We start from the raw sequence: 57,671 nt of genomic DNA, 5'->3' as shown, positions 1-57,671 counted from the left end.
CGCAGCACCACCGCCTGCCGTACGTAGTCGAGCCCCGTCACGACGGTGAGCGCGACCGCGACGGCCATGACCCAGAAGCGCGCCGAAGCGAGCGGGCCCGTGAGCGCGAGCACGTACATCCCGACAGCGACGCCCTGCGCGAGGGTCTTGAACTTGCCGCCGCGACTGGCCGGGATGACCCCGTACCTGATGACGACGAAGCGCAGCAGCGTGATGCCCAGCTCACGGCCCAGGATGACACCCGTGACCCACCACGGCAGGTCGCCGAGGGCGGAGAGGCAGCACAGCGCGGCGCCCATGATCGCCTTGTCGGCGATCGGGTCCGCGATCTTCCCGAAGTCGGTGACGAGGTTGTACGTGCGTGCGAGGTGCCCGTCGAAGAGGTCGGTGATCATCGCAACGGTGAAGGCGGCCCACGCGAAGGAGCGCCACGCCGGGTCGTGTCCCCCGGCGGCGAGCATCAGGGCGATGAAACCGGGGACGAGGACGAGCCGGATCATCGTGAGGATGTTCGCGATGTTCCAGATACGGGGGGTGCCCGCGGCGCCCGCTGCGGTGCTGCCGCCAGGGACGCCGGTGCCGCTCGTGGCGGTTGCCGGGGCTCCCGTCATCTGCCTGCCTCCTCAAGACACTCCGCCACGAGATCGACGCCTTCGGTGCCGATCACCTTGGCGACGACCATACGGCCGACGGGCGGCGAAGCACCGTCCGGGAGCGCCGCCCCGCCGGTGAGAATGATCTGCCCGTCCGTCTCGGGGGCCTGGTGGGGCCCCCGGCCGAGGGCCGGCTCCTCCTCGGTGGCGGCCGATTCGACGAGCACCTCCATCGTCTCGCCGATCCGCTCCTCCGCACGCTGGGCGGTCAGCTCCTCGGCGAGCCGCGAGACCCGCGCGAGGCGCTCGGCGACGACCTCGTCGTCGAGCTTCGTCCTGTACGTGGCGGCCTCGGTGCCCTCCTCGTCGGAGTAGCCGAAGACCCCGATCGCGTCGAGTCGCGCGGAGGTCAGGAAGCGCTCCAGCTCCGCGACGTCCTCCTCGGTCTCGCCGGGGAAGCCGACGATGAAGTTCGAGCGCACGCCGGCCCCTGGGGCCTTCGCGCGGATCTGGTCGAGCAGGCCGAGGAAGCTGTCGGTGCCGCCGAAGCGCCGCATCGCGCGCAGCACGCCCGCCGCGGAGTGCTGGAAGGAGAGGTCGAAGTACGGGGCGATCTTGGGCGTCGAGGTCAGCACGTCGATCAGGCCGGGGCGCATCTCGGCCGGCTGGAGGTAGCTGACACGTACGCGCTCGATGCCGTCCACGGCGGCCAGCTCGGGCAGCAGCGTCTCCAGGAGCCGGATGTCGCCGAGGTCCTTGCCGTACGAGGTGTTGTTCTCGGAGACGAGCATGACCTCGCGCACGCCCTGCTCGGCGAGCCACCGTGTCTCGGCGAGCACGTCGGAGGGACGGCGCGAGATGAAGGAGCCGCGGAAGGAGGGGATGGCGCAGAAGGAGCAGCGGCGGTCGCAGCCGGAGGCGAGCTTGACGGAGGCGACGGGGCTGGCGCCGAGGCGGCGGCGCAGCGGCGCGCGCGGCCCCGACGCGGGCGCGAGGCCGTCGGGGAGGTCGGCGGGCGCGACGTCCTCGGGCGCCGGGGCCTGCTGGGCGTGGCCCGGCAGCGCGACGCCCGCGGCGTCCTGGCGGGCCGCGGGGCTCAGCGGAAGGAGCTTGCGGCGGTCGCGCGGGGTGTGCGAGGCGTGGATGCCGCCGCTCAGGATCGTCTGAAGACGGTCGGAGATGTCCGCGTAGTCGTCGAAACCGAGCACGCCGTCGGCCTCGGGCAGCGCCTCGGCGAGGTCCTTGCCGTACCGCTCGGCCATGCAGCCCACGGCGACGACGGCCTGCGTTCTGCCGTGGCCCTTGAGGTCATTGGCCTCCAGGAGCGCGTCGACGGAGTCCTTCTTGGCCGCCTCGACGAATCCACAGGTGTTGACGACGGCGACATCGGCGTGCGAGGCGTCATCGACGAGGTCCCAGCCGTCCGCCTCCAGGCGGCCTGCCAGCTCCTCCGAGTCCACCTCGTTACGGGCGCAGCCAAGGGTGACGAGAGCGACGGTGCGGCGTTCGGGCATGGGCTCAAGACTACTTCGTCCCCGGACGGCGCCTTCCGCGCAGGTGGCGGTACGGGTTCGGGCACATGTTGTACGGGCCGCGGCGGCGGTACGCGGCGGACGCCCCCTCGGCCTGGGCCCCGGCCTGCGCCGCCGCCCCGCGCCCGCCTCGGCCCGTCTCAGCCCTCCGCGGGGTCGCCCTTCGTGTACGAGAGCCGCTGGACCTGGCCGGGGCGGAACTTGTCGGCGATCGGCTTGCCGTTCACGTAGACGCGCACCGCGCCCGCGTCGCCGAGGACGAGGTCGACCTGCTCGGCGTCCGTGAACGTCTTGTGCTGCCCCTGCTCCAGGACGCCGTCGAAGAGGCTGCGCCCCGTGTGGTCCTTGACCGACACCCAGGAGCGGCGCTCGGGCACGCTCAGCTTCACGGTCACCTTGTCCGCGGGCACGGCGGCCACGGCGCTCTCCGAGGGATCGGCGGGCGAGGGGCTCTCGCTCGGGGACGCGCTCGGGGACGGGCTCGGCGACGGGCTCGCGCTGTGTGTCGCGGGGGCGCCCTCCGCGGCGTGGCGCTTCGTCCCCGCGGGCTCGTCGCCGCCGCTCACGACGGTGAAGCCCACGAAGGCGACGACGGCGACGATCGCGGCGACCATAGCGGCGGTCCAGTTGGGGCGGCGGCGGTCGGGCCGGATGCGCTCGGCCTCGAAGAGCGGCGCGGCGGGCGTGGGCAGCGAGGCGCCGCCGCCGTGCTCCGCGTCGTACCGCGCGAGAAGGGGTTCCGGGTCGAGGCCGACGGCGCGCGCGAGCGCGCGCAGGTGTCCCCGGGCGTAGACGGTGCCGCCGCACTGCGAGAAGTCGTCGTTCTCGATGGCCTGGACGAGGGGCACGCGGATTCGTGTCGAGGCGCTCAGGTCCTCGACCCGGAGCCCGGCCTTCGCGCGGGCCTGCCGCAGCGTCTCGCCGAGGGACGGACCGTCGTCGGAAGGGCGTTCTTCTGCTGGGGAGTTGCCGATGGACACGAGAGCGCCTTTCGAGCGTGCAGCCACCTGCTGGAGGTTCAGTCTAGGGGGGCTGTAAAAGGCTCGGGCAACCCGGCGGACGGGGTTTTACGCCATCGGAATGCCCGGAAATCCTGGGGCGCCCCCGGCCCCGGAATCTCCACACATCCCGCACTCCGCACGCGCGCCCTCCACCCTCGCCGCCACCGCACCTGAACGGATGACGGGCACTGGGCCACGAGGCGGCGCCGGACCACCGGATCGCTTCCGCCCCAGTTGACGCGCGACCGGCCGAAAGGGTTGCCCGCGGCCCACCGGCCCACGCCGCGCCGCGTCGCCGCGCAGCCCACCGCGCCGCCCCGGCCCGCCGCACCCTCAGCGCACCGCCCGCCCTCGGCGCGCCGCCCCCGTCGGCCCGCCCGCCGCCCCCGTACGGACGCGACGCCGCGTCCCCGTCCCCCTCAGCCCGCCGCGCCGTCCCCCGCGCCAGGCCCCCCGGGGCCCCTGGCGCCCCCCGCGGCCCCGGCGCCGCCGGAAGCGGCCGCACCCCCCGTGCCCCCGCCCCCGCGGATCTCGTCGATGACGCCGTCCAGCTCGTCCGGCTTGACGAGCACGTCGCGCGCCTTGGAGCCCTCGCTGGGCCCCACGATGTTGCGTGTCTCCATGAGGTCCATGAGCCGCCCGGCCTTCGCGAAGCCGACACGCAGCTTGCGCTGGAGCATCGACGTGGAGCCGAACTGGGTCGAGACGACGAGTTCGGTCGCCTGGAGCAGCAGGTCGAGGTCGTCCCCGATCTCCTCGTCGATCTCCTTCTTCTGCTGCGAGCCGACCACGACGTCCTCGCGGAAGACCGGCGCCATCTGCTCCTTGCAGTGGCGCACGACGGCCGCGATCTCCGCCTCCGTGACGAAGGCCCCCTGTATGCGCGTCGCCTTGTTGTCGCCCATCGGCAGGAAGAGCCCGTCGCCCTTGCCGATGAGCTTCTCCGCGCCGGGCTGGTCGAGGATGACGCGGCTGTCGGCGAGCGAGGACGTCGCGAAGGCGAGCCGCGAGGGCACGTTCGCCTTGATGAGCCCGGTGACGACGTCGACGGAAGGACGCTGCGTCGCGAGGACGAGGTGGATGCCCGCGGCGCGCGCGAGCTGCGTGATGCGCACGATCGCGTCCTCGACGTCGCGCGGCGCGACCATCATGAGGTCGGCCAGCTCGTCGACGATCACGAGCAGGTACGGGTACGGCTGGAGCTCGCGCTCACTGCCCTCGGGCGTCGTGAGCTTGCCCTCGCGGATCGCCGCGTTGAAGTCGTCGATGTGCCGGTAGCCGAAGGCCGCGAGGTCGTCGTAGCGCAGATCCATCTCGCGCACGACCCACTGGAGCGCCTCGGCGGCCTTCTTCGGGTTCGTGATGATCGGCGTGATGAGGTGCGGGATGCCTTCGTAGGCGGTCAGCTCGACGCGCTTGGGGTCGACGAGCACGAGCCGTACGTCCTCGGGCGTCGCGCGCATCATGATCGAGGTGATGAGGCAGTTGATGCACGAGGACTTGCCGGAACCGGTCGCGCCCGCGACGAGGACGTGCGGCATCTTCGCGAGGCTGTGCATGACGTAGCCGCCTTCGACGTCCTTGCCGAAGGCGACGAGCATCGGGTCGTCGTCCTCGGCGGCGTCGGCGAGGCGCAGCACGTCGCCGAGGTTGACCATCTCGCGATCCGTGTTCGGGATCTCGATGCCGACAGCGGACTTGCCGGGGATGGGGCTGATGATGCGCACGTCGGGGCTCGCGACGGCGTACGCGATGTTCTTCGTGAGCGCCGTGATGCGCTCGACCTTGACCGCGGGGCCGAGCGCGACCTCATAGCGCGTCACCGTCGGGCCGCGCGTGAACCCGGTGACGCGCGCGTCGACCTTGAACTCGCTGAAGACGTTGGTGAGCGAGGCGACGACGGCGTCGTTGGCGGCGCTGCGCGCCTTGCCGGGACCGCCGCGCTCCAGGAGGTCGAGACTCGGCAGCGCGTAGGTGACATCGCCGGAGAGCTGGAGCTGCTCGGCGCGCGGCGGGAGGTCGCGCGGCTCCTGCGGGGCCTTCTTCGTCAGATCGGGTACGCCGCCGGAGGCCGCCTCGCCCGCGCCGTCGCGTCCCCCGCGCGACGCCGCGCCCGCGTCGCGCGACGCGGCACCGTCACGCGCCCCGTCCCGCGGCGCGGCACCATCGCGCGCCCCGGCGTCCTCGCGCGGCGGCGCCGCCTTCTCGCGCGGCGTCGGCACGGGCGTCGTCGACTCCCCCTCGCGCCGCCCCGTCCCCACCCCGTGCGTCAGGTCGGCGACGAGCGAGGACGGCGGCAGGCCGTGCAGCACCGCGCCGTCGAGCGCGGCGGCCGCGCGCGCCGCGACGTCCACGGGGTCGAGATCGCGGTCCTCGAAGACCCCGCTGCTGCTCTTGCGACGTCGCTCGAGCGCCGCCTCCTCCGCCTCGACGTCGTACGGGGCCGCGCCGCGACGCCGCGACGTCGCCCGCCGCCGCCTCGCCCGCGCGAGTTCGTCCGCCTCGCCCTCGCTCGCCCCGTGCCCAGCGAACTCCTCGTCCGCATCGGGCTCCTCGCCGCTGAAGACCCCGAGGCGCACTCCGAGGCGCCGCAGCCGCTGCGGGATCGCGTTCACGGGGGTCGCGGTCACGACGAGCAGCCCGAAGACGGTGAGCAGGAGCAGCAGCGGTACGGCGAGGACATCGCTCATCGTGAAGATGAGCGGGCTCGCCGCGGCCCAGCCGATGAGTCCGCCCGCGTCCTGGAGCGCCTCCAGGCCCGCGTCCCTGCTCGGCGCGCCGCAGGCGACGTGCACCTGCCCGAGGACGCCGACGACGAGCGCGGACAGGCCGATGACGATGCGTCCGTTGGCCTCGGGCTGCTCGGGGTGGCGGATGAGGCGCACGGCGATGACGCCGAGCAGTATCGGCACGAGCAGGTCGAGCCGCCCGAAGGCGCCGGTGACGAGGAGTTCGACGAGTTCGCCGACGGGGCCGTCGAGGCGGGACCAGGTGCCCGCGGCGACGACGAGGGCGAGGCCGAGGAGGAGCAGCGCGAGTCCGTCCTTGCGGTGTGCGGGATCGAGACCCTTGGCACCACGCCCTATGCCGCGCAGCATCGCCCCGATGCCGTGCGCGAGGCCCAGCCACACGGCCCTGACGAGCCGGTAGATGCCGTTGGTGGGGCTGGGGGCCGGTTTGGCGGGTGCCTTCTTGGCCGCGGCCTTCTTCGCCGGGGCCTTGGCCGCGCCCTTCTTCGCGGGCGCCTTCTTCGCGGGAGGCGCTGCCGCCGACTTCGCCGCGGCCGACTTCTTCGCCGGGCCCTTGGCCCCGCCCCCGGCACGCGGTCGCGCCGGACCCGCTGCGCTCGGTGAGCCCTTGCCGGAGGAACGAGAAGCCATGTGCTGAGGTTACCGGGCAGGACCACGGACGACACCTGTGACTACTGCTTCACCCGTTCGTGTCGCCTCTTGAGTGAACGCCAGGTTGACGCGCCCTCATGCGGGGCGGCTCCGAAGGCGCTACAGGAGCCGCGACGCCCCGGGCGAGGGACCCCCGTCGCACCAGGCCGGGCACCGCGCCCCTGTACGGGACCGCGCACCGCACCTCCGTACGGGACCGGGCAGCGCGCCCCGTACGGGACCTGGCGACGCACCGCTCACGGCCCGCCCCGCCCCGTACCCCCGTGCCGGCGCGGCGCCGGCCGTGTCAGCCCTGGGCCGGAAGGCTCGGCGTACCGGAGCCGCCCGAGCCGGGTTCCAGCGCGTCCAGGGCACGGCGCAGTCCGGTCAGCTTGCGTTCCAGGTGCGCGGCGGTGGCGACGGCGGCGGCGTCGGCCGCGTCGTCGAGCTGTTTGGAGAGCGCCTCGGCCTGCTCCTCGACCGCGGCCAGCCGCGAGGACAGCTCGGCGACGACCCCGCCGTTCCCCTTGGCGCCCCGGCGCGTCCCGCCGCCCGTGCCCTCGGTGCCCGTCCCCTCGCCCTCACCCTCGCCTTCGAGCTGGAGGCGGAGGAGCGCGGCCTGGTCCTTGAGCTTGCAGTTCTTCTTGTAGAGGTCGACGAAGACCGAGACCTTCGCGCGCAGCACCCAGGGGTCGAAGGGCTTGGAGATGTAGTCGACCGCGCCCGCCGCGTACCCCCGGAAGGTGTGGTGGGGGCCGTGGTTGATGGCCGTGAGAAAGATGATCGGGATGTCCCTCGTGCGCTCACGGCGCTTGATGTGGGCGGCGGTCTCGAAGCCGTCCATGCCGGGCATCTGCACGTCAAGGAGGATGACCGCGAAGTCATCCGTCAGCAGCGCCTTGAGCGCTTCCTCCCCCGACGACGCCCGGACCAAAGTCTGATCGAGCGCGGAGAGGATCGCCTCCAGCGCGAGCAGATTCTCCGGCCGGTCATCGACCAGGAGAATCTTGGCCTTCTGGACCATGCCCCGCCCTCCTCGCCCCGGCAATCCGCGGGGCTCCGCCCCGGTAGACGGCTCTGTCACGCCGTCGGTTCCTGTGCCGGTCATCGTAGCCGCACCCCACTTGTCGCCACACCCAGTCACCGCCAAGTCACGCTGTACGGGGTGAGAACGGCCGGGTGCTGGGGAAAGTTCCCGGTTTCCGGCGGGCCACACCTGCCGGGGCACGGGCCGTGCGCCGCCGACGGTACCCGCTTCGCCGAGGCCGCAGGCCCCGGCGCCGCCCGCCACCGGCCCGGCGCCCGTGTCCCGCGGCCCCCGGCGCACGACCGGGGGCACCGCGGGGCGCATGGCAGCACGCCCACCGGCGCACCGCCAGGGCGATCACTTCTTGCGCAGCCACTTCTCCAGGGCGGTCAGCAAGCGGTCAGGATCGACCGGCTTGGTCACGTAGTCGGAAGCGCCCGAATCGATGGCCTTCTCCCGGTCGCCCTTCATCGCCTTCGCCGTGAGCGCGACGATCGGCAGCCCCGCGAACTGCGGCATCCGCCGGATCGCCGTCGTCGTCGCGTACCCGTCCATCTCCGGCATCATGATGTCCATCAGGACGACCCGGACCTCGTCGTGCTGTTCGAGCACCTCGATGCCCTCGCGCCCGTTCTCGGCGTAGAGCACGGAGAGCCCGTTCTCCTCCAGCATGCTGGTGAGCGCGAAGACGTTGCGCACGTCGTCGTCGACGATGAGGACCTTCTCATCGTGGAAGGTGTACGTGTTGCGCTGCGGCGGCAGCTCGCCGGGCGCCAGCTCGGGCCGCTCGGCCTCCTCCTCGCCGTACCGCTCCTCGCCGTCGTCCTCCTCGTCCTCGGTTCCCGGCTCGGCCGTGCCACGCCCGGCGTCCTCCGCGACCGCGCCACCGGACGCCTCGTCCGCGTCACCCGCGGCCCGCTCGCCCGACGTACCCGCGCCGGAGCCCGTGGCACCGGCATCGGCCGCCGCCCCGTCCTCCGCCGCTCCGCGGGCATCCGCCCCGGCGAGACCTTCCGCCGCCGCGTCGCCCGCGCCGGCCCCGGCATCGCCCGCGCCGTCGGCCGCCCCGGAACCCGTACCCGTGGCCTCCGCCCCCGTATCCGTCCCCGTGCCCGTGTCGTCGGAGGGCCCGGTGGCAGGGCCTGCGGGCTCGCCGCCCTCGCCCGCCGCGCTCGCGCCGTCCTCCGTCTCCCCGCGCGCCCGCTTCTCCTCCCGCTTGCGGCGCAGTTCCTCCGCCTGCATCGCCTTGCGGCGGCGGCGGAACTTCTCCGCGGGACCATTGCGGTTGTCGCGCACCGGGGTGAGAGCGCCGCCCGTGAGCGTCGGCGTCATCGGGCGCTCACCCGGTACGAAGCGGTCGCCCGTCTCGACGGCGGGCGCGAGGTCGGTCATGCCGCCCTGCGCGGGGACGTCGCCCGGGTGCAGCGGCAGGTAGAGCGTGAACGTCGAGCCGCGTCCCGGCTGGCTCTGCGCGTCGATCTCGCCGCCGAGCAGGCGCGCGATCTCCCGGCTGATCGAGAGCCCGAGGCCCGTACCGCCGTACTTGCGGCTCGTCGTACCGTCCGCCTGCTTGAACGCCTCGAAGATGACGCGCATCTTGCCCTCGGCGATCCCGATCCCGGTGTCCGTGACCGAGAAGGCGATCATCTTGCCGTCCGGCTCGGTGAGCGAGCCTGCTTCGAGCAGCTGCTCCCTGATCGCGTCCGGCACGTCGGCCCCCGCCGGGCGGATGATCAGCTCGACGGCGCCGCTGGCGGTGAACTTCACCGCGTTGGAGAGCAGGTTGCGCAGCACCTGGAGGAGACGCTGCTCATCGGTGTGCAGCGTCGCCGGCAGCTCCGGCGAGACCCGTACCGAGAAGTCGAGGTTCTTCTCGACCGTCATCGGCCGGAACGTCGCCTCGACGTAGTCGACGAGCTGCACGAGCGCGATCCGCGTCGGCGAGACCTCCATCTTGCCCGCCTCGACCTTGGACAGGTCGAGGATGTCGTTGATGAGCTGGAGCAGGTCCGAGCCGGCCCCGTAGATCGTCTCGGCGAACTCGACCTGCTTGTGCGAGAGGTTCCGCTCCGCGTTGTCGGCGAGCAGCTTCGCGAGGATGAGGAGCGAGTTGAGCGGGGTGCGCAACTCGTGCGACATGTTCGCGAGGAACTCGGACTTGTAGCGCATCGAGACCGCGAGCTGCTCGGCGCGCTCCTCCAGGACCTGGCGCGCGTTCTCGATCTCGCCGTTCTTGACCTCGATGTCGCTGTTCTGCCGGACGAGGAGCGCGGCCTTCTCCTCCAGTTCCGCGTTGGACTCCTGGAGCGCCTTCTGCCGCTGCTCCAGTTCGGCGGAGCGGTCCTTGAGCTGCGCCGTGAGTTCCCTGGACTCGGCGAGGAGCACCGTGGTCTTCGAGTTGACGCTGATCGTGTTGACGCTCGTCGCGATCATCTCGGCGATCTGCCCGAGGAAGTCCCGCTGGATCTGCGTGAACTGGGCGAACGTCGCGAGTTCGATGACGCCGAGCACCTTGCCCTCGAAGAGCAGCGGCAGCACCACGACCTGCGCGGGCGTCGCCTGCCCGAGCCCCGAGGAGATCTTGATGTAGTCGACCGGCACCTCGTTCACGGTCAGGATGCGCTTCTCGCGCGCCGCCGTGCCGACGAGGGTCTCGCCGGGCCGGAAGGTCGTCGGCATCATCCCCGCCGCGTAGTTGTACGAGCCGATGAGCCGCAGCTGGTACGCCTCGTCGTCGACGTCGGTGACCTCCGCGCCCTCCTCCAGCGGCTCGGCGAGGAAGAACGCGCCGTGCTGCGCGGTCACGACCGGGGTCAGCTCGCTCATGATGAGCTGCGCGACGTCGGTGAGGTCGCGGCGGCCCTGGAGCAGCCCGGAGATACGGGCCAGGTTGCCCTTGAGCCAGCTCTGCTCCTCGTTGGCGAGCGTCGTGTCCCGCAGGTTGCCGATCATCGTGTTGATCGTGTCCTGGAGGCGGAGGATCTCGCCCGACGCCTGCGTCTTGGCCGAGACGTTGAGGTCGCCGCGGGTCACCGCCGTCGCGACCGAGGCCATGCCCCGTACCTGGTCGGTCAGGTTGAAGGCCATCTCGTTCACGGAGTCGGTCAGCTCGCGCCACGTACCGTCCACGTCGCGGACCTGCGCCTGGCCGCCGAGGATGCCCTCGGTGCCCACCTCGCGGGCGACGCGGGTGACCTGCTCGGCGAAGCTGGAGAGCTGGTCGACCATCGTGTTGATGGTCGTCTTCAGCTCCAGGATCTCGCCGCGCGCGTCGATGTCGATCTTCTTCGTCAGATCGCCCTTGGCGATGGCCGTCGTGACCATCGCGATGTTGCGGACCTGCCCGGTCAGGTTGGACGCCATCGAGTTCACCGACTCGGTGAGGTCCTTCCACGTGCCCGAGACCCCCGGCACGCGGGCCTGGCCGCCCAGGATGCCGTCCGTGCCCACCTCGCGCGCGACCCGCGTCACCTGCTCGGCGAAGGCGGAGAGCGTCGTGACCATGATGTTGACGGTGTCGGCGAGCTGGGCGACCTCACCGCGCGCCTCGACGGTGACCTTCTTGGTCAGGTCACCGTTGGCGACCGCCGTCGCGACCTGCGAGATGCCGCGCACCTGCGAGGTGAGGTTGTTCGCCATGATGTTGACGTTGTCGCTCAGGTCCTTCCAGATGCCCGTCACGCCGGGCACCCGCGCCTGACCGCCCAGGTTGCCCTCGGTGCCCACGTCGCGGGCCACGCGGGTCACCTCGTCGGCGAAGGCGGAGAGCTGGTCGACCATCGTGTTGACGGTCGTGACGAGTTCGAGGATCTCGCCCTTCGCGTCGACGGTGATCTTCTTCGACAGGTCGCCGCGCGCGACCGCCGTCGTCACCTCGGCGATGTTGCGCACCTGGAGCGTCAGGTTGTTCGCCATGCCGTTGACGGACTGCGTGAGGTCCTTCCACGTCCCCGAGACGCCCTGTACCTCGGCCTGTCCCCCGAGCCGGCCCTCGGTGCCGACCTCCTGGGCGACGAGAGTGACCTGCTCCGCGAAGTTCGAGAGCTGGTCCACCATCGTGTTGAGCGTGTTCTTCAGCTCCAGGATCTCGCCCCGCGCGTCGACCGTGATCTTCTGCGAGAGGTCACCGCGCGCGACGGCCGTCGCGACCTGCGCGATGTTGCGCACCTGGTCGGTCAGGTTCCCCGCCATCCCGTTCACCGAGTCGGTCAGTTCCCGCCAGACCCCGGCGACGCCCGGCACCTGCGCCTGCCCGCCGAGCTGCCCCTCCGTGCCCACTTCGAGGGCGACGCGGGTCACCTGCTCGGCGAAGGCGGAGAGCTGATCGACCATCGTGTTGATGGTGTTCTTCAGCTCCAGGATCTCGCCGCGCGCGTCCACGTCGATCTTCTGCGAGAGATCGCCCCGCGCGACGGCCGTCGTCACATCCGCGATCTGCCGCACCTGCGAGGTCAGGTTGGACGCCATCGAGTTGACCGAATCGGTCAGTTCACGCCACGTACCGAGCACTCCGTCGACCCGGGCCTGACCGCCGAGGCGCCCCTCGGTGCCCACGTCGCGCGCCATCCTGGTGACCTGCTCGGCGAAGGACGACAACTGGTCGACCATCGTGTTCACGGTGTTCTTGAGCGCGAGCATCTCGCCGGAGACGTCCACCGTGACCTTCTGCGAGAGGTCACCGCTGGCCACCGCGGTCGTCACCTGCGCGATGTTGCGCACCTGCCCGGTGAGGTTGCGGAAGGCCGTGTTGACGGAGTCGGTCAGGTCCTTCCACGTGCCCGCCGCGCCCGGCACGTTCGCCTGCCCGCCCAGCTGTCCCTCGACACCGACCTCGCGGGCGACCCTGGTCACCTCGGAGCCGAAGGACTGGAGCTGGTCGACCATCGTGTTGACGGTGTTCTTCAGCTCCAGCATCTCGCCCGCCACGGCGACCGTGACCTTCTGCGAGAGATCACCGCTCGCGACCGCCGTCGTGACCGTCGCGATGTCGCGCACCTGCGTCGTGAGGTTGCGGAAGACGGTGTTGACGGAGTCCGTGAGGTCCTTCCACGTCCCCGCGGCGCCCGGCACGTTCGCCTGCCCGCCCAGCTGCCCGTCGAAGCCGACCTCGCGCGCCACCCGCGTCACCTCGTCGGCGAAGGTGCGCAGCGTCTGCGTCATCTGGTTGATGGTCTGGGCGAGTTGCGCGATCTCGCCGCGCGCGCTCACCTCGACCTTGCGCGACAGGTCCCCGTTGGCGACCGCCGTCGTGACATCGGCGATCCCGCGCACCTGCGCCGTCAGGTTCCCCGCCATGAGGTTCACCGAGTCGGTGAGGTCCTTCCACACCCCGGCGACGCCGGGCACCCGTGCCTGCCCGCCGAGTTCGCCCTCGGTGCCCACCTCGCGCGCGACGCGGGTGACCTCCTGCGAGAACGCCGAGAGCTGGTCGACCATCGTATTGACGGTGTTCTTCAGCTCCAGCATCTCGCCTTCGACGTGCACCGTCACCTTGCGCGAGAGATCGCCCTCGGCGACCGCCGTCGTCACCGTCGCGATGTCGCGGACCTGGGCGGTGAGGCGGTAGGCCATCGTGTTGACGGAGTCGGTGAGGTCCTTCCAGGACCCCGACATGCCCCGTACCTTCGCCTGGCCACCGAGCTTGCCCTCGGTGCCGACCTCGCTCGCGACCCTCGTCACCTCGTCGGTGAAGGTCGAGAGCATGTCGACAAGGTTGTTGACGGTACGGCCCACCTTGAGGAATTCGCCGCGCAGCGGGTGCCAGGTCCCCTCGGGGCTCTGCCCGCGCAGCTCCATGCGCTGCTCCAGGTCACCGTCAGCGACCGCGGAGAGCACCCGGCCAACCTCGGAGACGGGGCGCGCCAGCTCGTCGACGAGCGCGTTGGACGCGGTCACCGCCGTCGCCCAGGCCCCTTCGAGTACGCCGGTCTCCAGCCGCTCCGTGAGTTTTCCCTCACGCCCCACGACGCGCCGCACGCGCGACAGCTCGCCCGTGAGGTGGAGGTTACGGTCGGCGACCTCGTTGAAGACGGCCGCGATCTCGGCCATGATCCCGTCGCCCGAGACCGTCAGGCGCTTTCGGAAGTTCCCGTCCCGCATCGCCTCCAGGGCGGCGAGGAGCCGGTTGAGCGAGGCCGTGTCGACCTCGGTCGTCCCCCTGCCCCTGGCCCTGCCTCCCGCCCGGCCGTTCCTGGAGGGCTCGCTCCGGGACGACTGCTGTCCGCTCTCCGCGCGCGTACGGGTACGTCGCGTCGCTGCGCCAGACTCCACCGTGGTCCCTCCCGTGGGCTTCGACCTCGTGCTCGTGCCGGACCGCGCGGCGGCGGGGCCCGTTCATTCCGTAAGGCTCCCCCAAGTGTTTCACCCCGCCCCCCGCAGGCCATAACAGTTCGGCAGCTTCGGGCCCCCGCGACACTCTTCGGGGCGGAAACACAGCGAAGCGGCATCCACCGGACCCCGGATGGTAAGTAACCTGGGCCTGAGCTGTCCCTCCCGCCGGTCCGTCCGGTCCAGGGGGAGGGCCTGCGGCAGGAACCGAGCGCGGCACCACGGCAACCGCGCGGCACCACGGCGATAAAGGGGCGGCCGAGGATGGGACTGGGTTACGCCGGGGACGACACCCCGGATTCTCGCCCCGGGGCGGGCGACGCCCCCACACCGCGGGCGGGCGACGACCTGGCGGGGGCCGGGCTCCCCCGCGTCGCCGAGCCCCGCGCCAGCACAGAGAACGCCGACTTCGTGACAGGGAGTGCTGTGACCGCACGGGCGTCCGCCACCTTCGCACCCGAGGGACGCTCCGTCGCGACGGCCCGCGTCTTCGTCCGCGACACCCTCCAGGGCTGGGGCTTCACCGACCTCGTCGACGACGCGACGGTCCTGACCAGCGAACTGGTCACCAACGCCGTCGTGCACGCGGGCACGAGCGCCGAGGTCCTGTGCCTGCGCGAGGAGGACGGGGTACGCATCGAGGTCGCCGACCGCTACCCCGACCGCGAGGTCCCGCTGCACACGGCCCCGTACATCCTCACCGATCCCGAGCGCGAGGGCGGCCGCGGGCTCCAGCTCTGCGCGGCGCTCGCCGCGCGCTGGGGCGTCGAGTACTCCTCGACCCACAAGACCGTCTGGTTCCGCCTCGACCTGCCCGCGCGCCCCGTCGGCACCCGCAGCGCGGGACCGCTCCTGCCCGACGAGCTGCTCCCGCTCGCCGCGGGCCACGTCCACGTCGCCGTCGTCCAGCTCGACGCCGACGAGACCGTCTCGGCGTGGAACGAGGACGCGGAGGAGATGTTCGGCTACGCGGCCGCGCAGGTCATCGGCAAACCGCTCACCGACCTCGCCGCCTGGCCCCACACCCCTGGCACGGGCACGGGCGTCGCCGAGGCGCTGCGCCTGTCGCGCTGGGAGGGGAGTTACGGGCTCCGCTCCGCCTCGGGCCGCGTCGTCCCCGTCTACGCCTCGCACCTGCGCGTACGCGATGCCGACGGCGCCCCTTCCACGGTCTGCCTCCTCGTCCACGACGACGAGCGCGCCGTCCTCCAGGCCCCGCTGCGTCCCTCCCGCAAGGACGGCACCGGCCGCGGCGACGCGACGGCGCCCGACGCCTTCGAGACCTTCATCGGCACCCCGCCGCCCGAGGACCTCGACGGCCTCCTCCAGCGCACCGTGGAACGCGCGCGGGACATGCTCGAAGGCGACGCCGCCTTCCTCCTGCTCGCCACGGACGACGAGACGGAGCTGGAGGTACGTGCCTCGACGGGCCTGCCCTCCGCCCGTCAGCGCTTCGCCCGCGTCCAGGTCGAGGCCGGCGTCGGGCGCTACGGCTCGGCGCGTATGCCCGCCGTGCACGAGGACCTCAAGGACGTGCCGGGCGCGGTGCCGCTCCTCGACGGCACGGGGATGCGCTCCGTCGTGACGGTCCCGCTCAAGGTCGAGGGCCGCCTCACCGGCTCGCTCGGCGTCGCCGCCGAGTCCCCCGAGCGCTTCACCAACGAGGAGGCACTGCGCCTCCAGTTCGCCGCCGACCGCATCGCGCTCGCCGTCGAGTCGGCGCGGCTGGGCGAGCTGGAGAAGCTGCGCCGCGGCTCGCTCTCCTTCCTCGTCGAGGCGTCCGACCTCCTCGCGGGCACGCTCGACCGGGACCAGACGCTCGCGCTCATGGCGCAGATGACGGTGCCGAACGTCGCGACGTGGTGCGCCGTCTACACGATCGCCGACCCGGCCTCGGAGCCGTATCTCTCGTACGTGCTGCACGAGGACGAGGACCGCATCGACGGCCTGAAGGCGCTCCTGACCCGCGTCGCGCCGCCGGAGCCGGTGACGACGCCGGGGCCGCGCGTGTGGACGGCGCCGGCCGAGGCCGCGCACCAGGCGGCGCTGCGCGACTCGATGCGCAGCCTCGACCCCGGCGAGGTGACCCTCGTCGGCTCGGGCATCGGCGACACCCTCGCGACGGCGGCGGCCGTCGGCGGCGAGACCGTCGTCCTGCCGCTCGTCGCGCGCAACCGCGTCATCGGGATGCTCACGCTCGGCAAGCCTGCCGACGAGCACTTCCGCCAGGAGATCCTCGAACTCGCCGAGGACCTCTCGCGCCGTGCCGCGCTCGCCCTCGACAACGCGCGCCTGTACTCGGAACGCAACGCGATCAGCCAGTCGCTCCAGCGCTCCCTCCTGCCGCCCGAGCCGCTTCCGACGGTTCCCCACGTCGAGGTCGAGGTCATCTACCGCGCGGCGGGCGAGGGCAACGAGGTCGGCGGCGACTTCTACGACCTCTTCCCGATCCGCGAGGGCGTCTACGGCTTCGCGATCGGCGACGTGTGCGGTACGGGCCCCGAGGCCGCCGCGGTGACGGGCCTCGCGCGCCACGCGCTGCGCCTCCTGGCCCGCGAGAACCTGCCGGGCCCCGCGGTCCTGGAACGCCTCAACGCGGCGATCCTCGACGAGGGCCCCCGCAGCCGCTTCCTCACGCTGCTCTACGGGGAGCTGCACCCCCGCGAGGACGGCAGCGCCCTGCTGAAGGTGGTGTGCGCGGGTCACCCGCTGCCGCTGCGCCTGCACCAGGACGGCACCGTGAGCCCGGCCGCTGAGCCGCAGCCGCTGCTCGGGGTGATGGACGACCTGGAGCTGTACGAGGAGACGGTCACTCTCGACCCGGGCGATGTCCTGCTGTGCGTCACGGACGGCATCACCGAGCGCCGTGAGGGGACACGCATGCTGGGCGACGACGGCCTCGCCGAGGTCCTGAAGGGCTGCACAGGTCTGACGGCGGGCGCCGTCGCCTCACGCGTCATGCGCGCCGTCGCGAATTTCGCTGCCGACGCCCCGTCCGACGACATGGCGATTCTCGCGATGCGCCTGCCCGGCATTCACCAGGACTGAACGGGAAGTACGAGAAAGGCCCCCGCCTGATGGCGGGGGCCTTTCTCGTACTTCCCGGCTTTCACTGAGCCCCAAAACGGAATCGAACCGTTGACCTTCTCCTTACCATGGAGACGCTCTGCCGACTGAGCTATTGGGGCCTGTCCCGCACGCGCTCCCGCGCGTGGCGACGAACGAAATCATACCCCGATTCCGTGCTCCCCCCGCACCACGTCCCCACCGGCCTTCTCAGCTCCGCACGGGCAGCCGCACGACGCCGCCGAGCGCGTTGCACACCGCGACGAGCCGCTGGAGTTCCCGCTTCGGCAGGCCGTCGCCGAGGGGCAACGCGAGCGTCTCGGCCGCGGCGTTCTCGGTGACGGGCAGGCGGACGTCGCGCCGGTATCCCGGCAGGCGGTGCAGCGGTGTCGGCACGGGGATGCGGCAGTCGATCCCCTTCGCGCGCGCGGCGCGGACGAAGGCGTCCCTGTCGGGCCGGCCGTTGCCCGGCACGCGCGCGACGTATCGCAGGTACGTGTGGTCGGCCCCGCCGCGCGGCGGCACAACACCACGCAGGCGCGCGTCGAGGTAACGGGCCCCCTCCGTCCGCGCCCTCGGCACGGCCCGCTCCGCACCCGCCTCGTGGTGCTCCAGTACGAGCAGCCCGTGTCGCTCGCCGAGTTCCCTCACCGCCCCGAGCGGCGCAGGGCACCCGAAGCGGTGCCCGACGACCACCGCCGCCGTGCCCGGTCCCAGCACACTCGCCACGTGGGCGACGTCCAGGTTGTACGTGTACGGATCGATGTCGGCGAAGACGGGGCGCGCGCCAAGGCCGACGACGGCCTCGGCGATCCCGGTGCCGTCGAACGCGGATATGACGACCTCGTCCCCGCTTCCGATACCTGCGGCTCGCAGCAACCTCGCGGTGTCCATACCTGGATGGTTGCCCGCCGACATGAACACGACGCGAAGTGGAAAGAAACGCTGGGAAAGAAAAAAGGGTGCCCCGAGTCCGAGGACTCGGGGCACCCTTTCAATATTTGTTCGGCGGCGTCCTACTCTCCCACAAGGTCCCCCTTGCAGTACCATCGGCGCTACGCAGCTTAGCTTCCGGGTTCGGAATGTAACCGGGCGTTTCCCACGCGCTATGACCACCGAAACACTATAAAACCCACAACCACCCCGCCCCTCAAAAGGACGTGGTCCGGTTGTTCGTGGTTTCAGAACCAACACAGTGGACGCGAGCAACTGAGGACAAGCCCTCGGCCTATTAGTACCGGTCAACTCCACCCCTCACAGGGCTTCCATATCCGGCCTATCAACCCAGTCGTCTACTGGGAGCCTTACCCTCTCAAAGGAGGTGGGAACACTCATCTCGAAGCAGGCTTCCCGCTTAGATGCTTTCAGCGGTTATCCCTCCCGAACGTAGCCAACCAGCCATGCCCTTGGCAGAACAACTGGCACACCAGAGGTTCGTCCGTCCCGGTCCTCTCGTACTAGGGACAGCCCTTCTCAATATTCCTACGCGCACAGCGGATAGGGACCGAACTGTCTCACGACGTTCTAAACCCAGCTCGCGTACCGCTTTAATGGGCGAACAGCCCAACCCTTGGGACCGACTCCAGCCCCAGGATGCGACGAGCCGACATCGAGGTGCCAAACCATCCCGTCGATATGGACTCTTGGGGAAGATCAGCCTGTTATCCCCGGGGTACCTTTTATCCGTTGAGCGACGGCGCTTCCACAAGCCACCGCCGGATCACTAGTCCCGACTTTCGTCCCTGCTCGACCCGTCGGTCTCACAGTCAAGCTCCCTTGTGCACTTACACTCACCACCTGATTACCAACCAGGCTGAGGGAACCTTTGGGCGCCTCCGTTACTCTTTAGGAGGCAACCGCCCCAGTTAAACTACCCATCAGACACTGTCCCCGATCCGGATCACGGACCCGGGTTAGACATCCAGCACGACCAGAGTGGTATTTCAACAACGACTCCACAACCACTGGCGTGGCCGCTTCACAGTCTCCCACCTATCCTACACAAGCCGAACCGAACACCAATATCAAACTGTAGTAAAGGTCCCGGGGTCTTTCCGTCCTGCTGCGCGAAACGAGCATCTTTACTCGTAATGCAATTTCACCGGGCCTATGGTTGAGACAGTCGAGAAGTCGTTACGCCATTCGTGCAGGTCGGAACTTACCCGACAAGGAATTTCGCTACCTTAGGATGGTTATAGTTACCACCGCCGTTTACTGGCGCTTAAGTTCTCAGCTTCGCCAACCCGAAAGTCAGCTAACCGGTCCCCTTAACGTTCCAGCACCGGGCAGGCGTCAGTCCGTATACATCGCCTTACGGCTTCGCACGGACCTGTGTTTTTAGTAAACAGTCGCTTCTCGCTGGTCTCTGCGGCCACCCCCAGCTCACCGAGTAAATCGGATCACCAAGTGTGGCCCCCCTTCTCCCGAAGTTACGGGGGCATTTTGCCGAGTTCCTTAACCATAGTTCACCCGAACGCCTCGGTATTCTCTACCAGACCACCTGAGTCGGTTTAGGGTACGGGCCGCCATGAAACTCGCTAGAGGCTTTTCTCGACAGCATAGGATCATCCACTTCACCACAATCGGCTCGGCATCAGGTCTCAGGCACAAGCTACGCGGATTTACCTACGCAACGCCCTACACCCTTACCCCGGGACAACCACCGCCCGGGATGGACTACCTTCCTGCGTCACCCCATCACTCACCTACTACCAGCCTGGGTCACCGGCTCCACCACTCCCCTCAACTCCGAAGAGATCAGGGCGGCTTCACGGGCTTAGCATCACTGGATTCAATGTTTGACGCTTCACAGCGGGTACCGGAATATCAACCGGTTATCCATCGACTACGCCTGTCGGCCTCGCCTTAGGTCCCGACTTACCCTGGGCAGATCAGCTTGACCCAGGAACCCTTAGTCAATCGGCGCACACGTTTCTCACGTGTGAATCGCTACTCATGCCTGCATTCTCACTCGTGAACCGTCCACCACTCGCTTACACGGCAGCTTCACCCGGCACACGACGCTCCCCTACCCATCACAACACCCGTTAGGGCTTAACGCTGCAATGACACGACTTCGGCGGTACGCTTGAGCCCCGCTACATTGTCGGCGCGGAATCACTAGACCAGTGAGCTATTACGCACTCTTTCAAGGGTGGCTGCTTCTAAGCCAACCTCCTGGTTGTCTCTGCGACTCCACATCCTTTCCCACTTAGCGTACGCTTAGGGGCCTTAGTCGATGCTCTGGGCTGTTTCCCTCTCGACCATGGAGCTTATCCCCCACAGTCTCACTGCCGTGCTCTCACTTACCGGCATTCGGAGTTTGGCTAAGGTCAGTAACCCGGTAAGGCCCATCGCCTATCCAGTGCTCTACCTCCGGCAAGAAACACACGACGCTGCACCTAAATGCATTTCGGGGAGAACCAGCTATCACGGAGTTTGATTGGCCTTTCACCCCTAACCACAGGTCATCCCCCAGGTTTTCAACCCTGGTGGGTTCGGTCCTCCACGACCTCTTACAGCCGCTTCAACCTGCCCATGGCTAGATCACTCCGCTTCGGGTCTTGAGCGTGCTACTCCACCGCCCTGTTCGGACTCGCTTTCGCTACGGCTTCCCCACACGGGTTAACCTCGCAACACACCGCAAACTCGCAGGCTCATTCTTCAAAAGGCACGCAGTCACGACGCAAGGACAAGTCCTCGCGCGACGCTCCCACGGCTTGTAGGCACACGGTTTCAGGTACTATTTCACTCCGCTCCCGCGGTACTTTTCACCATTCCCTCACGGTACTATCCGCTATCGGTCACCAGGGAATATTTAGGCTTAGCGGGTGGTCCCGCCAGATTCACACAGGATTTCTCGGGCCCCGTGCTACTTGGGAGTCACGCAAGTGAGCCATCACAATTTCAGCTACGGGGGTCTTACCCTCTACGCCGGACCTTTCGCATGTCCTTCGCCTATCATGATGGTTTCTGACTCACCCAGCCGCCGGCAGACGACTGAAGCGCAATCCCACAACCCCGCACATGCAACCCCTGCCGGGTATCACACACATACGGTTTGGCCTCATCCGGTTTCGCTCGCCACTACTCCCGGAATCACGGTTGTTTTCTCTTCCTGCGGGTACTGAGATGTTTCACTTCCCCGCGTTCCCTCCACACTGCCTATACATTCAGCAGCGGGTGACAGCCCATGACGACTGCCGGGTTTCCCCATTCGGACACCCCCGGATCAAAGCTCGGTTGACAGCTCCCCGGGGCCTATCGCGGCCTCCCACGTCCTTCATCGGTTCCTGGTACCAAGGCATCCACCGTGCGCCCTTAAAAACTTGGCCACAGATGCTCGCGTCCACTGTGCAGTTCTCAAACAACGACCAACCACCCATCACACACCACTCACGCGATGCTTCACTGGGGTCGGCATGAGGAACAACCAAACGGCCGTACCCTCAGACACCCAACAACGTGCCCGACACCAGACCGGTGAGAAATCCCCGCGTTCCACGCCGAAGCAGTACTAGCAGTCCCTCACACACTCTGGTGCCGAATAGTCAACGTTCCACCCATGAGCAACCAGCATCGAACACTCGCCGATGTACTGGCCCCTTGACCCTCACTCCGAAGAGATCAGGTAAGAAGTGCTCCTTAGAAAGGAGGTGATCCAGCCGCACCTTCCGGTACGGCTACCTTGTTACGACTTCGTCCCAATCGCTGGTCCCACCTTCGACAGCTCCCTCCCACAAGGGGTTGGGCCACCGGCTTCGGGTGTTACCGACTTTCGTGACGTGACGGGCGGTGTGTACAAGGCCCGGGAACGTATTCACCGCAGCAATGCTGATCTGCGATTACTAGCAACTCCGACTTCATGGGGTCGAGTTGCAGACCCCAATCCGAACTGAGACCGGCTTTTTGAGATTCGCTCCACCTCGCGGTATCGCAGCTCATTGTACCGGCCATTGTAGCACGTGTGCAGCCCAAGACATAAGGGGCATGATGACTTGACGTCGTCCCCACCTTCCTCCGAGTTGACCCCGGCGGTCTCCCGTGAGTCCCCAACACCCCGAAGGGCTTGCTGGCAACACGGGACAAGGGTTGCGCTCGTTGCGGGACTTAACCCAACATCTCACGACACGAGCTGACGACAGCCATGCACCACCTGTACACCGACCACAAGGGGGCGACCATCTCTGGCCGTTTCCGGTGTATGTCAAGCCTTGGTAAGGTTCTTCGCGTTGCGTCGAATTAAGCCACATGCTCCGCTGCTTGTGCGGGCCCCCGTCAATTCCTTTGAGTTTTAGCCTTGCGGCCGTACTCCCCAGGCGGGGCACTTAATGCGTTAGCTGCGGCACGGACAACGTGGAATGTTGCCCACACCTAGTGCCCACCGTTTACGGCGTGGACTACCAGGGTATCTAATCCTGTTCGCTCCCCACGCTTTCGCTCCTCAGCGTCAGTATCGGCCCAGAGATCCGCCTTCGCCACCGGTGTTCCTCCTGATATCTGCGCATTTCACCGCTACACCAGGAATTCCGATCTCCCCTACCGAACTCTAGCCTGCCCGTATCGACTGCAGACCCGGGGTTAAGCCCCGGGCTTTCACAACCGACGTGACAAGCCGCCTACGAGCTCTTTACGCCCAATAATTCCGGACAACGCTTGCGCCCTACGTATTACCGCGGCTGCTGGCACGTAGTTAGCCGGCGCTTCTTCTGCAGGTACCGTCACTCTCGCTTCTTCCCTGCTGAAAGAGGTTTACAACCCGAAGGCCGTCATCCCTCACGCGGCGTCGCTGCATCAGGCTTTCGCCCATTGTGCAATATTCCCCACTGCTGCCTCCCGTAGGAGTCTGGGCCGTGTCTCAGTCCCAGTGTGGCCGGTCGCCCTCTCAGGCCGGCTACCCGTCGTCGCCTTGGTGAGCCATTACCTCACCAACTAGCTGATAGGCCGCGGGCTCATCCTGCACCGCCGGAGCTTTCCACCACCCTGGATGCCCAAGGCAGTGAGTATCCGGTATTAGACCCCGTTTCCAGGGCTTGTCCCAGAGTGCAGGGCAGATTGCCCACGTGTTACTCACCCGTTCGCCACTAATCCCCGCCCGAAAGCGGTTCATCGTTCGACTTGCATGTGTTAAGCACGCCGCCAGCGTTCGTCCTGAGCCAGGATCAAACTCTCCGTGAATGTTTTCCCGTAATCGGGATACCACCACGAGAGCGGAACCGGGAGAGGAATAATCCCCCAGGTTCACAGCGTCCTCGCTGTGTGTGTTTCAAAGGAACCTCAACCTCAGGCCGTAATGGCCATCGGTCGGGGTATCAACATATCTGGCGTTGACTTTTGGCACGCTGTTGAGTTCTCAAGGAACGGACGCTTCCTTCGTACTCACCCTCTCGGGCTTTCCTCCGGGCGTTTTCCCTTCGGTATTTCGTGTTTCCGACTCTATCAGACTCTCTCGGGCCCGATTTCCTCGGTGCTTTCCGGTTCCCGGACCGGCCTCTCGGCCTTTCCGTTTCCCTTTCGGCGTTTCCGACTTTATCAGAAGTTCTGAGCCGGATTTCCCGCCCCCTTCCGGCTCCCCGGGCACACAGAGGTGCCGGGCTCCGAAGCGGCGGTGTCGCCAAACGTACTGGAGCGGGGCGCCCGGATGCAAATCCGGGCGCCCCGCTCCCTCGTACTCGCTGACGCGGGGTCAGACCTCCACGACGACCGGGAGGATCATCGGCCTGCGCCGGTAGTTGTCCGAGACCCACTTGCCGACGGTCCGGCGGATCAGCTGCTGGAGCTGGTAGGTCTCCAGCACGCCGTCCCTGGCCGCACGCCCGATGGCGTCGTCGATCTTGGGCATCACGCCCGCGAAGGCCGCGTCCTCGATGCCCGAGCCGCGGGCCTGGATGTGCGGGCCGCCCGTGATCTTGCCGGTCGTGGAGTCCACGACGAGGAAGACCGAGATGATGCCCTCTTCCCCGAGGATGCGGCGGTCCTTGAGCGAGGACTCGGTCACGTCGCCGACCGAGAGGCCGTCCACGTACACGTATCCCGCCTGGACCTTGCCGCTGATGCGGGCGCGGCCGTCGATCAGGTCGACGGCGACGCCGTCCTCGGCGATGACGATGTGGTCGTGCGGGACGCCGGTGAGAGCGCCCAGCTCGGCGTTGGCGCGCAGGTGGCGCCATTCGCCGTGCACCGGCATCAGGTTCTTCGGCTTGCAGATGTTGTAGAAGTACAGCAGCTCGCCCGCCGACGCGTGGCCCGAGACGTGCACCTTGGCGTTGCCCTTGTGCACGACGTTCGCGCCCCACCGGGTCAGGCCGTTGATCACCCGGTACACCGAGTTCTCGTTGCCCGGGATCAGCGAGGAGGCCAGGACGACGGTGTCGCCCTGGACGATGCGGATCTGGTGATCTCGGTTGGCCATGCGCGAGAGCGCGGCCATCGGCTCGCCCTGGGAGCCGGTGCAGACAAGCACCACCTCCTCGTCGGGGAGGTCGTCGAGCGCCTTCACGTCGACGATGAGCCCCGCCGGAACCTTGAGGTACCCGAGGTCGCGCGCGATGCCCATGTTGCGGACCATCGAGCGGCCGACGAAGGCGACCCTGCGGCCGTACGCGTGCGCGGCGTCGAGCACCTGCTGGATGCGGTGCACGTGGCTCGCGAAGCTCGCCACGATGATCCGCTTGCGTGCGCCGCCGAAGACCTGTCGCAGGACGCTGGAGATGTCCCGTTCGTGCGGCGTGAACCCGGGGACCTCGGCGTTCGTCGAGTCGGTGAGGAGGAGGTCGATGCCCTCCTCGCCGAGCCGCGCGAAGGTCGTCAGGTCGGTGAGCCTGTGGTCCAGCGGGAGCTGGTCCATCTTGAAGTCACCGGTGTGCACGACCATGCCGGCCGGGGTGCGGATCGCGACCGCGAGCGCGTCGGGGATGGAGTGGTTGACCGCGATGAACTCGCAGTCGAAGGGACCGACCCGCTCGCGGTTCCCCTCGCGCACCTCCAGGGTGTACGGGCGGATGCGGTGCTCCTGGAGCTTCGCCTCGATGAGCGCGAGGGTCAGCTTGGAGCCGATCAGCGGGATGTCCGGCTTCTCGCGGAGCAGGTACGGCACCGCGCCGATGTGGTCCTCGTGGCCGTGGGTGAGGACGATGCCCTCGATGTCGTTCAGCCGGTTCCGGATCGATGTGAAGTCCGGCAGGATCAGGTCGATTCCGGGCTGCTCCTCCTCCGGGAAGAGCACTCCGCAGTCGACGATCAGCAGACGCCCGCCGAATTCGAAGACGGTCATGTTGCGGCCGATCTCGCCGAGACCGCCGAGCGGCGTGACCCGCAGGCCACCTTCGGCAAGCTTCGGGGGCGGGCCCAGTTCAGGGTGCGGATGACTCAAAAGACTCTCCTCAACCACACACGCCACGTGCGGGGCACGTGGCGTGTGTGACGTTCGTGCTGTTGTGTGAGCAGTGCCGTGCCCGGGCCCGGGGAACGCGGAATCCTCCGCGCCCCTCCGGAGCCGGACGGGCTATTCGGTTATGAAGTCTGTGGTGCGAGTTCTACCCCGCCGGCGGCCAGATCGATCTTGAGCTGGGCCGTCTCCTCCTCGCTCAGTCCCACCATCGGCAGCCGCAGCGGGCCGCTCGGCCTGCCCTGGAGCGCCAGCGCCGCCTTCGTGGTCATGACACCCTGCGTGCGGAACATGCCGGTGAAGACCGGCAGCAGCCGCTGGTGGATCTCCAGGGCCTTCTGCACGTCGCCCGCCAGGTGCGCGTCGAGCATCGCGCGCAGCTCCGGGGTCACGACGTGCCCGACGACCGAGACGAAGCCGACCGCGCCGATCGACAGGAGCGGCAGGTTGAGCATGTCATCGCCCGAGTACCAGGCGAGGCCGCTGCGGGCGATGGCCCAGCCCGAGCGTCCCAGGTCGCCCTTGGCGTCCTTGTTCGCCACGATGCGCGGGTGCTCGGCGAGCCTGACCAGCGTCTCGGTGGAGATCGGGACGCCGCTGCGGCCCGGGATGTCGTAGAGCATGACCGGCAGCCCGGTGGCGTCCGCGAGGGCCGTGAAGTGGTGCAGCAGCCCCTCTTGCGGTGGCTTGTTGTAGTACGGGGTCACCGCCAGCAGCCCGTGGGCGCCGACCGCCTCGGCGGAGCGGGCCAGCTCGATGCTGTGCCGTGTGTCATTGGTCCCGACACCGGCGACGACGTGCGCCCGGTCCCCCACTGCCTCCAGCACCGCCCGGACGAGATCGGCTTTCTCCGCGTCGCTGGTGGTGGGCGACTCCCCGGTGGTCCCGTTGATCACCAGGCCGTCATTGCCCGCGTCCACCAGCTGCGCGGCAAGTCGCTGCGCGCCGTCGAGGTCGAGATCGCCGTCCGCCGTGAAGGGCGTGACCATAGCGGTGAGGACCCGCCCGAAGGGGGTCTGCGGAGTGGAGGTCAAAGCCATAAGTAACACGCTACTCGGTGCTCGGCTCCGCTCGGGCCCTCGGGGCGTCGCGGCGAGTGTACGGGGGCATCGGCTCAGAGGAACCCGGCGCCGCGCGCTCGGGGGTTCACGCGGCGCCGGGCCCGTGCGGCCAGGCTAGTTGAACCATACGAAAAGCCGCAATACGGACACTTTCCTCCTTGCCCGTACATGTGTGCACGCCCCGGCCCGGCCCCTGCCCCCGCACCGGTCGCGACGCATCAGGGGGCCATGCGGCCATTCTTGTTGAAGGCCGCGTGGGTGAGGGGCATGAGCCCCGCCCACAGCTCCTCCATCCGCTCACCGGCCATCTCGATCTCGCGCTGCGGGAAGCTCGGCACCTTCGCCTGCTCGTGCTGCGTGCGCAGGCCGAGGAAGTGCATGAGCGAGCGGGCGTTGCACGTCGCGTACATCGAGGAGTAGAGGCCGACAGGGAGGACCGCGCGGGCGACCTCGCGGGCGACGCCCGCCGCGAGCATCTCCTGGTACGTCTCGTAGGCCTGTCCGTAGGACTCCCGCATGGCGCGCTCGGTCAGGGCGTGCTGCTCGGGGCTGCCGTCGACGAAGACGTACTTGCCGGGGCGGCCCTCCTGCACGAGCTTGCGCTCGGGCCCCGGCACGTAGAAGACGGGCTGCAGCTCCCGGTAGCGGCCGGACTCCTCGTTGTAGGACCAGCCGACGCGGTGCCGCATGAACTCGCGGAAGACGAAGATCGGCGCGCTGATGAAGAAGGTCATCGAGTTGTGCTCGAAGGGGCTGCCGTGGCGGTCCCGCATGAGGTAGTTGATGAGCCCCTTGGAGCGCTCCGGGTCCTTCTTCAGCTCGTCGAGCGACTGCTCGCCCGCCGTGGAGACCCGCGCGGCCCACAGCACGTCCTGGTCCGAGGCGGCGTGCTTGACCAGCTCCACCGTGATCTCGCTGCGGAACGTGGGTTTGACGGTCTCGGCGGGGGTCACCTGAGAGGTCTCGGTCACCGGCGGTGGTCCTTCCAGTCGCTTCGTGGGGGCGGCGCCCACTCTACGGTCCGGGTACGACACCCCCCGATCGGAGGTCTCTCGTGACATTTTTCGCGGAAGCTCGCCAAAACGGGCACCACAGACCCCTTCCACGCGTCTGTACGAGTAGGGCCGATGTGTTCGGAAGCACACCGAGGCCGTAATCTGATATGCGGGTTTTCCGACTTCTTTCCGGACAGTCCGCACCCGTCCACGACGAGTTTCCGAGGAGAAGCGCCTTATATGTTCCGACGGCGTGAGCCTGTTCCCTTCGCCTTCCTGGCCGAAGCGGAGAAGTACCGCAGCAACGTCGAGCCCCCACCCCGCGAGCGGCCCGACCGGGGTCAGCTCGTGGTGCGCACGCTTGTGGGGCTGACCGTGGTCGGCGGCCTCGTGGGCAGCCTGCTCTTCGGGCTGCCGGCCCTCTCGCAGGAGACGGCCCCGCAGCACACGCAGCACTCCGTGGCGTCCGATCCCCGCTGATCCGCTTCGCCTGCTCACATCCCCTGTGCGGGGATTCGCACGGCTGCGCGCACAGACCCCCGGAGTGGTGAATGGCCGGGGGTCTCTGTAGCCTCACCGCTCACAACCCCTGTCGCAACTCCCTGTGCGCGCGGAATGAGTGAGGAACCAGTCGTGCCCCTGCCCTTCCTGACGGCGGACCGCACTTTCGAGGAGGGCGCCGACGACGTCGCGCTGCCGTACCACGACCGCGAGGTGTGGCGCCGCCCGTACCGCCCCGGGCCCTGGCGCGTGGCGCTCGCCGCGCTCGTGCTGCTGCTGGCCTCCTTCGTGCTCGTCGCCGCGCTCGCGATCGGCCTCGCCAAGAACGCGAGCGGCGCGCTCGCCTCGGTGGTCTTCGCGGTGCTGCTGATAGCGGGCGCGCTGCGCGGGCTGCGGATGGGGGCCTGGGTGAGTGCGCGCGGCGTGCGCCGTACCGGGTTCCTGCGCACGCGTACGTACCCCTGGGGCCAGGTGAGCGCGGTGCGCACCGTGCAGCAGCCGGTGAAGGTCCTGGGGCTGCCGCGCAGCGTGCAGGGGCAGGCCGTCGTGCTGACGGCGCGGCGGCAGAGTGTCACCGGGCCGCTGCTCACGGACCACAACGCGGACTTCCTCTCGCGCACCGAGGGCTTCGAGCGGGCGGCGGACACGCTGGAGGCGTGGGCGGACGAGTACGTGACGGGGCAGGCGGCCGGGCGGCGCTGAGGCGCGGTGGCGGGCTCGTAGCCGGAGCGCAGGAGGGGCGGGTGGCAAGCGACGTGCCGCCCGCCCCTCTCGCGTGTGCCGCGCCGGGTCAGTCGCGGGGGGTGAGGGAGGGCGCGGCCGCCCGGTCCCTCGCGTGCAGGCGCAGGGCGTGCTGCATGGCCTTGCGGGCGCGGGGGGTGTCGCGGGCGTCCTGGTAGGCGACGGCGAGGCGGAACCAGCACCGCCAGTCGTCGGGGTGGTCCTCGGTCTCAGCCTTGCGGCGTGCGAAGACGGCGTCGGCCGACGCGCGGTCGATGCGGCCCGACGGGGTGCGTTCGAGTTCGTCCGGCGGGAGGCCGCCCTCGGCGTCGAGCGCGGCGGCGAGGGCGTTGGCACGCGTGACGAAGCGCGTGTTCTGCCACAGGAACCAGATGCCGATGAGCGGCAGGATCAGGACCGCGACGCCGAAGAGCACGGTGACCGCGGTGCCCTGCCGGATGAGCAGGATGCCGCGGTCACCCGCGAGGACGAAGTAGAAGACGAGGACGAGGGCGGTGACCGCGTAGGTCAGCTTGGCGCGCATCGGTTCCGCTCAGCTCAGGTCGAGGAAGTGTTCCAGGCCGAAGGTGAGCCCTGGCGTTTCCACGACGCGGCGTACGCCGAGCAGGATGCCCGGCATGAAGCTGCTGTGGTGCAGCGAGTCGTGCCGGATGGTGAGGGTCTCGCCCTCGGCGCCGAGCAGGACCTCCTGGTGGGCGAGAAGGCCGCGCAGGCGTACGGAGTGCACGGGCACGCCGGCCACCGAGGCGCCGCGCGCGCCGTCGAGCGCCGTGGCCGTCGCGTCCGGCATGGGGGCGCTCCCGGCGGCCTCGCGGGCCTCGGCGATGAGCTGCGCGGTGCGCGCGGCGGTGCCGGAGGGCGCGTCGGCCTTCTTCGGGTGGTGCAGCTCGATGACCTCGACGGACTCGAAGTACGGCGCGGCCGCCTGCGCGAACTTCATCGTGAGGACGGCGCCGACGGAGAAGTTCGGGGCGATGAGGACACCGGTGCCGGGCGACGTCGCGAGCCGTTCGCGCACCTGCGTCAGGCGCTCGTCGGTCCAGCCGGTGGTGCCGACGACGGCGTGGATGCCCTGGTCGAGGCAGTAGGCGAGGTTGGCCATGACGGCGTCGGGGCGGGTCAGTTCGACGGCGACCTGGGCGCCCGCTTCGGTGAGTGCCGTCAGCGGGTCCTCACGGCCGATCGCGGCGACGAGTTCGAGGTCGTCGGCGGCCTCGACGGCGCGGACGGCCTCGGAGCCGATCCGGCCCCTGGCGCCGATGACGGCGACGCGCAGCTTGCTCATGTGGTGTCTTCCTCCGGGTGCGTACGGGGTCCGGGGCGGGTCGGGCGGGCGGCGCCGTGACGCGACGTCGCGTGGGGACGACGCGACGTCGCGTACGACGCCGGTGCCGCGCGACGTCGCGTCGTACGGGGTCGACGACGCGACGTCGCGCGGCGGTGCGGTCGGTGCGCGACGTCGCCCGGTTCCCGGTGCCACGTCGCGCGTCGCTCAGGCGACGGCCTCGTGCAGGCGCGCCGACTGGCGGTCCTTGAGCGGCCCGATCACCGACAGCGAGGGGCGCTGACCGAGGATGTCACGGGCGACGGCGCGGACCTCGTCGGGGGTGACCGCGGCGATCTTCGCGAGCATGTCGTCGACGGAGAGCTGCTCGCCCCAGCACAGTTCGCTCTTGCCGATGCGGTTCATGAGCGCGCCCGTGTCCTCCAGGCCGAGGACGGTGGACCCGGCGAGCTGTCCGATGGCGCGGCGGATCTCGTCGTCGTCGAGGCCGTGCGCGGCGACGGTCTCCAGTTCGTCGCGGCAGATCTTCAGGACGTCGTCGACCTGGCTGGGCCTGCATCCGGCGTAGACGCCGAAGAGACCGCAGTCGGCGAAGGAGGAGGTGTACGAGTACACGCTGTACGCAAGGCCGCGCTTCTCGCGCACCTCCTGGAACAGGCGCGAGGACATGCCGCCGCCGAGGGCCGTGTTGAGGACCCCGAGGGCCCAGCGGCGCTCGTCGGTACGGGCGATGCCGGGCACGCCGAGCACGACGTGGGCCTGCTCGGTGCGGCGGTTCTGGACCTCGACGCGGCCCGCGGCCTTGATGAGCCGCGTGCCCTCGCGGGGGCCGAGCGGGGCGGCGTCGGCGCGGCCGAGCGCGCCCGCGCGGTCGAAGGCGGCGCGTACCTGCCGTACGACCTTCGCGTGGTCGACGTTGCCCGCCGCGGCGACGACGAGGTGCGTCGGGTCGTAGTGGCGCTTGTAGAAGCGGGCGATCTGGTCGCGGCCGAGCGCGTTGATCGTGTCCACGGTGCCGAGGACGGGGCGGCCGAGTGGCGTGTCGCCGAGCATCGTGTGCGCGAAGAGGTCGTGCACGACGTCGCCCGGGTCGTCCTCGGTCATCGCGATCTCTTCGAGGATGACGCCCCGCTCGGCGTCGACGTCGGCGGGGTCCAGGGTCGAGCCCGTGAGCATGTCGCAGACGACGTCGATGGCGAGCGGCAGGTCGGTGTCGAGCACGCGCGCGTAGTAGCACGTGTACTCCTTCGCCGTGAAGGCGTTCATCTCGCCGCCGACCGCGTCGAGCGCGGCGGAGATGTCGAGGGCGCTGCGGCGCTTGGTGCCCTTGAAGAGGAGGTGTTCGAGGTAGTGCGTCGCGCCGTTGAGCGTCGGGGTCTCGTCGCGGGAGCCGACGTGCGCCCAAATGCCGAAGGTCGCGGAGCGGACCGAGGGCAGGGTCTCGGTGACGACGCGGAGGCCGCCGGGGAGCGTCGTGCGGCGGACCGTGCCGACGCCGTCCTTGCCGGGCAGGAGGGTCTGGGTGCGGGCCTTGGCGGCCGGGGCCGCAGCCCTCGTGGATGCGGCCGCCGGCTTCGCCGGCTTGGCGGCCCGCTTCGTGGTTTCGGTGGTACGGGCGACGGCCCGCCCCTTGGTGGAGGGGCGGGCCGTCGTACGCGGACTGCGTGACGTCACTTGTCCGTGTCGTCCTTCTTCTCGTCGCCGTCCTCGCCCTCGATGACCGGGATGAGGGAGAGCTTGCCGCGCGAGTCGATCTCGGCGATCTCGACCTGGACCTTCTGGCCCACACCGAGGACGTCCTCGACGTTCTCCACGCGCTTGCCACCGGCGAGCTTGCGGATCTGCGAGATGTGCAGCAGGCCGTCCTTGCCGGGCAGCAGCGAGACGAACGCGCCGAAGGTCGTGGTCTTGACGACCGTGCCCAGGTAGCGCTCGCCGACCTCCGGCATCGTCGGGTTGGCGATGCTGTTGATCGTGGTGCGGGCGGCCTCGGCGGCGGGGCCGTCGGCGGCACCGATGTAGATGGTGCCGTCGTCCTCGATCGTGATCTCGGCGCCGGTGTCCTCCTGGATCTGGTTGATCATCTTGCCCTTGGGGCCGATGACCTCGCCGATCTTGTCCACGGGGATCTTGACGGTGATGATCCGCGGGGCGTTGGGGGACATCTCGTCCGGCGTGTCGATCGCTTCCATCATCACGTCGAGGATGTGGAGGCGGGCGTCACGGGCCTGCTTGAGCGCGGCGGCCAGCACGGAGGCGGGGATGCCGTCGAGCTTGGTGTCGAGCTGGAGCGCGGTGACGAACTCCTTCGTACCGGCGACCTTGAAGTCCATGTCGCCGAAGGCGTCCTCGGCACCGAGGATGTCGGTGAGCGTGACGTAGTGCGTCTCGCCGCCGACGGTCTCGGAGATGAGGCCCATCGCGATACCGGCGACCGGGGCCTTGAGGGGCACACCGGCGTTCAGGAGCGACATGGTCGAGGCGCAGACGGAGCCCATCGACGTCGAGCCGTTGGAGCCGAGCGCCTCGGAGACCTGGCGGATCGCGTAGGGGAACTCCTCACGCGTCGGCAGGACGGGCACGAGGGCGCGCTCGGCGAGGGCGCCGTGGCCGATCTCGCGGCGCTTGGGGGAGCCGACCCGGCCGGTCTCGCCGGTGGAGTACGGCGGGAAGTTGTAGTTGTGCATGTAACGCTTGCGGGTCACCGGGGAGAGGGTGTCCAGCTGCTGCTCCATGCGGAGCATGTTGAGCGTCGTGACGCCGAGGATCTGCGTCTCGCCGCGCTCGAAGAGCGCCGAGCCGTGGACCCGCGGGATCGCCTCGACCTCGGCGGCCAGGGTGCGGATGTCGGTGACGCCGCGGCCGTCGATGCGCTTCTTGTCCTTGATCACGCGCTCGCGGACCACGGCCTTGGTGAGGGCGCGGTAGGCGGCGGAGATCTCCTTCTCGCGGCCCTCGAACTGCGGGAGCAGCTTCTCGGCGGCGAGGCCCTTGACGCGGTCCAGCTCGGCCTCGCGCTCCTGCTTGCCCGCGATGGTGAGCGCCTGGGCCAGCTCGCCGCGCACGGCGGCGGTGAGTGCCTCGTACACGTCGTCCTGGAAGTCCAGGAAGATCGGGAACTCGCCGGTCGGCTTCGCGGCCTTCGCCGCGAGGTCGGCCTGGGCCTTGCAGAGCACCTTGATGAAGGGCTTCGCGGCCTCCAGGCCGGAGGCGACGACCTCCTCGGTGGGGGCGGTGGCGCCGCCCGCGACGAGCTGGATCGTCTTCTCGGTGGCCTCGGCCTCGACCATCATGATCGCGACGTCGCCGTCCTCCAGGACACGACCGGCGACGACCATGTCGAAGACGGCGTCCTCCAGCTCGGTGTGCGTCGGGAAGGCGACCCACTGGCCCTTGATGAGGGCGACGCGGGTGCCGCCGATGGGGCCCGAGAAGGGCAGGCCGGCGAGCTGCGTGGAGCAGGAGGCGGCGTTGATCGCGACCACGTCGTAGAGGTGGTCGGGGTTGAGCGCCATGATCGTCTCGACGATCTGGATCTCGTTGCGCAGGCCCTTCTTGAAGGAGGGGCGCAGCGGGCGGTCGATCAGGCGACAGGTGAGGATCGCGTCCTCGGAGGGGCGGCCCTCCCGGCGGAAGAAGGAGCCGGGGATCTTGCCGGCCGCGTACATCCGCTCCTCGACGTCCACCGTGAGGGGGAAGAAGTCGAGCTGGTCCTTGGGGTTCTTGGACGCGGTCGTGGCCGAGAGGACCATCGTGTCGTCGTCCAGGTACGCGACGGCGGACCCAGCGGCCTGCTTGGCGAGGCGGCCCGTCTCGAAGCGGATGGTGCGGGTGCCGAAGGAACCGTTGTCAATGACGGCTTCGGCGTAGTGGGTCTCGTTCTCCACCAGGGGATTCTCCGTTTACGTCTCGTCTTCGCGCGGCCTCGCCCGTGTGGCGGGTCGCGGGGTGCGGGTCCCTCCGGGGAGGGGCCGCAGTGCGGGTCCCTCCGGGAGGGGCGCGCGGGTGGTGCGAGGCCGCGCGTCCTGGTGGGGCGCGGGTCTCGCGGGGTGCGGGCCCCTCCGGGGAGGGGGCGCGGGGTGCGGGCCCGGTGGGGGTCCCTCCGGGGAGGGGCCCGTGGCGGGTCGCGGGGTGCGGTCCGCCCGTGGCGGGTCGCGGTGTCGCCGGTGGAGAAGCGGCTCCTGGTTGCTGGCCGGTCTTCGATCGAAGCACCCGGGGGCTCCGGCTCTGGGGCCGTACGGTCCGTACGGGCCTTGCGGGCCGTACGAGTCGCGGCCGGCCTTGCGAGGCCGGACTCGGCCTTGCGGGCCGTTGCCGGCTTCGCGGGGCCGTTCCGGCCTGCGAGCCGCGTTTCCGGCCTGCGAGCCTGCGGGCCTTGCCGGGGGCCACTACCGAGGACCGGCGGCGGCGTGGAGTCGCTTCTCCTGTTCATTTGTTTGCTTCATCGGTGTGCGTACGGGGACCAGCCTACAAACTGAGCGGTCCCTGTCGCACGTACAACAAAAGGAGCGGTTCCCTGTGCAGGGGAACCGCTCCCTTCACGACGACCTCAGCGGGCGCCCGCCGCACCGCGGCGGATGCCGAGGCGCTCGACGAGCACGCGGAAGCGCGCGATGTCCTTCTTGGCCAGGTACTGGAGCAGCCGGCGGCGCTGACCGACCAGGATGAGAAGGCCACGACGGGAGTGGTGGTCGTGCTTGTGCGTCTTGAGGTGCTCGGTCAGGTCCGAGATCCGGCGCGAGAGCAGAGCGACCTGCACCTCGGGAGAACCGGTGTCACCCTCCTTGGTGGCGAACTCGCCCATGATCTGCTTCTTCGTGGCGGCGTCGAGCGACACGCGATCTCCTAGTGAATCCAATGAGCCACCGAGTGCCCCGGGTCTGCATCGCCGGGGAGCTTCCGTTACTCGGGAGGCGGGGCACGCTGGGCGCTGCCCCCAGAGACTCCGGGAGCGCGTACACATACGGCCGATGTCAAGGTTAGCAGGGTGGGGCGGGGTGAAGTTTCGGGGGCGGGGGCGGCTGGCGAGCGGTGGGGGCGGGGGCATAGAGGCTGGGGAGGGGGTGAGGGGTGAGGGAGCTGATGGGGCGAGGGCGCGGCGGGGGGCTGGAGGTGGCGGAGGAGGAAGGGCGGGAGCCCGGAGGCGAGGGGGCGGGGCTGGAGGGGGTAGGGGGCGCGACGGGAGGCTGCGGAGGGCGGTGGGAGGCGGTGGGCGCGACAGGGGGCTGCGGAGGGCGGTGGGAGGCGGTGGGCGCGACAGGGGGCTGCGGAGGGCGGTGGGAGGCGGTGGGGGCGATGGGGGGCTGCGGAGGGCGGTGGGAGGCGGTGGGGGCGATGGGGGGCTGCGGAGGGCGGTGGGAGGCGGTGGGGGCGGTGAGTGGGCGGCTGGGCCGGGAACCTGGGTCGGGCGGTACGGGGACCGGCGGCTCTCCTTCGTCCTCCTCACCACCATCGCGCTCGCCGCGACCGACGGCCTCGCCGGATTCGCGTCCGTCGTCGCACTCCTCGGCGCCCAGGGCGGTTCGCGCCGCGGCGCGGTGGGTCTCCTGCTCGTCCGCGGCGGCCTGGGCGCTGCCTCGTGGGGTGGCCGCCGCGGCCCGGCTGCTGGGCGGGAACCGCCTGGGGTTGCTGGGCGGGAACCGCCTGGGGTTGCTGGGCGGGGTGGCTTGAAGGGGTGGGCGAGACCGCTTGGGGGTGGGCCGGCGAGGGTGGCCAAGAGCGGGTCAAGGCGCGGGCGCAGGAGGCGCGATGCGCTCGTACGACGTGATGACGTGATGAGGTGATGACGTGGCGTGACGGCGAGCGGCTCGGGAGAGCGCCCGCGCCGGTCGAGGCGGCGCGCGGCGCGTCACCCGCTTTGTCATACAGCCTGCCGAATCGCGTACGAGGCGGACGCGGGGCAAGTACGCTGAGGCCGCCCTCCGTTGGCGCGCGCTTCGCGCACCGCGTACGGGTGAGCTGGGCACAGGACCACTTCGGGGAAGGGCCAGTCATTCATGTCCGAGGAGCACGAGGCCACGGCACCGGCCGCGCCGGTGGAGCTGGACGAGGAGACGAAGGCGCGTAAGGAGCGGGAGAAGAACGAGCTGTACTCCCTCGACATCTCGGGCGTGGAGTGGATCGGCCCGCCCGGTACCTCGCCGGACGAGGAACGCGTCGAGATCGCCTACCTGCCGGGGGGCGGGGTGGCCATGCGCTCCTCGCTCGACCACGACACCGTGCTGCGCTACACGGAGGCCGAGTGGACGGCTTTCGTGCTCGGCGCGCGTGATGGCGAATTCGACCTCGCGTAGCTCGATGGTGTGAAGGCCGGGGCCCGCATCGGGCACCCGGCCTTCGTTCTGCCCCGCTTCCGGACGCGGGTCGACCCCTGCGCAGCACGCGCCCCCCCTGCTCGTCAGCGGCCCGCGGAGCGGCTGGTGCGGGCGAGATCCGGCCTCAACTCGGGAACACGTCGCGTGACTTCGGGAGATCATCGCGCGGGAGGATGACCCGGAGGTCACCCGATGCGCGTGAACGGCCCTGCTATTCGGCATACGTGATGACTAGTCTGGTGTCAGGCGCGCTGCGGGACCCTCCGGTCCACGGAGTCCGCCACGGGGGCGGGCCGGTTCTCCAGGCCCATGACACGGCGGGGGAACGTGACGCCGCCGCCCCGACGCACGAGTGCCGAATCACCTGGAGGAGCTGTGAGCAGCGACCGGGACGCGTATCGCGGGGGCCGCTCGGCTTCCGGCGCTGACCACGAGGAATCCGCCGTCGAGTCGACCGGCGAGTTCCGTTTCGACCAGTCGACGGCCTGGTACACGGCCACGGCGGCGCCGAGCGACAAGGAAGCGGGCGCCGAGGTGGCGGGCGCGGAGGTGCCGGGCGCCGAGGTGCCGGGCGCCGAGGTGCCGGGCGCCGAGGTGCCGGGCGCCGACACGTCGCGCGACAGCGGGCGGGACAGCGGCGAAGTCGGTGGTACCGAGGAGAAGGGCACCGTGGAGGAGTCGGTGGCCGGGGAGAGCCCGGCCGACGCCTCGGCGAATGCGGCCGGCGTAGGCGAATTGTCCGGCGTGCGGGACGCGGAGGACGCGCGGGCTTTCGGGGACTGGGCCAAGGACGAGTCCGACGCGGAACCCCTCGGCGGTGACGCCTCCTGGACGGCGACGTCGCTCGGTGGTCTGGTGGGCCTGCCCTTCGGAGCCGGTTCGGGCAGCGGAGGAAGCGAGAGTTCCGGAGGAGCGGCGTTGCCCTGGGGGAGCGTGCGGGCCGAGGGCTCGGGGCGCGACGAGGAAGGCACCGGGGCGCGCGACGACGCGGCGGAAAGCGCTGACGCACGCGACGTCGCGGCGTCGGAGCGGGCCGGAGCGCGCGACGACGCGGCCGACGACGCGGAACGTCGCGCCGCGACGGCGCGGGAGGAGACGCGAGGTCGCGACGAGGGCGCGGACGTGGACGTCGTGGACGACGATGCGGCACGTGCGGGCCACGTCGGGCGCGACGTGGCATATGCGACGTCGCGTGACGACGCCGCGGCGGAACTGAGCGCGACGCCGGACGCCGACGCCGCGCCGTCCGTGCCGGAGGCGGCGGACGCGGTGCCGGACGAGGCGGTACGGGACGACGCGACGCCCGGCGCGGCGACACCCGCCGACGCGGCGTACCCAGGCGGGTCCGCGCCCGGTGGACGGGAGGCGAAGGAGGACTACTTCATGTTGCCTCCCCTGCCGCCCACGTCGCCGACCGCGACAGGCTTCACCCCTCCCCCCGGCGCCGTCTCCGCCGTCCCGCGCCTCCCGGAGGGCAGCGGCTTCGTACCGGCCGAGTCACCCGCGCACGCCGACGACCTGGAGAGCGGCGCGACGGTGCGCTTCTCGCTCCCCTCGCCACGACGCGAGCAGGTCGCGGCGCACGAGGAGGACACGGCGACACCGCGCGACGCGGACGACGCGACGTCACGTCGCACGGCGCGCGTCGACGACGCCGCGGCGCGCGACGTGGAGGGGGTGGAACGACGCGACGTGACAGGTGCGCGTGCCGATGACGTGGCGGGCCCGGCCGACGCGGAACCGCGCGACGCCGACGAGCAGGAGCAGCACGCCGCGCCGGGTACGGAGCCGGGCCACGTAGCGGACGCGGAGCCGCGCGACGTCGCACGGGCGGCGGAGACGGATCGACGCGACGCCGTGCGGGTGCCGGAGGCCGGACCACGCGACGCCGCCGATGCCACGGACGCGTGGCGCAGCGACGTCGCGGCGTCGGAGCACCACGCGCCGGGCGACGTCGCGCCCGAGCCACGCGACGTGACGGGGGACCACGACGCGTGGGCTCAGCCCGCGACGCCGCCCGGGGGGCTGCCCCTGCCGCCTTCCTTCGCACCCGCCGACGCCGCGCCAGCCGGCGCGGGCGGCGACGTCGAGAACGCGTCACCCCCGGTCACGGCAGGGCGCGACGACGCGCCCTCCGTCGAGCGTGAGGACGCCCCGCAGGCGGCTTCCGCCCCGCAGGCGGCTTCCCCGCCGCAGGACGCCGCACCGCCGCGTCCCCTGGTGCCGCCGCAGACACGGCGCCCCTGGCCGCCGCCTTCCCTCGCTGGGCAGGACCTGCCGGGACTCGTCCCGCCCCCGCACGCCAACGTCGCGCGCAAGGAGAAGGAGGGCGACGCGTCCCCGTCTCCGCAGGACGCGTCGCGTCCGGGAGCGGCGGACGGCTACGGCTTCCCGCGCCCCGATACGCCGCGTGCGGGCTACGGCTTCCCCGCGGCGTCCTCGCCCGGCGCGCAGCCCGCGTACGGATTCCCGCCGCGCGCCGCCGAGGGTGGCTACGGCTATCCGGCCCCGGCCGACGACGCCTCGCCCGCCGATCCGCAGACGACGCGACTGCACCGGGTACGCCCCGCGACGCCGCCCGCCGACGCGCCCGAGCCCGGGTCCCCCGTCGCGCCCGAGAACGCCGCGCCGCCGGAGGCCGCGCCCTCGGCCCCCGCCACGCCCATCCCGGCGCCGGCACAGCCCCTGCCCCCGCAGGTGGCCCCGGCGCCGCACGTACCCGACGCCTCGCCCGGCGTGCCGCAGGCGGGCGCGCAGTGGGACGCGTCGCAGCCGCCGCAGCCGCAGCCGCAGCCCCAGCAGGGACAGGACCCGCGGTTTTCTCCGCAGGCCGGTCAGGGGCAGGCGGCCGGGCCTGCGGACCCGCGGCTCGGCGCGGCGTGGCCGCAGCCGATGCAGCACGACCAGCGTCAGCGCACGCACCCGGGGGCACCGCTCGGGTACACAGCCGCCGTCGAGTTGTCCTCCGACCGCTTGCTGCGTGGCAACAAGCAGAAGGCACGCAGCAGCCGCCCGGCGGGCGGCGGCTCGCGGTTCCGGATCGGGGGGCGCAAGGAGGAGGCGGAGCGGCAGCGCAAGCTCGGGCTGATCCGTACCCCCGTCCTGTCCTGCTACCGGATCGCCGTCATCAGCCTCAAGGGCGGCGTCGGCAAGACCACCACGACGACGGCGCTCGGCGCGACGCTCGCCTCGGAGCGGCAGGACAAGATCCTCGCGATCGACGCGAATCCCGACGCCGGGACGCTGGGACGTCGCGTACGGCGCGAGACCGGCGCGACCATTCGCGACCTGGTGCAGGCGATCCCGCATCTGCACAGCTACATGGACATCCGCCGCTTCACCTCGCAGGCGCCATCGGGCCTGGAGATCGTCGCCAACGACGTGGACCCTGCGGTCTCGACGGCGTTCAACGACGAGGACTACCGGCGCGCGATCGACGTCCTGGGACGGCAGTACCCGGTGATCCTCACGGACTCCGGCACGGGGCTGCTCTACAGCGCCATGCGCGGCGTGCTCGACCTGGCCGATCAACTGATCATCGTGTCGACGCCCTCGGTGGACGGCGCGTCGAGCGCGAGCACGACGCTGGACTGGCTCGCGGCGCACGGGTACGCCGAGTTGGTCGCGCGGAGCATCACGGTCATCTCCGGGGTACGCGAGACCGGAAAGATGATCAAGGTCGACGACATCGTGTCGCACTTCAGGACACGGTGCAGGGAGGTCGTGGTCGTACCGTTCGACGAGCACCTCGCTGCGGGTGCGGAGGTCGATCTCGACATGATGCGGCCGAAGGTACGCGAGGCGTACTTCGACCTCGCGGCCGTCGTCGCCGACGACTTCGCGCGCCACCAGCAGGCGCAGGGCCTGTGGACATCGGACGGAAACCCGCCCCCCGTCGCCGCTCCCCCGCTGCCCGGTCAGGTCCCGCCGCAAGCACCCCCGCCGGGCGCACCGTACGGGGCGGGACAGGGCGGCCCCGGATACCCCGCCCCTGGACAAGCCGCCACGGGGCAGCCCGGCGCGGCACAGCCCGGTGGGCCGCTGCCCGGAACGCCGCAGCCGGGCGCGCCCTACGCGCAGCCGGGACCGCAGCCGGCACCCGGGGCCGCGATGCCGCCCGCGGCTCCCCCGGCCTCCGGCGGCGCGCGCGAAGCGGGGTACGCCGCGCAGCCACCGCACGCGACGTACCCCCCGCGGCCCGAGGCGACGTACCCCCCGCAGCCCCCGGCCGCGTACCCGCAGCAGCCCGGTGCCGCGTACGCTCCGCAGCCCCCCGCGGCGTACCCGCCGTGGCCCGACGCGGCGTACCCGCCCCAGCCTGGGGCGGCGTCGCCGCAGTCGCCGGCCGCGCCCGGAGGGCCGTACGCCGCGCAGCCGCAGCCCGGCACGGCAGGACCTCAGCAGCCCGCCCCCGCCCCGCACGGCGCGCAGCCACCGGCCGGTGCGGCTCCGTATCCGTACGCGTATCCGCCGCAGGCCCAGGCCCAGGCCCAGGCCCAGGCCCCGGCCCAGACCCCGGCGCCGCAGCCGGGCGCGCCCGGGGCGGCGTACGGGTATCCCGGGCAGCCGCAGCCCGCTCCGTACGGGTATCCCGCACCGCCGCAAGGGACACCCGCGCCTGGCGCGAATCCGTCGGCGTACGCCGGTCCGCAGGAGGGCGCGCGGGGGGCTCAGGAGGGGGCGGACAGAGCGGGCGAGAGCGAGGCGCAGCGGCCGCCGGAGCCACCCTCCGCCACCTGAACACCCCCCGTACCGGGGAGGTTTCAACGGACTAGACCAATGAGGGCCCGTACCGGGCAAATGGTGCGGGCCCTCTGCCGTTGTCGCAGGCCACACAGTGTTCACGCATCGTTGACATGTTTAGACCAGCGCTGGTAGACACTCACATCACCCCAACGGCTCACAGTGATGCGCCAGTTAACGAAGCGCGAGCGATGACACGAGGTCAGCGGCCCATGAGCAGAGCAGATCAGTACGGCAGAGCACTACCAGCGGGGCCGGCGCCCGGGCGGGGCGCGCGTGGCCGGTTCCGGCTCGTCGCGGCGGCCGGCGTCGCGGCGCTCTCGCTCACGGCGGGGCTCGCCACGCCGCTGAGTCCCGCGACGGCACCGGCGGCCGCGGCCGACAAGGAGACGACGCTGACCGTCGCGCTCGCGCAGAGCGTGGACTCGCTGAGCCCCTTCCTCGCGACGCGCCTGGTCAGCACCAGCATCTCCCGGCTGATGTACGACTTCCTGACGAACTACGACGCCAAGGACAACCACGTCATACCCGGCCTGGCCACCAAGTGGTCGGCATCGAAGGACAAGTTGACCTGGACGTATGAGATCCGGTCGAATTCGAAGTGGTCGGACGGGGAGCAGGCGACGGCAGAGGACGCCGCCTGGACCTTCAACAAGATGATGACGGACGAGGGCGCGGCCACCGCGAACGGCAGTTTCGTCACCAACTTCAAGAAGGTGACGGCACCGAGCAAGGACAAGCTCGTCATCGAGCTGAAGAAGCCGCAGGCGACCATGACGGCGCTCGACGTTCCGATCGTGCCCAAGCACGTGTGGGAAAAGGTCGGTGATCTGTCGAAGTTCAACAACGACCAGAAGTTTCCGATCGTCGGGAACGGGCCGTTCATCCTGACGGGCTACAAGGTCGACAGCTACGTCAAGCTCAAGGCCAACAAGGACTTCTGGCGGGGCAGCCCGAAGTTCGACAACATCGTCTTCCGGTACTACAAGGACCAGGACGCCGCCGTCGCCGCGCTCCGCAAGGGTGAGGTCTCCTTCGTCGCGGGCAGCCCCGCGCTGACGCCCGCGCAGGCGCAGTCACTCAAGGGCGCCGCGAACATCAAGGTCAACGACGGTCCGGGGCGCCGCTTCTACGCGATCGCCACGAACCCCGGCGCGCGCACCAAGGACGGCGAGAAGTTCGGCTCGGGCGACCCCTCACTGCTCGACGAGAAGGTCCGGCACGCGCTGTTCATGGCCGTCGACCGCAAGACGATCGTCGACCGCGTCTTCCAGGGGCAGGCCGTCGAGGGCGCGGGCTACATCCCGCCGCGCTTCGGGGACTACGCCTGGCAGCCCGCGGCCGACCAAGAGCTGAAGTACGACCCGAAGGCCGCGGCGAAGCTTCTCGACGAAGCCGGTTACAAGAAGAACGGCGACGGCAAACGCGTCGGCAAGGACGGCAAGCCGCTCTCGTACCGCATGCTGTGCCACGCGACGGACCCCAACGACCGCGCCGTCAGCAAGTACTTGCAGGAATGGTGGGGCGACCTCGGCATCGGCCTCAAGGTCGACTGCCTGGACAACGTGACCGACCCCTGGATCGCGGGCGACTACGACCTCGCCTTCGACGGCTGGTCCGTCAACCCCGACCCGGACTTCGTCCTGTCGATCCACACGTGCGCGGCACTGCCCACGAAGCCGAAGGCCGTCTCGGCGACCGACAACTTCATCTGCGACAAGAAGTTCGACGACCTGTACGACAAGCAGCTCGCCGAGTACGACCCCGCCAAGCGCGCGGACATCGTCAAGCAGATGGAATCGCGGCTCTACGACACGGGCTACATGAACGTCCTCGCGTACCCGAACGCCGTCGAGGCGTACCGGACCGACCAGATCAAGTCGATCGAGACCATGCCGACGGCCGCGGGCAACATCTACGGCCAGGACGGCTACTGGAGCTGGTGGTCGGCCGTCCCGGCCGGCGGCGCCTCCTCCGGCGCGACCGGTGACAACGCCTCCTCCGACTCGGACTCCGGTTCCAGCACGGGGCTGTGGATCGGGATCGGCGTCGTGGTCGTCCTCCTCGTCGGTGGCGGCGTGTTCTTCGGAATGCGGCGGCGCGCGACGGCCTGGGACCGCGAGTAGCGGATGACGCCGCGGGGCGGTCGCGGTGATGCAGTGACGTCGCGGTGACGCTGCGTGGGGCGGTACGGGGCGTCGGGGCGAGGTGGGGCGGTACGGCGCGGTGCGCGTCGAGCACCGCGCGGGGCCGCGTCCCCGCTCCCGCCGCTGCGACTTCTGCCGCCCCGCCGCTCCTCCGCCCGCCGCTTCGTCGCCTCCGGCACGGCGCGACGTCGCGTGGGACGGTGCGGGCGGCGTACGCGACGTCGCGACGTTTTCGCAGGTCGCACGCGACGTGGCATAGGCGACGTCGCGTCGGCCGTGTACGTACCCCCCCCGCTCGCGGCGTACCGGCGCGCACCGGCCAGGCGCCCCGCACCGCCCCACGCCGCCCCACGCCGCGTCACCGCGACGTACCTCCTTCCCCGGAGCCGCCGACGCACCGCGCGCCGGCGTCGCTCCCCCTCCGTCCGGTCCTCCTCCCCGCGCCGCGCCCCGCGCTACGGCGCCTCGCGGAAGGACGCCCCACTCAGCGGAAGACCGATCACCCCATGAGCACCGAAAGCACCTCCGCGCTCGTGGAGGACCCCGGCGGCGCGGTCGCGGCTCCTGCCGCGGCCACGCCCCGTGGTCCTCGCCGGCGCCCGGGAACGGGATATCTGCGCTACGTGGCGGGCAAACTGCTCGGCGCCGTCGTGTCCCTGTTCGCCGTACTCGTCACCAGTTTCTTCCTCTTCCGGCTCATCCCCGGAGACCCGATCAAGGCCATGACCGGCGGCAAGCAGGTCTCCCAGGAGCAGCTCGACGCGATGCGCCGGGAGTTCGGGCTCGACCTGCCGCTGTGGCACCAGTTCACCGACTACTGCGGCAAGGCGCTCACGGGGGACCTCGGGACCTCGTACCAGTTCCACACGCCGGTGATCGACAAGATCGCCGAGGCGCTGCCCGCGACGCTGCTGCTGACCGGGACCGCGTTCGTGCTGTACACGGCGCTCGGCGTCTGGCTCGGTTCGCGCAACGCCTGGCGGCACGGGCGGTTCGGGGACCGCTTCCACACGGCCTTCGCGCTCACGTTGTACTCCGTGCCGTCCTTCTGGCTCGGCCTGCTGCTGATCATCGTCCTGTCGGTGGGCATCGGGCCGATCCCCGGCGTGTTCCCGACCGGCGGCATGGAGACCGGCGGCAAGGAGGGCTTCGCGTACGTCACGGACGTCGCGCACCACATGGTGCTGCCGGTCCTCACGCTCGTCGCGGTCGAGTACGCGCGCACGCTGCTCGTCATGCGGTCCTCGCTCCTCGACGAGATGGGCAGCGACTACCTGACGACGGCGCGCGCCAAGGGGCTGCGGGACGACAACGTGCGGCGCAAGCACGCCGTGCCGAACGCGATGCTGCCCACCGTGACGCTCCTCTTCGTCAACCTCGGCAACACCGTCGCCGGGGCGATCCTGGTCGAGACCGTCTTTTCCTGGCCCGGTCTCGGCGGGCTCTTCTACCAGGCGCTGAGCATCCCGGACCTCCCGCTCGTACAGGGGCTGTTCTTCGTCTTCGCCGCCGCGGTGATCGTCATGAACACGCTCGCCGACCTGATCTATCCGCTGTTCGATCCCCGGGTGGGCCGATGACGACCGATACGAAAGACGTGGCCACGCCGCGCGACGACGCGGCCCCCGAGCCGGACGACGCGGCACACGTCGCGTCGCCGCGCGCCCTCGCGTGGGCGCGGCGACGTCGCGCGCTCGCCGACTTCTGGCGCGAGTTCCGTACGCACCGCACCGGCCTCGTCGGCCTCGTCGTGCTGCTGCTCATCGCGGTGCTGGCGCTCGCCGCGCCGCTGCTCGTCGGGAGCGACTCGCGCAGCGTCACCGAGGCACCCGGCACCTCGCTGGAGTCGCCGAGCGGGCGCTTCCCGCTCGGGACGGACCAGTTCGGGCGCAGCCTGCTGGCGCTGATGGTGTGGGGCGCGCGCGTCTCGCTCGCGGTCGGGCTGCTGGCCGCGGTACTGAGCGTCGCGATCGGGACGCTCGTCGGTGTGACCGCCGGGCATTTCCGTGGCTGGTTCGAGACGGTGATCATGCGCGTCACCGACTGGTTCCTCGTCATGCCGACGCTGGTCCTGGCCATCGCGCTCGCCACCGTCCTCGACCGCTCCCTCTGGACGACGATCCTCGCCATCGGCGTCACGACGTGGCCGACGACGGCGCGGCTGGTACGGGCGCAGACGCTGTCCGTCGAGTCGCGCCCCTACATCGAGCGGGCCAGGGCGCTGGGCGGCGGCCACCAGCACATCATGCTGCGGCACGTCCTGCCGAACGTCATGCCGCTCGTGCTCGCCCAGACGACCCTGGTGATCTCGAACGCGATCCTCACCGAGGCGACGCTCGCCTTCCTCGGGCTCGGCGACCCGATCATGGTGTCCTGGGGCGGGCTGCTCCAGGACGCGCGCGACGCGGGCGCCGTCAGTTCGGGCGACTGGTGGTACCTCGCACCCCCCGGCCTCGCGATCGCGCTCGTGGCCCTCGCCTTCACCCTGTGCGGACGCGCCATCGAGTCCGTACTCAACCCCAAGCTGGGGGACCGACGATGACTGAACCGACCACGCGGGGCACGCAGGTCCCCGCTCCCTCGCGGGCGAAGGGTGCCGGGGCGCAGGACGCGACGTCGCGGGACGGCGCGACGGCACCGGGCGACGCGACGGCACCCGGCGACGGGGCGGCGCGCGGCGGCGACGGGGCGACGGCGCGCGACACGTCGCGTCCGTTGCTCGACGTGCGCGGCCTGCGCATCACGTACGGAAGCGGCGCGCGCGCCGTGCCGGCGGTGCGCGGCGTCGACCTCACGCTGCGCGCGGGCGAGAAGCTCGGCATCGCGGGAGAGTCGGGCTGCGGCAAGTCGACGCTCGCGATGGCGCTGCTGCGTCTGCTGCCGCCGGGGACGACGCTGGAGGGTGAGATCCTGCTCGACGGCGAGGACATCCGCACGATGGCGTGGGGGCGGTTGCGCGCCGTGCGCTGGGCGGGCGCGTCGATCGTCTTCCAGGGCGCGATGCACTCGCTCAACGCCGTGCACCGCATCGGCGACCAGATACTCGAACCGATCCTCCTGCACCGCCTGGCGGGCCCCGAGGAGGGGCGACGCCGCGTCAAGGAACTGCTGCGCCACGTCGGCCTCCCGGTGTCGCGCGCGACGGCCTACCCGCACGAGCTGTCCGGCGGGCAGCGGCAACGCGTCATGATCGCGATGGCGCTGGCCTGCGATCCGCAGCTGATCATCGCCGACGAGCCGACCACCGCGCTCGACGTCATGATCCAGGCCCAGATCCTCCGGCTCATCGAGCGCCTCGTGGCCGAGAAGGACATCGGCCTCGTCATGATCAGCCACGACCTCGCGGTACTCGCCGACACGTGTGACCGGCTCGCGATCATGTACGCGGGACGCGTCGTCGAGGAGGGGCCAGCGCGGGAGGTGTACGGGCAGGCGCTGCACCCGTACGGCGCGGCGCTCTCCGGCGCGTTCCCGCGCATCGGCGACCCGGCGTCGCGCTACGCCCCGCGCGGCCTGCCGGGCGATCCGCCGGACCCGGCCTCGTTGCCCACGGGGTGCACGTTCCATCCACGGTGCCCCGTGGCGCTGCCGTCGTGCGCGACGGAGCCGCAGCCGTTGCGTGCGGCGGGGCCGGCACGTCGCGCGGCGTGCGTGCGGGTCGAGGTGGGGTTCGACGAGGCGACGTCGCGCGGCGCGACGGCGCGTGACGTCGCGACAGACGTCGCGGCAGACAGCGCGACGTCGCGTACAGAGGCGGGGAACGACGCGACGTCGCGTGGGGGCGCGGCGGTCGACGGCGCGACGTCGCGTACGGGCGGCCGGGCGGCGGCGCGTACGGACGACGCGCGCGACGCGGCGTCAGGGCCCGAGGACGCGGGGCACGACGGTGCCGACGAGGCGAGGAGCACGCGGGCATGAGTACGACCACGCGGGAGCAGGCCCTGCTCGGGGCACGCGACCTGGGCATCACCTTCGCGGGGCGGCGTGGCGCGCCGCGTGCGCGCGCCGTCGACGGGGTGAACCTCGACATCGGCACCGGAGAGATCGTCGCGCTCGTCGGGGAGTCCGGCTGCGGCAAGACGACGCTCGCGCGCTCCCTCCTGGGCCTCGTCCCGCCGACGGAGGGGCGCATCACCTTCGCGGGCGAGCCGCTCTCGTACAGCTCCCGGGCGCTGCGTGCCTACCGCAAGCGGGCCCAGCTCGTGCTCCAGGACCCGAGCGGCTCGCTCAACCCGCGCCACACCGTGTACGACGCGGTGGCCGAGGGACTGCGCATTCACCGCGCGCCCGGCGACGAACGCGCCGCCGTCACGCGGGCGCTCTCGCTCGCGGGGCTGCGTCCCCCGGAGCGCTTCTTCCTGCGCTACCCGCACGAGCTGTCGGGCGGGCAGCGGCAGCGCGTCGTCATCGCCGGTGCGCTCGCCCTGGAGCCGGAGCTCATCGTCGCGGACGAACCCGTCGCCTCGCTCGACGCGTCAGTGCGCGGGGAGATCCTGGCGCTGCTGCTGCGACTGCGCGAGGAGCTGGGGCTCTCCGCGCTTGTCGTCACGCACGACCTCGGGCTCGCGTGGAACATCGCGGACCGCGTCGCCGTCATGTACCTCGGCCGCATCGTCGAGGCGGGGCCTGTCGAGGAGGTGCTGACGCGGCCGCGTCATCCGTACACGCAGGCACTGCTCTCGGTGCTCCCGGAGGCGCCCGGGGAGCCGGTGGTGCTGAGCGGTGAGCCGCCGGACCCGACGAACATCCCGGGCGGCTGCCGTTTCCACGCGCGCTGCCACGTCCTCGCCTCGGGCGAGGCGGAACGGGCCGGCGTCGCCGACGCGTGCCGTACGAAGGACCTTCCCGTCCTCGACGGACACGGCGCGGGCGTCGCGTGCCACTGGGCGACGTCGCGCGGGCGGACGGCGACGGCGCACGAGGGCGACACGTCGCGTACGGGCGACACGTCGCGTACCGAGGACACGTCGCGTACCGAGGACACGTCGCGTGACGACGACGCCCGGGGCGACGACGTCGCGGGCGCTGACGGCGCGTAGGCGGAGCGCCGCCCGTACGCGGCGGCGCGTCGCGTCGCGTACGGACGGCATGCCACGTACGAGACGGGGCGGCGTCCCTCCCCCGGCAGCAGCCCGGGAAGGGGCGCCGCCCCGTTACCGCGTTACGCGACGTCGCGACGCGTGCTCAGTCCTGGTGGTGCGCCTCGTACTCCGCGACGAGCGCGCGCGAGCGCTTGACGTCGTCGGCCATCGCGGCGAGGAGTTCGTCGATCGAGGCGAACTTCTCCATGCCGCGCACGTAGGCGAGGAAGTCGACCGCGACGTGCAGGCCGTAGAGGTCGAGGCCGACGCGGTCGATGGCGTACGCCTCGACGGTGCGCTGCTTGGCGTCGAACTGCGGGTTGGTGCCGACCGAGATCGCGGCGGGCATGGCCTCGCCCGCGGCGTGCAGCCAGCCTGCGTAGACGCCGTCGGCGGGGACGGCGGTGTGCGGAAGGGTCTCGACGTTGGCGGTGGGGTAGCCGAGTTCCCTGCCGCGCTGCGCGCCGCGGACGACGACGCCCTCGACACGGTGCGGGCGCCCGAGGATCTCCGCGGCGCCCGCGACGTCGCCCTCGGCGACCAGACGACGCGTGAGCGTCGAGGAGAAGGGCTGCCCCGCGCCCGCTTCGCCGCTGACGTAGAGGTCGACGAGGTCCACGTCGAAATCGTCCTCGCGCCCGAGTTCGGCGAGCAGCGTGACGTTGCCGGCCGCCTTGTGGCCGAAGCGGAAGTTCGGACCCTCGACGACGACCTTGGCGTGGAGGCGCTCGGTGAGAACGGTGCGCGCGAAGTCGGCGGGCGACAGGCGCGAGAACTCCGTCGTGAAGGGGAGGATCAGCAGCGCGTCCACGCCCAGGTCCGCCATCAGCTCGGCGCGCCGGTGGTGCGCGGCGAGGAGCGGCGGGTGGCTGCCGGGGCGGACGACCTCGCTCGGGTGCGGGTCGAAGGTGACCACGACGGACCGCAGCCCCAGTTCCTTCGCGCGGTCCACGGCGCGGCCGATGATGAGCTGGTGTCCGCGGTGCACCCCGTCGTAGGACCCGATCGTGACGACGCTGCGCCCCCAGTCCTGCGGGATGTCCTCCAAGCCACGCCAGCGCTGCACTGTGACCGCTCCTTGTCGCACCTGTGGGATGAGCCGGTTGTCGGGATTCCACGAATCCGCAGGTCTAAGAGTGCCATGTCGCGCGGGCACGGCAACGGGCGGGCGGCAAGGGCGCGACATCGCGCGGGCGGGCCACGCCGCGTGCCACGTCGCGCCCCACCCAGGACGACGTCGCGCACGACCTCGCCTTTCGCCCGTACGACGCCGCGTCGCCGCACCCGTCACCTCGCGCGCCCCGACGCGACGTGGCGCGACGTCGCGGGCGCGGCGGCCCCCGTCGTGACGTCGGGCCTCGGCGGCATCGGCTGTCGCGACCTCGGGCCTCGCGACATCGGACGCCCGTGCCTCAGCCGAAGACGGCGAGGCTCTTCGCCTTCCCGCGGTCCGCCTCGACCAGGACGAGGAAGGTCCCGTCCGGGCCGTGGACGGCGACAGGGCCGCGGCCCTCGTACTCCTCGGGCATCGCGAGCCGTACACCGTTCAGGAGGAGTCCCGCGCGGCGCGCGTCGACGTCCCAGCGCGGGAACGCCGCGTCGGCGGCCTCCGCGACGGGCATGACGGTCAGCTCCTCCTGGTGCTGGTCGAGGGTGCGCGCCACGTCCAGGCGGTACGGCCCCACGCGCGTACGGCGCAGCGCCGTGAGGTGCCCGCCGACGCCGAGCGCCGCGCCGATGTCGCGCGCGAGGGCGCGGATGTACGTACCGGACGAGCACGTCACCGAGACCAGGAGGTCCTGCACGGGGGTGCCGTCGGGCGCCGTCTCCGCGCGCACGTCGTGCACGAGGAAGGAGGAGACGGTGACGGGGCGGGCCGGGATCTCGAAGTCCTCGCCCTCCCGCGCGCGCTTGTAGGAACGCTTGCCGTCGATCTTGATGGCGCTGACCTTGGAGGGGACCTGGAGGATGTCGCCCGTCAGCTTCGCGACCTCGGCGTCGATCGCCTCCCGCGTGATGCCCGACGCGTCGGCCGAGGAGGTGATCTCGCCCTCCGCGTCGTCCGTGACGGTGTCCTGGCCGAGCCGGATCGTGCCGACGTACTCCTTCTCGGTGAGGGCGAGGTGCCCGAGCAGCTTGGTGGCGCGCTGCACCCCGAGGACGAGGACGCCCGTCGCCATCGGGTCGAGGGTGCCGGCGTGGCCGACACGTCGCGTGCCTGCGATGCCGCGCATCTTCGCGACGACGTCGTGGGAAGTGAACCCGGACGGCTTGTCGACGATGACGAGGCCGTCCGGGGTCGTGGTGCGCTGCGTGGTCATTCGGTGCCGCTGCCCCTGCCCTGCTCCGCCGAGGTGTCCTCGGCCGCTCCGTCCTCGTCCTCGTCGGCCGGCTTGCGGTACGGGTCGGCGCCCGCCGCGTACGCGGCGCCGGTCGAGACCTGGCGCACCTCCTCGTCGCGCAGCCGGGCGCGGTCCAGGAGGTCGTCGATGGTGCGCGCCGTGTCGGGCAGCGCGTCGGGCACGAAGGCGAGGCTCGGGGTGTAGCGCACCCCGGTCTGCCGGCCCACCTCGGAGCGGAGGACGCCCTTGGCGCTCTCCAGCGCCGCGGCGGACGCGGCGCGCTCCTCGTCGTCGCCGTAGACCGTGTAGAAGACCGTGGCCTCCCTGAGGTCACCGGTGACGCGTGCGTCGGTGATGGTCACGAAGCCCAGTCGCGGGTCCTTGATACGCCGTTCCAGGGTCTGGGCGACCACGACCTGGATGCGATCGGCCAGCTTGCGGGCGCGAGCGTTGTCGGCCACCGGTCCGTCTCCCTACTTGGTGCTGTTCTGTCTCGGTTGGTCTGTGTGGAGGCGGAGCCTCCGGGGGTACGTCGCGTGCGCGCCGCGCCGTCCGGCCACGCGGCACGTCCCGTACGGGCTACGGTGCCACGCCCCGTACGACCGCGACATCGCGCACGTACCGGCGCGACGTCCCGCGCCGTAATACCGCGCCGTACGACGCGGCGTCGCGCGTCGTCGGCGGCGGAGACGCTCAGTCCTCGTCCCCGTGGAAGCGTCTGCGTACGGCGAGCAGCTCGACCTCGGGGCGCGCGGCGACGAGGCGTTCGCAGCGATCGAGGAGATCGCTGAGGTGGCCCGCGTCGCCCGAGACGGCGGCGAGGCCGATCTCGGTCCTGCGGTGGAGGTCCTGGTCGCCCACCTCGGCCGCGCTCACGGCGTACTTCCGCTGAAGCTCGGCGACGATGGGGCGGACCACGGAGCGTTTGCCCTTGAGCGAGTGCACGTCGCCCAGGAGCAGATCGAAGGACAGGGTCCCCACATACATGCTGGTCCGGATGTCCCGCCGGTTCGGGGTACGAGGCGCCGCCTCCGTGCGGCGGCAACCTCCCCACCGTACACGCGACGCACGGGGCCGATCGACGGAATTCTCCGCCGACCGGCCCCGTGCTCGACCGTGTCAGCCTCGGCCCGTGTCAGCCGTGCTCAGGCACGGCCGACGCGGGTCCCGGCATCAGACGCGCGGCTTCTCGCGCATCTCGTACGTCGCGATGACGTCGTCGATCTTGATGTCGTTGAAGTTGCCGAGGTTGATACCGCCCTCGTAACCCTCGCGGATCTCGGTGACGTCGTCCTTGAAGCGACGCAGGCCCTCGATGTTGAGGTTCTCCGCGATGACCTTGCCGTCGCGGATGAGCCGGGCCTTGGTGTTGCGCTTGACCTCGCCGGAACGGATGAGGACACCCGCGATGTTGCCGAGCTTGGAGGAGCGGAAGACCTCGCGGATCTCCGCCGTGCCCAGCTCGACCTCTTCGTACTCCGGCTTGAGCATGCCCTTGAGGGCCGCCTCGATCTCCTCGATCGCCTGGTAGATGACCGAGTAGTAGCGGACGTCGACACCCTCGCGCTCGGCCATCTGCGTGGCACGCCCCGCGGCGCGCACGTTGAAGCCGATGACGATGGCGTCCGAGCCTGTCGCCAGGTCGATGTCCGACTCGGTGACCGCACCGACGCCGCGGTGCAGCACCCGGATGTCGACCTCTTCGCCGACGTCGAGCTGGAGCAGCGAGGACTCCAGGGCCTCGACCGAACCGGAGGCGTCACCCTTGATGATGAGGTTGAGCTGCTTGATCTCGCCCTCCTTGAGCACCTTGTCCAGGTCCTCAAGGGAGATGCGCCGGGTGCGCTTGGCGAACGCGGCGTTGCGCTCGCGGGCCGCGCGCTTCTCGGCGATCTGGCGGGCGGTGCGGTCCTCGTCGACGACGATGAAGTTGTCGCCGGCGCCGGGGACGTTGGTGAGACCGAGCACCTGGACGGGCGTCGAAGGCCCGGCCTCCTCGACCGTGTTGCCGAGGTCGTCGAGCATGGCGCGGACGCGACCGTAGGCGTCGCCCACGACCATCGTCTCGCCGACCCGCAGGGTGCCTCGCTGCACCAGGACGGTCGCGGTCGCGCCGCGGCCCTTGTCGAGGTGCGCCTCGATCGCGATGCCCTGCGCGTCCTGCTCCGCGTTGGCGCGCAGGTCGAGCGAGGCGTCGGCCGTGAGGATGACGGCCTCAAGGAGGCTGTCGATGTGCAGGCCCTGCTTCGCGGAGATGTCGACGAACATCGTGTCGCCGCCGTACTCCTCGGCGACGAGACCGAACTCGGTGAGCTGGCCGCGCACCTTGGTCGGGTCGGCGCCCTCGACGTCGATCTTGTTGACCGCGACGACGATCGGCACCTCGGCGGCCTTGGCGTGGTTGAGCGCCTCGACCGTCTGCGGCATGACGCCGTCGTTCGCCGCGACCACGAGGATCGCGATGTCGGTGGACTTCGCACCACGGGCACGCATGGCGGTGAACGCCTCGTGACCGGGGGTGTCGATGAAGGTGATGCGGCGGTCCTCGCCGTTCACCTCGGTCGTCACCTGGTACGCGCCGATGTGCTGCGTGATGCCGCCGGCCTCGCCCGCGATCACGTTGGTCTTGCGGATCGCGTCGAGGAGGCGGGTCTTGCCGTGGTCGACGTGACCCATGACGGTGACCACGGGCGGGCGGGCCGTGAGCAGCTCCTCGCCGCCCTCGTCCTCGCCGAACTCCAGGTCGAAGGACTCCAGCAGCTCGCGGTCCTCCTCCTCGGGGCTCACGATCTGAACCTTGTAGTTCATCTCGGAGGCGAGGAGTTCCAGCGTCTCGTCCGTGACGGACTGAGTCGCCGTGACCATCTCGCCGAGGTTCAGCATCACCGCGACCAGCGAGGCCGGGTTGGCGTTGATCTTCTCGGCGAAGTCGGTGAGCGAGGCACCACGCGACAGGCGAACGGTCTCGCCGTTGCCGCGCGGCAGCATCACGCCGCCGACCGACGGGGCCTGCATGGCCTCGTACTCCTGGCGCCTCTGCCGCTTCGACTTGCGACCACGACGCGCCGGACCGCCGGGACGCCCGAAGGCACCCTGCGTGCCCCCGCGGCCACCCGGGCCACCGGGACGGCCGCCGAAGCCGGGACGGCCACCGCCGCCACCGGGACGGCCGGCGAAACCGCCGCCACCGCCACCGCCGCCGGGACGGCCCGCGAAGCCGCCACCGCCGCCGCCACCGGGACGGCCCGCGAAACCGCCACCACCGGGACGGCCACCGCCGCCACCGGGACGACCACCGGCACCGGGACCACGGCCACCAGGGCCGGGACGCGGGCCGGCGGCGGGACGCTGCGGCATCATGCCCGGGTTCGGGCGGGGCCCGGCACCGGGACGCGGGGCCTGCGGACGGGGCATGCCGCCCGGGGTCGGACGCGCGCCGCCCTGGGGACGGGGACCGCCCTGACCGGCGCCGCCACCCTGCGGGCGCGGGCCACCGGGGGCACCGGCACCGCCGGGACGCGGGGCGCCGCCACCGGGACGGGGCGCCTGCGGGCGGCCCATGCCGGTCGAGCCACCGGAGGTGAAGGGGTTGTTGCCGGGACGCGGACCGGCGGGACGACCGCCCGGACGCGGCGCCTGGCCACCGGGACGCGGGGCCTGACGGTCACCACGGCCCTGACCGCCGCCCTGCTGGGGACGGTTGCCGCCGGGCTTGGGCGCGCCGCCGGGACGCGGACCCGACGGAGCGGGCTGGCCGCTCTGCGCGGGCGCGGCGGGCGGCGCGGTGAACTCCGGCGTGGACGGGGCCGGGGCGGCCGGACGGGCCGGGCCCGGACGGGGGCCGGGAGCCGGGCGCGAGGCGGGAGCCTCGGTACGCGCGGCAGGGGCCTCGGGCGCCGCGGGGCGCGCCGGGGCCGGCTTGGGCGCCGCGGGACGCGGCGCCGGGGAAGGGGTGGGGGCGGACGGCGAGGGCGCCGCCGGCCGTGCGGGCGCCTGCTTGCGCGGCGCGCCGGGACGGGGACCGGACTTGCCGGAGCCACCGCCCTGCTGGAATGCGTCAGTCAGTTTGCGCACCACCGGCGCCTCGATCGTCGAGGACGCCGAACGGACGAATTCACCGAGTTCTTGGAGCTTGGCCATGACGACCTTGCTCTCTACGCCGAACTCCTTGGCGAGTTCGTATACCCGGACCTTAGCCACTTCGCTCCTTTGAGGTCCGGGGGGCGCCGGACCGTCGCTACTTCATGGGCGTACTCATCGCGTACTCATCGAGTGCTCATCGCAATCTCGACCTACTTCCGACTCGCGAGGTACCTGGGCCGCACGGCGGTTCCGTGCGGCGCTTCTTACGGTGTTGCCTGCTCGACATAGCGACGGAGTTCCGCCGTGTCGAGCGGTCCCTGGACCCGGAGGGCCCGGGGGAATGAGCGGCGGCGTACCGCCAGCTCCGTACAGGCCGGTACGGGGTGTACGTACGCACCCCGGCCGGGCAGCGTACCGCGCGGGTCGGGGAGCAGGACTCCGTCGACCATCACAGTGCGCAGCAGTTCGTTCTTGGCCGCTCGCTCCCGGCACCCGACACAGGTGCGTTCAGGGCAGGGGCGGGCATGCGTCCGACCAGACACTCTTCAGTCTACCTCCCCGTAACGACCCCATCCCTACGGGGGAAAGATCGAACGGCCATCTGTGGCGGAGTGCCGGGTCGGCGGACTCCGCTTGTTCTGCGGTGTGTTCCACGGGCGCGCGGTCCGCGGGGGCCGCGCTCGGGTGCGAGGCCGCTGGGGCGATCGTGCCCTGCGGGGGTGGGGTGGTGCACGCGGGTATTGGGCTTTTCGGGGGCGCCTCGCGGGGTGGCGCGGCGGTGCGGGGCGCCGTGCCGGGTGGCGCGTCGGTGCGGGGCGCCGTGCCTGGTGGCGCGGGACGCGGGTGTCGCGTCGCGCGTGGTGGCCGGGGCGTGCCCGCACGGCGCGGGCCGGCCCCGTCGCATGGCTCCGTATCCGGAACGGCCACGCGCCGTGGCATATTCCACGGCGCGTGGCGTGCGCGCGACGCGACGTCGCGGGCCGCGTGCGGGGCGGCGTCACGGCGGCGACGCGACGGTACGGAGACGCGGCGGCGTTGCGCGGCGTTGTGACGGTGACGCCGCGCCGGTGACGCCGCGCCGGTGGCGCCGTGCTCCGCCGGGCGGTCCCGCGCGGCGTCAGCTCCGGGCCGGGCGGCGGTCGGTGCTCCGGGCGGGAGCGGCAGTGCCGTCGTCGCGGCCGCCGCCGCGGTTCCCGTGGCGCTCCTCGCTCCCGCGCGCGTTCCCGTCCTCGTCCGTCGTCTCCGTGTCGGGACGGATGTCGATGCGCCAGCCGGTCAGGCGCGCGGCGAGGCGGGCGTTCTGCCCCTCCTTGCCGATCGCCAGCGAGAGCTGGTAGTCGGGCACCGTGACGCGCGCGGAACGCGTCGCGAGGTCGACGACCTCGACGTGGCTGACGCGGGCCGGTGAGAGCGCGTGGGCGACGAGGTCGGCCGGGTTGTCCGACCAGTCGACGATGTCGATCTTCTCGCCGTTCAGCTCGGCCATGACGTTGCGCACGCGGCCGCCCATCGGGCCGATGCAGGCACCCTTGGCGTTGAGCCCGGAGCGGTTCGAGCGGACCGCGATCTTGGTCCGGTGCCCGGCCTCGCGCGCGATGGCGGCGATCTCGACGGACCCGTCGGCGATCTCGGGGACCTCCAGGGCGAAGAGCTTCTTCACGAGGTTCGGGTGGGTGCGCGACAGGGTCACCGAGGGGCCTCGCATGCCCTTCGCGACGCGTACGACGTACGAACGCAGCCGCAGCCCGTGCGTGTACTCCTCGCCGGGGACCTGCTCCTGCACCGGCAGGATGGCCTCCAGCTTGCCGATGTCCACGAGGACGTTCTTCGGGTCTCGGCCCTGCTGGACGACGCCCGTCACGATGTCGCCCTCGCGTCCGGCGTACTCGCCGAGCGTCGCGTCGTCCTGCGCGTCGCGCAGCCGCTGGAGGATGACCTGCTTGGCCGTCGTCGCCGCGATGCGGCCGAAGTCGGAGGGCGTGTCGTCGAACTCGCGCGCGCGTGCGTCCTCGCCGAGATCGGCGAGGTCCGCCTCGTCCTCCTTCACCCACACGGTCACGTGGCCGGATTCGCGGTCGAGGTGGACACGCGCGCGGCGGTGGCTGTGCTCGGTGCGGTGGTACGCGATGAGGAGCGCCGACTCGATCGCCTCGACCAAACGGTCGAAGGAGATCTCCTTCTCCCTGACCAGACCCCGCAGGGCACTCATGTCGATATCCACGGCTACGCCTCCTTCGGCTTCGGTGCCTGCTCGGCCTCGGCCTGCTCGGCGTGCTGAGGACCGGCGTCGGCCGTCCTCTCCTTGCGGTTGAACTCGATCTCGACGCGCGCCTTGGAGATCTCGGGGAATTCCAGCCTGCGACGTGTCGGCTTGCGGCCCTTGACGCCGGGGACCTCCAGGTCGAGGCCCGCGTCGTCCGTCTCCAGCACCCGGGCCACCAGCTCGCCGCCCTCGGCGAGCTGGAAGCGCACGAGGCGGCCGGTGGCGCGCACGTAGTGGCGGTGGGCGGTGAGGGGACGGTCGGCACCGGGCGAGGTGACTTCCAGGACGTACTCGCTCTCGCCCATGACGTCGGTGTCGTCGAGCACGACGGAGATCTCGCGGCTCAGCTCCGCACACGTGTCGAGGGAGACACCCGAGTCGCCGTCCACCACGATCTGGAGCACCCTGCGCCGGCCCGCCGGAGTCACGGTGATCTCTTCGAGATCGAGGTCCCTGGCGGTGACGAGGGGCTCCAGCAGTTCCCGCAGCCTCTCGCTCTGGGTGGTGCTCATCCGGGTGACTCCTCGGCCGCGTGTGCTGTTGTGGTGCGTCATGTCTCGGGTCAAAGGGTATCCGGTCGCGACGCGGAGTGGCGCCACTCGAACGGGTGTATCCGGGTACGGCACCGGGGCGACGCCGCGCGACACGTCGCGCACGGCGGCGTGGGCGCGTCGTGACCCGCCATCGACGCGCCCACGCCGCCGCATGCGGCCTTCCGGTGGACGAACAGGGCGAACGTGGCGGCCCGTGCCTCTGTACGAGGCACGGACGCGGGTACGGTGATCACCGCAGTGCCACCACAC

The 57,671-nt window shown here is 70.9% G+C and carries 33 protein-coding genes, 1 tRNA gene and 3 rRNA genes (1 of these 37 running past the window's edge); 10 read left to right on the top strand and 27 right to left on the bottom strand.

Features of this window, described 5'->3' with window-relative positions:
- The 6 genes from pgsA to ACQYWQ_RS23405 form a co-directional block, all read right to left on the bottom strand.
- A protein-coding gene (gene pgsA / locus ACQYWQ_RS23430; protein ID WP_431037227.1) for a CDP-diacylglycerol--glycerol-3-phosphate 3-phosphatidyltransferase crosses the window boundary here: on the bottom strand, nucleotides 1-611 show its 5' portion. 352 nt of this gene lie to the left of the window's left edge; 611 of the gene's 963 nt are visible here — the first part of the coding sequence; it begins with the start codon at nucleotides 609-611; the stop codon falls past the left edge of the window.
- The gene (gene rimO / locus ACQYWQ_RS23425) at nucleotides 608-2,107 is read right to left on the bottom strand and encodes a 30S ribosomal protein S12 methylthiotransferase RimO (protein WP_431037226.1); all 1,500 of its coding nucleotides are present in this window, start codon (nucleotides 2,105-2,107) and stop codon (nucleotides 608-610) included. The genes pgsA and rimO overlap by 4 nt, the downstream gene beginning before the upstream one ends.
- Nucleotides 2,108-2,265: 158 nt before the next feature.
- Nucleotides 2,266-3,105, bottom strand: coding sequence for a helix-turn-helix domain-containing protein (locus ACQYWQ_RS23420; RefSeq protein WP_431037225.1), 840 nt, complete (start codon nucleotides 3,103-3,105; stop codon nucleotides 2,266-2,268).
- Between the two features lie 440 nt (nucleotides 3,106-3,545).
- Complete coding sequence (locus tag ACQYWQ_RS23415) at nucleotides 3,546-6,506, bottom strand: DNA translocase FtsK (protein ID WP_431037224.1); 2,961 nt, start codon at nucleotides 6,504-6,506, stop codon at nucleotides 3,546-3,548.
- A gap of 307 nt (nucleotides 6,507-6,813) precedes the next feature.
- Nucleotides 6,814-7,530, bottom strand: coding sequence for a response regulator (locus ACQYWQ_RS23410; protein WP_431037222.1), 717 nt, complete (start codon nucleotides 7,528-7,530; stop codon nucleotides 6,814-6,816).
- 360 nt (nucleotides 7,531-7,890) lie between these two features.
- Nucleotides 7,891-13,803: a HAMP domain-containing protein gene (locus tag ACQYWQ_RS23405; protein ID WP_431037221.1), complete on the bottom strand. Its 5,913-nt coding sequence runs from the start codon at nucleotides 13,801-13,803 to the stop codon at nucleotides 7,891-7,893.
- A 321-nt stretch (nucleotides 13,804-14,124) separates the two neighbouring features.
- Between ACQYWQ_RS23405 and ACQYWQ_RS23400 the strand changes: the two genes are divergently transcribed.
- The gene (locus ACQYWQ_RS23400) at nucleotides 14,125-16,908 is read left to right on the top strand and encodes a SpoIIE family protein phosphatase (RefSeq protein ID WP_431037219.1); all 2,784 of its coding nucleotides are present in this window, start codon (nucleotides 14,125-14,127) and stop codon (nucleotides 16,906-16,908) included.
- Between the two features lie 67 nt (nucleotides 16,909-16,975).
- Here the strand turns inward: ACQYWQ_RS23400 and ACQYWQ_RS23395 are convergent.
- The 8 genes from ACQYWQ_RS23395 to thyX all read right to left on the bottom strand — a co-directional run bounded on the left by ACQYWQ_RS23395 (nucleotide 16,976) and on the right by thyX (nucleotide 27,344).
- Nucleotides 16,976-17,048 (bottom strand) — tRNA-Thr (locus ACQYWQ_RS23395).
- An 88-nt stretch (nucleotides 17,049-17,136) separates the two neighbouring features.
- Entirely contained in the window at nucleotides 17,137-17,820 is a 684-nt protein-coding gene (locus ACQYWQ_RS23390; protein WP_431037218.1) for a DegT/DnrJ/EryC1/StrS family aminotransferase, read from the bottom strand.
- A gap of 109 nt (nucleotides 17,821-17,929) precedes the next feature.
- Nucleotides 17,930-18,046: ribosomal RNA gene (gene rrf, locus ACQYWQ_RS23385) — 5S ribosomal RNA — on the bottom strand.
- A gap of 91 nt (nucleotides 18,047-18,137) precedes the next feature.
- Nucleotides 18,138-21,260: ribosomal RNA gene (locus tag ACQYWQ_RS23380) — 23S ribosomal RNA — on the bottom strand.
- Between the two features lie 314 nt (nucleotides 21,261-21,574).
- A 16S ribosomal RNA gene (locus tag ACQYWQ_RS23375) occupies nucleotides 21,575-23,103 on the bottom strand.
- The 16S, 23S and 5S rRNA genes sit together here, the layout of an rRNA operon.
- Before the next feature lie 508 nt (nucleotides 23,104-23,611).
- The gene (locus ACQYWQ_RS23370) at nucleotides 23,612-25,297 is read right to left on the bottom strand and encodes a ribonuclease J (RefSeq protein ID WP_431037217.1); all 1,686 of its coding nucleotides are present in this window, start codon (nucleotides 25,295-25,297) and stop codon (nucleotides 23,612-23,614) included.
- Nucleotides 25,298-25,437: 140 nt separating this feature from the next.
- Entirely contained in the window at nucleotides 25,438-26,352 is a 915-nt protein-coding gene (gene dapA, locus ACQYWQ_RS23365; RefSeq protein ID WP_431037215.1) for a 4-hydroxy-tetrahydrodipicolinate synthase, read from the bottom strand.
- A 239-nt stretch (nucleotides 26,353-26,591) separates the two neighbouring features.
- Nucleotides 26,592-27,344, bottom strand: a complete 753-nt coding sequence (thyX, locus tag ACQYWQ_RS23360) for an FAD-dependent thymidylate synthase (RefSeq protein WP_431037213.1) — start codon at nucleotides 27,342-27,344, stop codon at nucleotides 26,592-26,594.
- Nucleotides 27,345-27,608: 264 nt separating this feature from the next.
- On the opposite strand from thyX, the gene ACQYWQ_RS23355 reads away from it, so the two are divergent.
- On the top strand, nucleotides 27,609-27,848 hold the full coding sequence (locus ACQYWQ_RS23355) for a hypothetical protein (protein WP_431037212.1): 240 nt from the start codon (nucleotides 27,609-27,611) through the stop codon (nucleotides 27,846-27,848).
- Nucleotides 27,849-28,001: 153 nt separating this feature from the next.
- Nucleotides 28,002-28,571, top strand: a complete 570-nt coding sequence (locus ACQYWQ_RS23350; protein WP_431037211.1) for a hypothetical protein — start codon at nucleotides 28,002-28,004, stop codon at nucleotides 28,569-28,571.
- Between the two features lie 88 nt (nucleotides 28,572-28,659).
- Here ACQYWQ_RS23350 and ACQYWQ_RS23345 read toward each other — a convergent pair whose 3' ends face one another.
- From ACQYWQ_RS23345 to rpsO, 5 genes are all read right to left on the bottom strand, one after another.
- Nucleotides 28,660-29,133, bottom strand: a complete 474-nt coding sequence (locus ACQYWQ_RS23345; protein WP_431037210.1) for a hypothetical protein — start codon at nucleotides 29,131-29,133, stop codon at nucleotides 28,660-28,662.
- Nucleotides 29,134-29,142: 9 nt separating this feature from the next.
- Nucleotides 29,143-29,895, bottom strand: coding sequence for a 4-hydroxy-tetrahydrodipicolinate reductase (gene dapB / locus ACQYWQ_RS23340; RefSeq protein WP_431037208.1), 753 nt, complete (start codon nucleotides 29,893-29,895; stop codon nucleotides 29,143-29,145).
- 207 nt (nucleotides 29,896-30,102) lie between these two features.
- Nucleotides 30,103-31,569 (bottom strand): M16 family metallopeptidase, encoded by a 1,467-nt coding sequence (locus tag ACQYWQ_RS23335; RefSeq protein WP_431037207.1) that lies wholly within the window; start codon nucleotides 31,567-31,569, stop codon nucleotides 30,103-30,105.
- Nucleotides 31,566-33,782: a polyribonucleotide nucleotidyltransferase gene (locus tag ACQYWQ_RS23330; protein WP_431037205.1), complete on the bottom strand. Its 2,217-nt coding sequence runs from the start codon at nucleotides 33,780-33,782 to the stop codon at nucleotides 31,566-31,568. Before ACQYWQ_RS23330 ends, ACQYWQ_RS23335 begins: the two co-directional genes overlap by 4 nt.
- Before the next feature lie 662 nt (nucleotides 33,783-34,444).
- A complete protein-coding gene (gene rpsO, locus ACQYWQ_RS23325) occupies nucleotides 34,445-34,732 on the bottom strand; it encodes a 30S ribosomal protein S15 (protein ID WP_007821463.1) in 288 nt (95 codons plus the stop codon).
- A 1,159-nt stretch (nucleotides 34,733-35,891) separates the two neighbouring features.
- Here rpsO and ACQYWQ_RS23320 point away from each other — a divergent pair.
- The 7 genes from ACQYWQ_RS23320 to ACQYWQ_RS23290 all read left to right on the top strand — a co-directional run bounded on the left by ACQYWQ_RS23320 (nucleotide 35,892) and on the right by ACQYWQ_RS23290 (nucleotide 48,138).
- Complete coding sequence (locus tag ACQYWQ_RS23320) at nucleotides 35,892-36,188, top strand: DUF397 domain-containing protein (RefSeq protein ID WP_007821465.1); 297 nt, start codon at nucleotides 35,892-35,894, stop codon at nucleotides 36,186-36,188.
- A 396-nt stretch (nucleotides 36,189-36,584) separates the two neighbouring features.
- Nucleotides 36,585-40,949: an SCO5717 family growth-regulating ATPase gene (locus tag ACQYWQ_RS23315; RefSeq protein ID WP_431037203.1), complete on the top strand. Its 4,365-nt coding sequence runs from the start codon at nucleotides 36,585-36,587 to the stop codon at nucleotides 40,947-40,949.
- 215 nt (nucleotides 40,950-41,164) lie between these two features.
- Nucleotides 41,165-43,078 carry an ABC transporter substrate-binding protein gene (locus ACQYWQ_RS23310; RefSeq protein ID WP_431037201.1) on the top strand — a complete coding sequence of 638 codons (1,914 nt, stop codon included), beginning with the start codon at nucleotides 41,165-41,167 and terminating at the stop codon, nucleotides 43,076-43,078.
- Nucleotides 43,079-43,605: 527 nt separating this feature from the next.
- Nucleotides 43,606-44,679: an ABC transporter permease gene (locus ACQYWQ_RS23305; RefSeq protein ID WP_431037200.1), complete on the top strand. Its 1,074-nt coding sequence runs from the start codon at nucleotides 43,606-43,608 to the stop codon at nucleotides 44,677-44,679.
- Nucleotides 44,676-45,641 carry an ABC transporter permease gene (locus ACQYWQ_RS23300; protein WP_431037198.1) on the top strand — a complete coding sequence of 322 codons (966 nt, stop codon included), beginning with the start codon at nucleotides 44,676-44,678 and terminating at the stop codon, nucleotides 45,639-45,641. The genes ACQYWQ_RS23305 and ACQYWQ_RS23300 overlap by 4 nt, the downstream gene beginning before the upstream one ends.
- A gap of 173 nt (nucleotides 45,642-45,814) precedes the next feature.
- Entirely contained in the window at nucleotides 45,815-47,017 is a 1,203-nt protein-coding gene (locus ACQYWQ_RS23295) for an ABC transporter ATP-binding protein (RefSeq protein WP_431039310.1), read from the top strand.
- Nucleotides 47,014-48,138: an ABC transporter ATP-binding protein gene (locus tag ACQYWQ_RS23290; protein ID WP_431037197.1), complete on the top strand. Its 1,125-nt coding sequence runs from the start codon at nucleotides 47,014-47,016 to the stop codon at nucleotides 48,136-48,138. Before ACQYWQ_RS23295 ends, ACQYWQ_RS23290 begins: the two co-directional genes overlap by 4 nt.
- 145 nt (nucleotides 48,139-48,283) lie before the next feature.
- Here ACQYWQ_RS23290 and ACQYWQ_RS23285 read toward each other — a convergent pair whose 3' ends face one another.
- From ACQYWQ_RS23285 to rimP, 8 genes are all read right to left on the bottom strand, one after another.
- A complete protein-coding gene (locus tag ACQYWQ_RS23285; RefSeq protein WP_431037196.1) occupies nucleotides 48,284-49,246 on the bottom strand; it encodes a bifunctional riboflavin kinase/FAD synthetase in 963 nt (320 codons plus the stop codon).
- A gap of 346 nt (nucleotides 49,247-49,592) precedes the next feature.
- Nucleotides 49,593-50,501, bottom strand: coding sequence for a tRNA pseudouridine(55) synthase TruB (gene truB / locus ACQYWQ_RS23280; protein WP_431037194.1), 909 nt, complete (start codon nucleotides 50,499-50,501; stop codon nucleotides 49,593-49,595).
- Nucleotides 50,498-50,983, bottom strand: coding sequence for a 30S ribosome-binding factor RbfA (rbfA, locus tag ACQYWQ_RS23275; RefSeq protein WP_164291706.1), 486 nt, complete (start codon nucleotides 50,981-50,983; stop codon nucleotides 50,498-50,500). The genes truB and rbfA overlap by 4 nt, the downstream gene beginning before the upstream one ends.
- Nucleotides 50,984-51,215: 232 nt before the next feature.
- Entirely contained in the window at nucleotides 51,216-51,509 is a 294-nt protein-coding gene (locus ACQYWQ_RS23270; protein WP_431037192.1) for a DUF503 domain-containing protein, read from the bottom strand.
- 186 nt (nucleotides 51,510-51,695) lie between these two features.
- A complete protein-coding gene (infB, locus tag ACQYWQ_RS23265; protein WP_431037190.1) occupies nucleotides 51,696-54,722 on the bottom strand; it encodes a translation initiation factor IF-2 in 3,027 nt (1,008 codons plus the stop codon).
- A 146-nt stretch (nucleotides 54,723-54,868) separates the two neighbouring features.
- A complete protein-coding gene (locus ACQYWQ_RS23260) occupies nucleotides 54,869-55,147 on the bottom strand; it encodes a DUF448 domain-containing protein (protein WP_164290752.1) in 279 nt (92 codons plus the stop codon).
- A 575-nt stretch (nucleotides 55,148-55,722) separates the two neighbouring features.
- Complete coding sequence (gene nusA / locus ACQYWQ_RS23255) at nucleotides 55,723-56,826, bottom strand: transcription termination factor NusA (protein WP_431037189.1); 1,104 nt, start codon at nucleotides 56,824-56,826, stop codon at nucleotides 55,723-55,725.
- 2 nt (nucleotides 56,827-56,828) lie between these two features.
- On the bottom strand, nucleotides 56,829-57,380 hold the full coding sequence (rimP, locus tag ACQYWQ_RS23250) for a ribosome maturation factor RimP (RefSeq protein WP_431037188.1): 552 nt from the start codon (nucleotides 57,378-57,380) through the stop codon (nucleotides 56,829-56,831).
- Nucleotides 57,381-57,671 lie beyond the last annotated feature (291 nt).

This window comes from Streptomyces sp. P6-2-1 (genome assembly GCF_050613165.1).
Lineage (GTDB): Bacteria > Actinomycetota > Actinomycetes > Streptomycetales > Streptomycetaceae > Streptomyces.
This window is presented reverse-complemented; position numbering and strand designations above follow the sequence as displayed.

Coding starts and splice junctions, on each gene's coding strand:
- rimO (WP_431037226.1), bottom strand. CDS start 2,107: ATGCCCGAACGCCGCACCGTCGCTCTCGTCACCCTTGGCTGCGCCCGT.
- ACQYWQ_RS23415 (WP_431037224.1), bottom strand. CDS start 6,506: ATGGCTTCTCGTTCCTCCGGCAAGGGCTCACCGAGCGCAGCGGGTCCG.
- ACQYWQ_RS23410 (WP_431037222.1), bottom strand. CDS start 7,530: ATGGTCCAGAAGGCCAAGATTCTCCTGGTCGATGACCGGCCGGAGAAT.
- ACQYWQ_RS23400 (WP_431037219.1), top strand. CDS start 14,125: ATGGGACTGGGTTACGCCGGGGACGACACCCCGGATTCTCGCCCCGGG.
- ACQYWQ_RS23390 (WP_431037218.1), bottom strand. CDS start 17,820: ATGGACACCGCGAGGTTGCTGCGAGCCGCAGGTATCGGAAGCGGGGAC.
- dapA (WP_431037215.1), bottom strand. CDS start 26,352: ATGGCTTTGACCTCCACTCCGCAGACCCCCTTCGGGCGGGTCCTCACC.
- ACQYWQ_RS23355 (WP_431037212.1), top strand. CDS start 27,609: ATGTTCCGACGGCGTGAGCCTGTTCCCTTCGCCTTCCTGGCCGAAGCG.
- ACQYWQ_RS23345 (WP_431037210.1), bottom strand. CDS start 29,133: ATGCGCGCCAAGCTGACCTACGCGGTCACCGCCCTCGTCCTCGTCTTC.
- dapB (WP_431037208.1), bottom strand. CDS start 29,895: ATGAGCAAGCTGCGCGTCGCCGTCATCGGCGCCAGGGGCCGGATCGGC.
- ACQYWQ_RS23320 (WP_007821465.1), top strand. CDS start 35,892: ATGTCCGAGGAGCACGAGGCCACGGCACCGGCCGCGCCGGTGGAGCTG.
- ACQYWQ_RS23310 (WP_431037201.1), top strand. CDS start 41,165: ATGAGCAGAGCAGATCAGTACGGCAGAGCACTACCAGCGGGGCCGGCG.
- ACQYWQ_RS23305 (WP_431037200.1), top strand. CDS start 43,606: ATGAGCACCGAAAGCACCTCCGCGCTCGTGGAGGACCCCGGCGGCGCG.
- ACQYWQ_RS23300 (WP_431037198.1), top strand. CDS start 44,676: ATGACGACCGATACGAAAGACGTGGCCACGCCGCGCGACGACGCGGCC.
- ACQYWQ_RS23290 (WP_431037197.1), top strand. CDS start 47,014: ATGAGTACGACCACGCGGGAGCAGGCCCTGCTCGGGGCACGCGACCTG.
- truB (WP_431037194.1), bottom strand. CDS start 50,501: ATGACCACGCAGCGCACCACGACCCCGGACGGCCTCGTCATCGTCGAC.
- ACQYWQ_RS23270 (WP_431037192.1), bottom strand. CDS start 51,509: ATGTATGTGGGGACCCTGTCCTTCGATCTGCTCCTGGGCGACGTGCAC.
- rimP (WP_431037188.1), bottom strand. CDS start 57,380: ATGAGCACCACCCAGAGCGAGAGGCTGCGGGAACTGCTGGAGCCCCTC.